Source organism: Methanobrevibacter sp., assembly GCF_015062935.1.
Taxonomy (GTDB): domain Archaea; phylum Methanobacteriota; class Methanobacteria; order Methanobacteriales; family Methanobacteriaceae; genus Methanocatella.
In genome coordinates this window covers 1-49,253 of the sequence record NZ_SUTM01000021.1, presented here as the reverse complement: position 1 = coordinate 49,253, position 49,253 = coordinate 1, and the positions used below count along the sequence as shown (strand labels likewise).

At 33.9% G+C, this 49,253-nt stretch carries 34 protein-coding genes; 23 read left to right on the top strand and 11 right to left on the bottom strand.

Annotated features, from left to right (window positions below):
• Positions 1 to 252: 252 nt before the first annotated feature.
• From E7Z81_RS09780 to tfrA, 4 genes are all read left to right on the top strand, one after another.
• Positions 253 to 5,955, top strand: coding sequence for a right-handed parallel beta-helix repeat-containing protein (locus E7Z81_RS09780; RefSeq protein ID WP_292747096.1), 5,703 nt, complete (start codon positions 253 to 255; stop codon positions 5,953 to 5,955).
• A 168-nt stretch (positions 5,956 to 6,123) separates the two neighbouring features.
• Positions 6,124 to 12,627: an Ig-like domain-containing protein gene (locus tag E7Z81_RS09775; RefSeq protein ID WP_292747093.1), complete on the top strand. Its 6,504-nt coding sequence runs from the start codon at positions 6,124 to 6,126 to the stop codon at positions 12,625 to 12,627.
• Between the two features lie 202 nt (positions 12,628 to 12,829).
• Positions 12,830 to 19,006: an Ig-like domain repeat protein gene (locus E7Z81_RS09770; RefSeq protein WP_292747090.1), complete on the top strand. Its 6,177-nt coding sequence runs from the start codon at positions 12,830 to 12,832 to the stop codon at positions 19,004 to 19,006.
• Between the two features lie 379 nt (positions 19,007 to 19,385).
• Positions 19,386 to 21,029, top strand: a complete 1,644-nt coding sequence (tfrA, locus tag E7Z81_RS09765; RefSeq protein WP_292747087.1) for a fumarate reductase (CoM/CoB) subunit TfrA — start codon at positions 19,386 to 19,388, stop codon at positions 21,027 to 21,029.
• Here the strand turns inward: tfrA and E7Z81_RS09760 are convergent.
• Entirely contained in the window at positions 21,022 to 22,326 is a 1,305-nt protein-coding gene (locus E7Z81_RS09760; RefSeq protein ID WP_292747084.1) for an amidohydrolase family protein, read from the bottom strand. The genes tfrA and E7Z81_RS09760 overlap by 8 nt on opposite strands.
• Positions 22,327 to 22,363: 37 nt before the next feature.
• The gene (locus tag E7Z81_RS09755; protein WP_292738747.1) at positions 22,364 to 22,570 is read right to left on the bottom strand and encodes a histone family protein; all 207 of its coding nucleotides are present in this window, start codon (positions 22,568 to 22,570) and stop codon (positions 22,364 to 22,366) included.
• 199 nt (positions 22,571 to 22,769) lie between these two features.
• Here E7Z81_RS09755 and hisG point away from each other — a divergent pair, with 199 nt between their 5' ends.
• Both hisG and pyrB read left to right on the top strand, forming a co-directional pair.
• Entirely contained in the window at positions 22,770 to 23,630 is an 861-nt protein-coding gene (gene hisG, locus E7Z81_RS09750) for an ATP phosphoribosyltransferase (RefSeq protein ID WP_292747078.1), read from the top strand.
• A 4-nt stretch (positions 23,631 to 23,634) separates the two neighbouring features.
• Positions 23,635 to 24,570, top strand: coding sequence for an aspartate carbamoyltransferase (gene pyrB, locus E7Z81_RS09745; RefSeq protein WP_292747075.1), 936 nt, complete (start codon positions 23,635 to 23,637; stop codon positions 24,568 to 24,570).
• Here pyrB and E7Z81_RS09740 read toward each other — a convergent pair.
• Together E7Z81_RS09740 and E7Z81_RS09735 are read right to left on the bottom strand one after the other, a co-directional pair.
• Complete coding sequence (locus E7Z81_RS09740; RefSeq protein WP_292747072.1) at positions 24,563 to 25,732, bottom strand: Cdc6/Cdc18 family protein; 1,170 nt, start codon at positions 25,730 to 25,732, stop codon at positions 24,563 to 24,565. The two genes, pyrB and E7Z81_RS09740, sit on opposite strands and share 8 nt — an antisense overlap.
• A 632-nt stretch (positions 25,733 to 26,364) precedes the next feature.
• The gene (locus E7Z81_RS09735) at positions 26,365 to 26,847 is read right to left on the bottom strand and encodes a DUF2299 domain-containing protein (RefSeq protein WP_292747069.1); all 483 of its coding nucleotides are present in this window, start codon (positions 26,845 to 26,847) and stop codon (positions 26,365 to 26,367) included.
• Between the two features lie 58 nt (positions 26,848 to 26,905).
• Here E7Z81_RS09735 and E7Z81_RS09730 point away from each other — a divergent pair, with 58 nt between their 5' ends.
• Positions 26,906 to 27,943, top strand: coding sequence for a cobalamin biosynthesis protein (locus E7Z81_RS09730; RefSeq protein ID WP_292747066.1), 1,038 nt, complete (start codon positions 26,906 to 26,908; stop codon positions 27,941 to 27,943).
• Positions 27,940 to 28,953, top strand: a complete 1,014-nt coding sequence (locus tag E7Z81_RS09725) for a cobalt-precorrin 5A hydrolase (RefSeq protein ID WP_292747063.1) — start codon at positions 27,940 to 27,942, stop codon at positions 28,951 to 28,953. Before E7Z81_RS09730 ends, E7Z81_RS09725 begins: the two co-directional genes overlap by 4 nt.
• Before the next feature lie 21 nt (positions 28,954 to 28,974).
• Here E7Z81_RS09725 and E7Z81_RS09720 read toward each other — a convergent pair whose 3' ends face one another.
• Entirely contained in the window at positions 28,975 to 29,223 is a 249-nt protein-coding gene (locus E7Z81_RS09720; RefSeq protein ID WP_292747061.1) for a UPF0147 family protein, read from the bottom strand.
• A gap of 142 nt (positions 29,224 to 29,365) precedes the next feature.
• Between E7Z81_RS09720 and E7Z81_RS09715 the strand changes: the two genes are divergently transcribed.
• On the top strand, positions 29,366 to 29,533 hold the full coding sequence (locus E7Z81_RS09715; RefSeq protein WP_292747059.1) for a Met repressor: 168 nt from the start codon (positions 29,366 to 29,368) through the stop codon (positions 29,531 to 29,533).
• Here E7Z81_RS09715 and E7Z81_RS09710 read toward each other — a convergent pair.
• Both E7Z81_RS09710 and E7Z81_RS09705 read right to left on the bottom strand, forming a co-directional pair.
• The gene (locus tag E7Z81_RS09710) at positions 29,530 to 30,117 is read right to left on the bottom strand and encodes a class II aldolase/adducin family protein (protein WP_292747056.1); all 588 of its coding nucleotides are present in this window, start codon (positions 30,115 to 30,117) and stop codon (positions 29,530 to 29,532) included. The genes E7Z81_RS09715 and E7Z81_RS09710 overlap by 4 nt on opposite strands.
• 9 nt (positions 30,118 to 30,126) lie before the next feature.
• Positions 30,127 to 31,875 carry a DNA-directed DNA polymerase II small subunit gene (locus E7Z81_RS09705; RefSeq protein ID WP_292747053.1) on the bottom strand — a complete coding sequence of 583 codons (1,749 nt, stop codon included), beginning with the start codon at positions 31,873 to 31,875 and terminating at the stop codon, positions 30,127 to 30,129.
• Between the two features lie 189 nt (positions 31,876 to 32,064).
• Here E7Z81_RS09705 and E7Z81_RS09700 point away from each other — a divergent pair, with 189 nt between their 5' ends.
• The 4 genes from E7Z81_RS09700 to E7Z81_RS09685 are packed head-to-tail and all read left to right on the top strand — an operon-like array spanning position 32,065 to position 35,549.
• Entirely contained in the window at positions 32,065 to 32,562 is a 498-nt protein-coding gene (locus E7Z81_RS09700) for a hypothetical protein (RefSeq protein ID WP_292747050.1), read from the top strand.
• Between the two features lie 7 nt (positions 32,563 to 32,569).
• Positions 32,570 to 33,643, top strand: coding sequence for a precorrin-3B C(17)-methyltransferase (gene cobJ / locus E7Z81_RS09695; protein WP_292747047.1), 1,074 nt, complete (start codon positions 32,570 to 32,572; stop codon positions 33,641 to 33,643).
• Positions 33,644 to 33,653: 10 nt separating this feature from the next.
• Positions 33,654 to 34,253 (top strand): potassium channel family protein, encoded by a 600-nt coding sequence (locus E7Z81_RS09690; RefSeq protein WP_292747044.1) that lies wholly within the window; start codon positions 33,654 to 33,656, stop codon positions 34,251 to 34,253.
• 33 nt (positions 34,254 to 34,286) lie between these two features.
• The gene (locus tag E7Z81_RS09685; RefSeq protein ID WP_292747041.1) at positions 34,287 to 35,549 is read left to right on the top strand and encodes a magnesium transporter; all 1,263 of its coding nucleotides are present in this window, start codon (positions 34,287 to 34,289) and stop codon (positions 35,547 to 35,549) included.
• On the opposite strand, the gene E7Z81_RS09680 is transcribed toward E7Z81_RS09685, so the two are convergent.
• Positions 35,546 to 36,412: a hypothetical protein gene (locus tag E7Z81_RS09680; protein ID WP_292747038.1), complete on the bottom strand. Its 867-nt coding sequence runs from the start codon at positions 36,410 to 36,412 to the stop codon at positions 35,546 to 35,548. The genes E7Z81_RS09685 and E7Z81_RS09680 overlap by 4 nt on opposite strands.
• On the bottom strand, positions 36,405 to 37,349 hold the full coding sequence (locus tag E7Z81_RS09675) for a hypothetical protein (protein WP_292747035.1): 945 nt from the start codon (positions 37,347 to 37,349) through the stop codon (positions 36,405 to 36,407). The genes E7Z81_RS09680 and E7Z81_RS09675 overlap by 8 nt, the downstream gene beginning before the upstream one ends.
• Before the next feature lie 171 nt (positions 37,350 to 37,520).
• Here E7Z81_RS09675 and E7Z81_RS09670 point away from each other — a divergent pair, with 171 nt between their 5' ends.
• The 5 genes from E7Z81_RS09670 to amrS all read left to right on the top strand — a co-directional run bounded on the left by E7Z81_RS09670 (position 37,521) and on the right by amrS (position 41,247).
• Positions 37,521 to 37,919, top strand: coding sequence for a Zn-ribbon domain-containing OB-fold protein (locus E7Z81_RS09670; protein ID WP_292747032.1), 399 nt, complete (start codon positions 37,521 to 37,523; stop codon positions 37,917 to 37,919).
• Positions 37,891 to 38,805 carry a sirohydrochlorin nickelochelatase gene (cfbA, locus tag E7Z81_RS09665; protein WP_292747029.1) on the top strand — a complete coding sequence of 305 codons (915 nt, stop codon included), beginning with the start codon at positions 37,891 to 37,893 and terminating at the stop codon, positions 38,803 to 38,805. The genes E7Z81_RS09670 and cfbA (E7Z81_RS09665) overlap by 29 nt, the downstream gene beginning before the upstream one ends.
• A gap of 90 nt (positions 38,806 to 38,895) precedes the next feature.
• Positions 38,896 to 39,399, top strand: a complete 504-nt coding sequence (cfbA, locus tag E7Z81_RS09660) for a sirohydrochlorin nickelochelatase (protein ID WP_292747099.1) — start codon at positions 38,896 to 38,898, stop codon at positions 39,397 to 39,399.
• A 65-nt stretch (positions 39,400 to 39,464) separates the two neighbouring features.
• Entirely contained in the window at positions 39,465 to 40,388 is a 924-nt protein-coding gene (thiL, locus tag E7Z81_RS09655; RefSeq protein ID WP_292747026.1) for a thiamine-phosphate kinase, read from the top strand.
• A complete protein-coding gene (gene amrS, locus E7Z81_RS09650) occupies positions 40,375 to 41,247 on the top strand; it encodes an AmmeMemoRadiSam system radical SAM enzyme (protein ID WP_292747023.1) in 873 nt (290 codons plus the stop codon). The genes thiL and amrS overlap by 14 nt, the downstream gene beginning before the upstream one ends.
• A 543-nt stretch (positions 41,248 to 41,790) precedes the next feature.
• On the opposite strand, the gene E7Z81_RS09645 is transcribed toward amrS, so the two are convergent.
• Positions 41,791 to 42,996 carry a DUF2264 domain-containing protein gene (locus tag E7Z81_RS09645; RefSeq protein ID WP_292747020.1) on the bottom strand — a complete coding sequence of 402 codons (1,206 nt, stop codon included), beginning with the start codon at positions 42,994 to 42,996 and terminating at the stop codon, positions 41,791 to 41,793.
• Positions 42,997 to 43,121: 125 nt separating this feature from the next.
• On the opposite strand from E7Z81_RS09645, the gene hacA reads away from it, so the two are divergent.
• The 5 genes from hacA (at position 43,122) to mmp11 (ending at position 47,352) form a co-directional block, all read left to right on the top strand.
• Positions 43,122 to 44,366, top strand: coding sequence for a homoaconitase large subunit (hacA, locus tag E7Z81_RS09640; RefSeq protein ID WP_292747017.1), 1,245 nt, complete (start codon positions 43,122 to 43,124; stop codon positions 44,364 to 44,366).
• A gap of 4 nt (positions 44,367 to 44,370) precedes the next feature.
• A complete protein-coding gene (locus tag E7Z81_RS09635) occupies positions 44,371 to 44,850 on the top strand; it encodes a 3-isopropylmalate dehydratase small subunit (protein ID WP_292747014.1) in 480 nt (159 codons plus the stop codon).
• Positions 44,825 to 45,832, top strand: coding sequence for an isocitrate/isopropylmalate family dehydrogenase (locus tag E7Z81_RS09630; protein ID WP_292747012.1), 1,008 nt, complete (start codon positions 44,825 to 44,827; stop codon positions 45,830 to 45,832). The genes E7Z81_RS09635 and E7Z81_RS09630 overlap by 26 nt, the downstream gene beginning before the upstream one ends.
• A 156-nt stretch (positions 45,833 to 45,988) precedes the next feature.
• Positions 45,989 to 46,405 carry a 6,7-dimethyl-8-ribityllumazine synthase gene (gene ribH, locus E7Z81_RS09625; protein WP_292747010.1) on the top strand — a complete coding sequence of 139 codons (417 nt, stop codon included), beginning with the start codon at positions 45,989 to 45,991 and terminating at the stop codon, positions 46,403 to 46,405.
• A gap of 8 nt (positions 46,406 to 46,413) precedes the next feature.
• Positions 46,414 to 47,352 carry a methanogenesis marker protein 11 gene (gene mmp11, locus E7Z81_RS09620; protein ID WP_292747007.1) on the top strand — a complete coding sequence of 313 codons (939 nt, stop codon included), beginning with the start codon at positions 46,414 to 46,416 and terminating at the stop codon, positions 47,350 to 47,352.
• Between the two features lie 44 nt (positions 47,353 to 47,396).
• Here the strand turns inward: mmp11 and E7Z81_RS09615 are convergent, their stop codons facing one another.
• Positions 47,397 to 49,106 (bottom strand): glycosyltransferase, encoded by a 1,710-nt coding sequence (locus E7Z81_RS09615; RefSeq protein ID WP_292747004.1) that lies wholly within the window; start codon positions 49,104 to 49,106, stop codon positions 47,397 to 47,399.
• Between the last annotated feature and the right edge of the window lie 147 nt (positions 49,107 to 49,253).

The window sequence follows — 49,253 nt, the reverse complement described above, 5'->3', positions numbered from 1 at the left end:
TTCGATTTGAAACTGAAGTATTGGGATGAAGACAATGCGTTTTACTAAAAATCACTTAAGTTCTTGAAAGTGCCTTTAAAAAACATGGAGAATATTTAAATAATTTTGAAATAAATATTTAAATTATAATCAATGGGATATTATAAAAAATAAAAAAGAATTGATTATGTTTTAATTTGATTAAATGTAAAGGGAGGTGAAAAGATAAATAAGAAAAAAATATTGATTTCATTAATGTTTATTTGTTTCATAATGTTATCATTAAATTTTGTTGCTGCAAATAATGAAACTATATCCGGAAATGAAAATACATCTCTTATAAACGAGCATATACTGCAGGCATCAAGCACAGATATCCAAATTGATGATAATTTAAGTGCTGAGGAAGGTAAAGTCATTGAAATTAGACAGGATAACTATGAAAATTATTTTGATGTTAGAACTGGTAAAATATTAAAAACCGCCAGTATTTCAAGTGGAGATACATTGAAAATTGGAAATATTTCCGAGCGAGCATTTGTTATTGACCGCCAACTAACTTTAATGCCCATTACTCCAAATGACCAGATAAAAAATGGTTTTATACATCTGATTAAAGGAAGTGATGGATCAACAATTACAAATTTAACTATTAATAATACAAAAGCTACATTAAAAATCCTAGGTGTTACTGTAGGTCAACTACATGGTATATGGTTATCACATTCCAATAATAATCTAATTTCTTACAATACAATAAGAATAGCAAATTCCGGAGGAGTTTATGCAATGCCTATGGGATGGTCCAGTAATAATCGGATTATTTACAATGACATGAAAACTTACGTGAGTACAAATATTATTATGGGAGACTCACACTATAACCTGATTTCACATAATAGTTTAGAAGTCCTGTCATATTCAGATATGTCTGTTACAAATTTGATTTACTTTAATCCATTTAGTCATGCCGACTATTCTGGAAGTCCATTATGTAAAGGCAACATAATTTCCTACAACTATCTGAAAGGATTTTGTACATTACCAATGTCTATAATATTACAGTTTGAATATGCCAGCCACGACGGCACAGTTGTTGCGAATAATACGATTATTAAAGGGTCAATCGGGATTAATTTAAATGGTAATAACGTATCAGTTTATGGAAATACAGTTACCAACAGCGCAGTTGGTATTTCTGTTAGCGGAAGTGAATTTACAGTTTATAACAATACTTTAAGTGGAACAAGCCAGCAGACAGGTATCAGGTCTGACTGTGCTGAAGGTTCAAAAGGTTTAATATATGACAATAATGTGACCTTTAATGATGTTTCAGTCGGTATGTCATTATCAAACAATATAGAAGCATATAACAATAACATTAATATTGGTAATTATGGAATAGGTATATCGCTTACAGGTGAAAACACTACCGTTCATCACAATAAAGTAAAAAATAATCATGATTCAGGTGTTTCAATATTAGGTAGTTATAATACTGTTAGCAAAAACATTATAACTACAAGCAGTATTGGTATTGCAATACCATCCACAATGAACAGTAATGTAAGATACTACAACAACACCATTACAGACAACAGGATAACCAGTGAAAGTTATGGTATTTCAATAGAAGGCCTGGTTTATAATTCAATTATCAAAGACAATATTATTGAAACAAACAGGTCAGAAGGTATTAATATACAGATTACCGACAAGGAATCCAATACTGAAATGGACAATATTGTAAATGGAGTAATTTTAAAGTCAACAGCCCTTATAATTAATGATGATAACTTCAACCAGTTCTTTGATGAAGACGGATATTTCATTTACAAGTTTGAGGAAAATAAGCCAAAAGTTGTCTTTTTAACATTTTTAACCAATAAAAATCTAATCTTTGATGATAAAATTACTGTTATCAGCAATAAAATGGACAATCTCCTATTCAATGTTACAATAACCTTTGAAGGGGATGCAGAAGGATCCATTCTAAGAGATTTCAATTTCATCAATTATGATAAAGAAGCAGTCATAATTAACAACGTTGATGACATTACAATTAGTGAAAACAACATCACAGATATCTATAGGCAGGGAAGCAAATCAAATGCCGTGATTTTAGTTCAGGGAGTTTGTAACAATGAAATAATTTCTAAAAATAATATTTACATTAACTCAAAAACCGATTATGTTTACGGTATTACTGCACCTGCGGTGAATTCTTATGGAAGATTGAACAGGGAATTTTCAAAAGGATTTGAAATTAACGATAATACAATCATTATTATTTCATCAGGAATGGCAGAAGCAATTTATACTGATGCAATAGCTTTCAGTGAATTTGACAACAATAAAATCAATATCAAAGCTGATGGTTATGCATATGGTATTGCTCTTGCTAATTTAATAGGTAAACTAACCAACAACAGCATTACAAACAATGAAATTGTAATCTATGCTGAAGGAATGGCTTATCTGATTGAATTGCATATGGTGGAAAACGCTACAATTGCAAACAATACATTATACAGCGAAAGCAATGGTGTTTATGGTGTAGGAGTTTACAGCTCAAGCAATGTGACAATTGAAAATAATACAATTTCAGCATTTGGCGGAGACTTGAAAAATATAAAATCAATTGAAGATGTGCTGGGAATCGGAAATGCTGCAATTTCATCAATGAACTTTGTAAATAACATTACAATAAATAACAACACAATTATAACCAATATTACAAATCCAATATCTAAAATTGATGCGAATAATGAATCTGAAGTAAATATATATTCCAATTCATATGTTGTCAGTGATAATAACTTCAATACCTATTTCAATAATAATCAACTGATAAAAGGAAATATTGAGGAAAACGGTATAATATTATTATATAATTTGACAAATGGCCAAAAAATGGAAATTAGCTCTCCGGTTGTCATCAGCTCATATGACAACAGCATTCCAACTACTGTTTCAATAATCTTAAATAAAGCATCAAATGTGACAATTTCAAACATTAACTTTGTAAATTCAACAATTGAACTTAAAAGTTCTTCAAACAATTCAATTATCAATAACAGCTTTAATTCATCAAAATCAAACATACTGATTATTAGCAATGGGGAAAATAATACATTTAAGAATAATTCCATTAATATGAACGGCAATAGAATTTCAGCGGTTGAATTGAGAAAAGCAGATTACAATAACATAAATAACAATGAATTTTACATTAAAGGAGATGATGTTAAAGCAATTCTCATGGATTCATCAAAATATAATGTTATTGCAGGCAATGTTATCCTTTCGGATGCAAATAAATTAGTTTTCATTGAATCCACTAAATCAATGTATGATAACATTACAAAAAACACATTAAAAGGAAATGCATCATCCATATACGGATATTATGCTACCAATTCCAATTTCGGATACATTGAACAGAACGATATTGAAATTAAAGGAACTTCAGATGTGACTGACCAATCCGGTGTTTATTTCAAAGGCTCATCAACAAAAAATGATGTAATCAATAACCACATCGAATCATTTTCTGTAAACGGAGATGATTATGCAGTTATGATAATATCAAACATTAATTTACACAACAGCATTACTAATAACTATTTAATAAGTTCCAATGGATCTAAAAGAGCGGATGAAGCTGTATACAGTAAATATGGAACTATTAAAAACAATTCACCTATTGACATTTATGTTTCAGCCAACGGCAGTGATGAAAGTGGAGACGGAAGCATCTACAGCCCATATGCTTCTATCACAAAAGCCATTGAAAACAGTTTAAATCATGCTGTAATTTATGTGGGTCCAGGACTTTACAATGAAACTGGTATACTCATTGATAAGAACGTGACTATACACAGCAACGGTGAAAACGTTGTAATTGATGCGCAATCAAGCCAGTTATTCAATATCACACAAAGCGGAATTCTTTCAATTAACGGAATTACCATCCAAAATGCACATAATGTAGATGGAGGATCAGTCTTTATAAATAATGGTAAACTGTCCATTGTAAATTCTGTTATCTGCAATTCCTCATCATACTATGATAATTCAAATCCTATATTTGACCATGATATCGTAATAGATGAAGATGGTGATATGAAATCAGCTCACACTCTTAATTGCAGCAAAACCGGTAAAGGAGGAGCTATTTTAAATAATGGAGAACTATACATTAATGCATCCGCATTTTACAATAATTTAGGTCATACCGGAGGTGTTATTGCTGATTATGGTAAATTGAATATTGACTCATCAGTATTCTACAATAATCAAGGAGTCCATGGTGGAGTTATCTTTACAGATTCCAATAATGAAATAGCAATTAAAAATTCATTATTTGCGAATAATACTGCACTAACATCACTGGATTACTGTACCATAAGAATTGGCGGAAGCAGCTGGTCTATAACTACAGGATATCATTACACTTACTCTTCACTTTGTGAAAATCCTGTCGGTGAGGGAGGTGTAATATACACTAAAAATACCGGCATTTCAATGGAAAATTCAACATTTATGAAAAATTCAGCTAAAATCGGAGGAGTAATTTCATCTCCGCTCGATAGCTTAACATCCCGTTCTGCAAATTCCAATATTGATTTAAAAATTAATAATTGTGAGTTTGTAAACAACAGAGCAAATGATACAAGAAGGTCATTAGGATCTGTTGATTTGGACAATTACCGTTACTACAGTGAATTTAACGGCGGAGTTATTTACGGAGCTTATAATATACTTGAAACTAAAAATTCAGAGTTCTATTACAATCAAGCAACCAACAATGGGGGAGTTATTTATGCTAAAGCTAATGATGGAAAACTTCTGGATTCAATATTTATGCTGAATACTGCAGGTACAAGCGGTGGAGTATTGGAAATTTCCAAAAACTTCATCATTGAAAGATGTGTTATTTCAAATAATTCTGCCAGATATGGTGGTGCTATCGAATACAATTCATATGAGTACTACGGCCATGTTCAGGACCATATAAACATTTACAACTCTACAATATCCAATAACAGAGCTTTAAACGGTGGAGGTGCATTTAACATCGGATATGCGAATATCACTGTACGTGATACAAACATTGTCGATAATGTGGCACCTAGCGGAAATACATTCCACTCAAGAGTTATTGGAGGTGAACAGGACATTGATATGAGATATAACTACTGGGGAAAGACAGGGCCGGACGATTCCGTGTGGAAAGCAATGAGTCGTGACAGTTTTTATCCGATTAAAAGAGAAATGATTAATTGGAATCCTAATATAGTTGATGATGAACCTTCAAATCCTCCAATAGAAGTAAATCCTGATGATGATTCTAAAGGACATGGGGGTGATGGAAACAATCCTTCAGTCAACTACAATCCAAGTACAACAGAATCAAGTACATCTACCGGCAGAACTATTGGTGGAAATGGAAACAATGAGGGATCTGGAAACAACTATGGACCTGGAAGCGGCACAGGCACTGGCGGAAGTGGTACAGGAAATCCTGGAACACCATATACTCCTGGAGATAGTGGAAACACAAATTCATATGGATTCATTCCGGGAAATACTTATACTGGCCAAAAAGTTACCGGAAACTACAATTCAAGCACATCCAATCCAAATTCAAACGTTGACGGAACAACCAATTCCAACAGTCAAAGTAAAGTAAACAGTTCTAATTATGATTCAAGTTTATCTACAGTTGGAATGATATCCAATGCAGCTGCATCATCAAGTTCTGATGGTGGAGGTCAAGGTGAAACTTCCAATTCAGCTGACAGTTCCGATTCAGGTGCTCAGAGTGTAAGTAAATCCTACGAAATTACAGAAAAATTAGATGAAATAGTCGATGATGACAAGTCAATGATGACTTTTGTCGCTTTGGCAATCATTGTATTATTACTGTTAATTATCGGCTATAAGAGAAAAGAAAGGGAAAATGAAGAATAGATTCCTTTTTTCTTTTCTATTTTACTTTTTTTAATGGAAACTTTTTTATAAAATATTTTAATAAATTTATAATATAATTGACTATTTACAAAATTTGTTGAGGTGTTATTAATTTTAAATAAAAAAATCACATTAGTATTGCTATTGCTAACAGTAATGCTGTCATCTATGATGGTTGTTAGTGCTAATGACAGCAATACCACATTTATAGAACCTACTGAAGAACCAAATATAAATGAATTATATGTAAGCCCTAATGGAAGTGATGAGGATGGAATCGGAAGTGAGGCTTCGCCTATCCAAACCATCAAACATGCAGTCAGTATTGCAGGCAACAACTCCAGAATCATTTTAAAAGAAGGAACTTACAGCGGATCATTAAACACCAACATTAACATCAACAAATATATTACAATAGAAACACAAGGAGACGTTACATTAAATGGTGAAGGAAAAAATTATTTCTTCAATATAAATAAGGGTTCATCATTAATATTGAATAATATAAAATTCATTAACGGTTTTACTGACTCATATTCCCAATTGGGAGTAATTAAAAATCAGGGAAAACTTTTGGTTAACAATTCTTCATTCAACAACATGAACAGCATTATGGCAACATTTTTGAATGAAGGAGAGTTAATTATTGATAATTCAGTCGTTTCAAACTCAAAATCCAAAAACATTGCAAAAAGTATCACCAATTTAGGGGATTGTACAATATCAAATTCAAAATTGAATGATGCAATCGAAAGCGATGCTGATTTACCGAACATATATAACTTCAAAAACGTTAATGTCATCAAATCTCAAATTTCACATTTAAAATCAAACGATGAATATGAACCTTCAGCATATCAGACAAGCATTATTCTAATAGAAAATTCAACATTAACACTGCTGGAAGCTGAAAAAGCAAACGTTAAACTTTTAAATTCAAACATTAACGGACGCTTCTCATTTAAAGGTTGTGATGCATATGTTGATAATTGTAAAATCATCCCAACTTCATCAAAACTATTTAACACATTATCAGTCTTTGAATCAAATTTTACAGCAAAAAACACAATTTTTGGTCTGTCAATATCAAGCGGACATACAAACTTTAACATAACCTATTCCTCTATTTTACATGGAATTATTGGTGGAGGGGACAAATCAGTATTATATGCTCCTTACAACTGGTGGGGAGTAAATTCAGGCCCTGCAGTTGAATATTTCAAAAATATTGATATAAGCAACTGGGCTATTGCATCATTTGAAATAGATGATGGAAACAATTCTGTTGGAACTGCTTCAAAATTCATAACCTCATTTAAATGGTTTGACGGGAACAATAGCTTTGATTTAAAAGAAGATGAATCAATCCCAACACGTACAGTTCAGTTTGAAGCACAGAACGGAAGATTTTTATATTCATCAGGAAGCCTGACAAAATCATTTGAAAACTATCTGATTGGAAATACCCTTGACTGCAGTGTCTATTCAACTGTTGACAATCAAAAATTAACATTAACAATTGGAAAAGGATATTCAGCATATAATTACTTTATAGCTCCCTGGGGACAGGACAGACCCGAATCAGGAAGTTTGGAAAATCCGTACAGGACACTTGGATATGCGGTATCTCATGCTGTGGACGGAAATACCATTTGCTTACTTGAGGGAACCTACAACGGCAGTTCCAATTCTAATGTAGCTATTTCAAAAAACATTTCAATAGCTGGACTTGGAAATGTTAAGTTTTTAAGGGTTAATGGCGCCAGCATAATGACTGTGCAAGAATTAGGAAACGTTATTGTTAAAAACATCGATTTCGGTTGCGAGGTAAGGGAATATAACGATGACCTGTTTATGGTTAGAGGAGGTACTTTAACTGTAGAAAACTGTACATTTACCTCAATCAGCTCAGGAGCGGTGATTTATTCATCATCCGGAATTAACAATAACGGTTTAATAAATATAAAGGACAGTAAATTCTCAGACATTAGCGGATCTATAGTCAGTGGAATTGCAAAAGTCAATATTGAAAACTGTAATTTTGAAAAAATATCCAATTTCTATACAATTGCAGGTATGGAAAATTATAATGCCCTGTTTACAATTACATCATCAATAGAAATTTACAGCTCTGAATTTAGGGACAACACCATGGGAATCATAACCCTTCACCCTTACACATATTCACGTTCCTCATTGCTTGGAGCTTCAAATTCACAATATTCCAGCCAAAACAGATATGCATACATTGAAAATTCAACTTTTACAAACAACATCTTTACAAATATGGGCAATTCCTACACAACCATAGGCATCGGATTTGATATTGCAGACAATTACGGATCATTTTACGGATATATAAACAACTGTACCTTTAAAGACAACACAGGAAAAATAGCAAAGGCAACTTCAGTTAATTCCTCATCATTTTACAACAATCACGGACTTGATTATGGAGGAAGAGCTTTAATTGAAGCTGAAATGATAAACAATTCCATTTTTATCAGCAATTTAAACAGATACACCGACTACAGTCAAGCATCCTACGGTGAAGGAATAGTCAGCGCACAGACAATCACCTATTCAACATTCATAAACAATGAAGCATCATTTGGTGGAGCCGTTTCAAATTCAAAAGAAGTACATTACTGTGTATTTGTAAACAACACTGCACTTTATTCAGGAAACGACATTTACTCCAATTCAGGTGATGTAGATTATTCAAGCAACTGGTGGGGAGACAACAAGAAGCCTGATGATTCCAAAATATTCATTTTCCTCGGAAATTTAAAATTGACCGACTGGGTAATAATGACATTTGAATCATACTATGAAAATACTGTTGAAGCATCCCTTGACCATGTAGTGGATGATGACGGGAACATTAAAAAAATTGGAAAAATATTGCCGTCAAGACCTGTTTATTTCGCCATTGATTTGGGAAACATTACTCCTAGCTCAGATTATCTTAAAGAAAATGTTGCTTATGCCAATGTAAGTTATGATTTGAATTCAAGTGATTTTAAGATATATGCAACTATTGACAACCAAGTTTTAGATTTAAACCTTAGAAACACAAATACAGTGATATTAATTGAGAATGTTACTGTTAAAGGAAGGGATAACAAATATTATGTTGATTTGATTAATGCAAACGGCTTTAAAATTGCAAATCAAACATTGACTATACAAGTTATTGATTCAAACAATGAAAGCAAAGTGTTTACAATTAAAACCAATGATGAAGGTCGTGGAAGCTTCGATATAGATTATCCGATTGGAAAATATGAAGTTCTAGTTAATTATTATGGAAACGGAAAATATGAGAAATCCAACGCTTCAGCAAAAATTGAGGTTATAACATTATTTACCGAGGTCATATCATACAACTACACCTATTATGGTAAAAATAATGTATTTTATGGAATTTTACATGATGAAAACGGTAAAAATTTAGTTGATTACAATTTAACATTTACAGTTATTTCACCAAATGGATATTCAAGGACAATCACTTCAAATACTGATTTTTACGGAAGAAGTGAAATCGTGCTTAATCTGGCTGTTGGGGAATATAACATTAAGGTAGAATACATGGGAGATTCCTGGTATGCATACAGTTCAAACAGCTCTCACATAATAATTAAGCCAGTCAATTCAACAATGATTGTGCCTGATGCAACATTGTACGGTGAAGGAAATCTTTACAACATCACATTAAAAGATTCCTACGGAACCTTAATTAGAGGAGAAAACATTCAGGTTGCAATTTCACAGGGCAACCTGACAGACAATTTCATATTGCAGACTGATGAAAATGGAATAGCCAGTTTAACTATAAACTATCTTCCTGGAACCTATAATGTTAAAGCAACTTACAAAGGAGATAACATTTACGGCTCCGCTGAAGGTTCAGGTAAAATAACTGTCAGCAAGGTTTTAACAATGGTTACAGGTTTCCACTATAAAGTGATTCCTTTAAACGGCATATATACAGTTGTTTTAAATGATATGTACGGAAACAGGATTAACAATGGAACTGTAACACTGAACTGCTATCAGGGAAGGCTAGTCAAAACATACACCAACACTACAGACCCTAATGGAGAAGCTTCATTTATAATTGATTTGGCTGAAGGAACATATCTGACAACAATTGATTATGACGGCAGCCTGTGGTACAATGATGCTACAAATGCGGCAACAATTGTAGTTGATAAAAATGCGGTCCTTGAATCCGTAAGCATTAATGGAACTGACTTGTTACAGTACTATGGTGAAAACAAATTCTTTACAATTGACTTAAACGATCCTAATGCCTATAATCAATATGGGAAAACAATAACCATAAGCATATACAATGAAAAATGGTCCCAGTCTTTTGAAGCGATAACAGACGCCTTCGGTACTGCCCGCCTACAAATAAAATTAAACCCGGGAGAGTACAATGCAACCTACAAATACTCAAATCCATACTATAACATTTATGGAAGCGGTTCAAATAAAATAACAGTCTATAAAATGCCGGTTAGCCTGACAGCTAATGATATAATCATGAATGTTAACGATCAAAGATTATTCGAAGCAACATTAAGGGATATTAACGGCAGAGCAATACCAAATATGCAAATCCATATGAAAATAGATGGAAAAGAATATGACATTACAACAAATGACAAAGGAGTAGCTATTCTACCTCTAAATTTAAATATAGGGGAATATGAAATCGAATACACATTTTCAAATCCAAACTACATTTATTCATCAAATACAAATAGAATTTTAGTAGTTGACAGCAAGCAGACATCCACACAGATAACTGCCCAAGACCTTAATGAAGATGAAAATAATTTGGTCAATTTCACATTAACATTAGCGGATTGCCTCAACAACGGCATATCCTACAGTGAAGTTACACTTGAAATACTTAACTCCAACGGAAAGTCCATTAAACACATCACTGAAATTACTGATGCAAACGGTAATGCAATATTTAAATTTAATTTGGATTACGGCAAATACACCGTTAAAGCAAGTTTCAAGGGAAATGATTTATATTTACCAAGCAGCAGCATTAATTCAGTGAATATTGAAACCAGTGATAACCGTACTAAAACAATAATCTATGTTGACGATGTTCAAATCAACACTAATGATACATTCACAATTGTGTTGCATGATGAAAACGGAGAATTGCTTTCAAATAAGGATATTACCTTTATTATTGAAAACAATACCTATTCCACAAAAACAAACAGTGAAGGAAAAGCAGTCGTTAAGGTTGATACCACTTCAGGAATGCACAACGTTAATGTAATATTCAATGGTGACGATAATCTAAGACCAAGCTCCAATCTGATTAAATTATACGTTTCAAACTTATTTACAAAGCTTTATGCTCCAAGCTTAGTGAAATACTACAGAAATTCAACTCAATTCCATGCATTGCTTACAAGCGATTCAGGAAGACCAATAGCTAATAGAATAATTACTGTAATATTGGATAATGCAGTATACAACTGCACTACAGATGAAAACGGATGGATAACCTTAGACATTAACTTAAAGCCTGGCCATTATGAGGCTGAATGTTATTTTGCAAATGAAAGTTCTGAAGAATATTCATTCAACAAGACAACCATTGACGTTTTAACAACAATATTGGGTAATGACGAAGTTAAAACATATGGCGACAGCCCATATCTAACACTTAAGTTTTTAGACAGCGCAGGCAATGGAATTAAAAATAAGGATTTCATTATAGGCATTGACGGAACAAACTATTTTGCAACAACCAGCGATGAAGGAATATTCTACTTTGACTTGAATTTAAATCCTGGAAATCATATCATTACCGTGATAAATCCTTTTGACGGATTATCCGAAAGCTATAAATTAACAATAACACCAACAATAACTGTAAATAATCTTTTAAAAGTGTTAGGAGACGGCCAATATTACACAGCAACATTCTATGATAAAAACAATTCATTGATAACAAATAAAAGCGTTAATGTGATTATTAACGGAATAAATTACACATATAAAACCGACTCTGAAGGCCAAATAAAACTAAGCATGGAATTTAATCCTAACAGCTATCTTGTAACTGCAATAAATCCAGTAACTGGAGAATATGTCGAGAATACAGTTAAAGTACTCAGTCCAATATCTGAAAATAAGGATTTGATAATGTATTACACCAGCGGATCTAAATTCAAGGTACGTATAATTGCCGCAGGAGGAAAGGCAGTCGGTCAGGGAAAAACAGTTAAATTTACAATTAACGGAAAAACATACACTGCTAAAACCAATAAAAATGGTTATGCATCAATGAAAATTAACCTGAAAGCTAAAAAATACACAATAACAACACAATATGGAAAATACAAAGCAACAAATAAGATAACAGTGAAACCTTTATTGACTGCAAAAAACATTTCCAAAAAGAAAGTTAAAAAAGTTACATTTAAAGCAAAGCTCGTTACAAATAAAGGAAAAATAGCGAAAGGCAAAAAAATAACTTTCAAGATTAAAAACAAAAAATACACCGCAAAAACCAACAGCAAAGGAATAGCTAGCATTAAACTAACATTAAATCCGGGCAAATACAAGATATATTCCACTTATGGAAAGTCCAAAATTACCAATACTATAACAATTAAAAAATAGGGAAAAATTAACCTTATTTTTTAAAATACTTTTTTTTATTCATTAAAATAACTCATTTATTGAAAAAATCTATTGAAAATTAAGTTTATTCTTAATAAATTTATTAAATTATACATTAATAAGATTTAAATATACTTTATAACAAAAATATATTCCATGTAATCAATTTACTTGATTACATAAATTTATAGAGGCGAAACTTTTGAAATTTGATAAAATTTTATTTTTAACAATTGTTTTACTGGCTATATTATCTTTAGGAGCAGTAAGTGCTCAAGATAATGAATCTGATGATGTAACATCAGTCGGCCAAGATAATGCAATACAATTAACAATAAATGATGATTCAAAACTTAGTGACGATGCTTCAACAACATATAACAAAACAGTATATGTTGAAACTGCAAAAGGTTCAGACACCGGAGCGGGAAGTGAAGCAAGTCCATATGAAACAATAAATAAAGCTATCAGCGATGTCAACGCATCCGATAATGCTGTTATTTATTTAGGTAGTGGAACTTACTCTGGAGATAACAATACAAACTTAAGAATTGATTTATCCCATAAAAATTACGGTGGAAGTTTAACCTTAATCGGTGCTGAAGACGGTACCACTGTAATTGACGGAAATGGGGATTCTCCAATTTTTACAGGAATAAGCAGTGACTCCATTGTTACATTAAAAAACATTAAATTCACTAATGGTAAAGCTAACATGGGTTCTGCAGTAACTTCAGCAGGTGACCTAACAATTGATAACTGTGTATTTGAAGAAAACTATGTTACCAATTTAGGTGCTGTTTATTCTGAAAACGGTAATTTAACTATTACAAATTCCAAATTTAACAAAAATTCAGGAAATCAATATGTGGATTTATATTTCTCACATACAGGTTTTGTAACTTTAATCAACAACACATTTGAAAATGGTGTTGCAACAAGCTCCTGGGCAGACACCCCGGCAGTTTATGTAGGTACTGGTAAATCAGTCATTAAAGGAAACACCTTTAAGAATTTAACCAGCTCCCGTAGTGCAGCAGCATTAGCTGTCAGATACAATAATGGAGAAAATATTGCAAATATTACAGACAATACCTTCATCAACTGTACTTACACAGGTTCAAATGGAGGAATTGTATTTTTCCAAAATTCATATCTTAAAGGCAATGAATTCATAAACTGTACCTCTACAACAGCTATACTTTATTCTGTAACAGATTTCAATGCAAAAGTTGCTTTTGAAGATGTAGCAGTCGACGGTACAAGATTTACCTTAAAAGCTAACGTTACTGATGACATGGGCAATACCGTTCAAGGTGCTAAAGTCATTTTCGCTATTGACGGTGCAAATGTTGGCTCAGCAAATTCCAATGCAGAAGGTGTTGCAACTTTAACCGTTAACAAATTGTTAGAAAACGGCAACCACACAATTACTGGTACACAAGCTTATTCCGATGAAAATATTTTTGATGTGGATGTAATTAACGGTACAGCAACTGTAGAGTTCGATCACACCCCTGCAGAAGTATGGGTTTCAACTGAAGGAAATGATGAAAACGGTACTGGTAGTGAAGATAATCCATTCTTAACTCTTAAAAAAGCTTTAGATTACGGAACTGCAGCTACTGTAGATTTAACCGTACACATTAAAAACGGTTTATACAACGGATCTGAAAACAGGGATTTATCCTATTCAAATGTAGGAAAAATTACAATTGTCGGTGAATCCTACGGAAATGTCATAATTGATGCTGAACATGCAAGTTCTAGCAGTGGATGGTGGCCAATCGCATCAGACATATTCACATTTGGTCAAAACCTTGAAATTAAAATGGTTAACTTAACCTTAATCAACTGTGACGGCAATCCTGTAGATGCATATGCATTAACAATGAAAGACAATATTGTAATAAACTCCAGCACTATCCGTGCTCAATCACCTAACGACGGAGTAATCATTGACAACATAAAAATCATTAATGGAACCGGTCAAGCAATCAACGCTTACAATTTAGCTTTGACCAATTCCGTGATTGAAAACTGTAATGGTGGAACTTCAACCGGTTTACTCTGGTTAACTACCAATAATGGCCATGTAACATATTTAGAAAACAATACCTTTAAAGGAAACACAATCGCTGGTTATTCCGGTGGTGCAGCATATTATGTTCAAAGTGATTTAGTAAGTATCAACAACACCTTTGATTCAAATACCGTGACAGGCACCGCATCAAATATTGCTTATGCAGGTGGTAATAACATTACTTCAATCAATGATAAGTTCATCAATAATGAAGTTCCAAATTATGTTGCTCAATATAGAAGCAGCGGTAATAATCCTACTCAAATCATTGTAGAAAACATTACTATGATTAACAATAGGGCTTCTGCAAACGGTGCAGGATTAGTTACTACCGGTGCTAAAATCAAAGGAGGTAAATTCATAAACAACACTGCTGCAGGAAACGGTGGTGCAATATACTTATTAAACCATGGTAAAACCTCTCAAGTATGTGAAATGAGCATTGAAGATGTTACTTTTGAAAACAATACTGCATCTTGCGGAAATGATATATTTATAGCTCCTAGTGCAGGAAACAATGTATTTGCAAACTTAACTGATTTAACAATCACTGCAAACAGCAAAAATGTAACTGAATTATCAGATATCATAACCGTAACAGTATCCCACCCATCAGGTGCAATAATTGGAGGAGGTCAAGTAACCTTCTACTTTAACGGTTCTATAGTTGGAAAAGCTGATTTAATCAATCAAAATGCAACCTTGCAATACGTTGGATTTAAAAATGATACTGAATATCAATTCACAAGCGTTTATGAATATGCAACCGAAAACGATACCTATGTAAACGGTACTATATCTACAAACATTGCTGATGCTTTAGACAGCGTAGAATTCTATGTATCTGACAGCCTTGGTGATGATGAAAACGGAACCGGTAGTGAAGACAGTCCTTTCAAATCAATTTCCAAAGCATTAATCGAAGGTTATAGTAAATCTACAAATATTACCGTTCATGTTTTAGAAGGCAATTACACAGGTGAATTAAATACAAATTTAAGAATTCCAACAACTGTTGACGTATTGCTTGTCGGTGAAGATGCAGACAAAGTCATTGTCTCAGACAGTGCTGCTGATTACTTCATTACTGCTTTAGCAGGTAATGCTAAATTAACATTAGCTAATGTAACCTTAAACAGAGCTGCTCGTGATACCCAATCTGCAATTTATGTTGAAGAAGGCGCTAACGCAGAAATTGACAACGTAAAATTCATTAACGGACAAGGTAACTACGGTGGAGCTATTAATACTGCTGGTACTCTAGTAATAAACAATTCATATTTCTTTGATAATGGATATGGAGATGCATCTAAAAGAGCAAACGCTTATTACGGTGGAGCTATTTACAATGATGGTGTTTTAATAATTGATAATTCAACATTTGAAGCAAACCACGCAGGCAGATTATCCACTATTGCAAACCAAGGTACATTATACGTGAACAATTCTAAAGTAATTGACAGTTTAGATGCTTACGCAATGAATATGGACTTAGTAGCTATCGGTGCATTTGGTGGTCAAAAAGGTAATATCACAATAGAAAACTCCATTTTCACTGTTACCAACAGAACAGTTAATGAATTATCCAGTCGCATATACATGCCTCAAAATTCATTGACCTGTCTTGCAATCGGATCCAGTGAACATGTAACAATTATCAACTCCACATTCGAAGATCAAGGTGGAAGATACACTCCAAACGCATTTGGTGGAATCAACTCCTGGAACCTTGCAGGAGGAGGTTACACTATAGTACCTGGAGATATTGAAGTATATAATTCCACATTCAGAAATTTACAGTCCGTAAGCTTATTCTACTCAAGAACCGACGGCACTTCATACGGTTCCCATAGAATATTTGACGGATGTTTATTTGAAAATGTCGAATATATAATCGCAGTTCTCAACTCAGGTAATTTCTCAGTAGCTATACACAATTCCGTTATTTTATCAGATGACATTGCTAAAATAGGAATTGCTGCTGGTAAAACTATTGATATGGATATCTCTGACAACTGGTGGGGAAGCAACAACGCTACATTTAATAATGCTACCATTGCAACTTCCAATTTCATTTCCAATTATGTTTTAAAAATCAGAGAAGTCAGTTCAGAAATAGTTAACCCTGAAAATTACTTGGTTTTAACATTAAACCAAACTGGTAATGATGTTGAATTAGCATTCAAATCCTTCGATGGTGAAAACTTAACTGATTATGAAGGAACCTTACCTGCTAGAGAATTCACAATTAATGCTACTGATGCTGTTTTAGGAATTGAAAACGGTACTATCGCAAATAATGTTAAAACAACTGTTGATGTTGACGGATTAAGTTACGCAATTGAAGCAACTGTTGATAACCAAACTGTCAATTTAACTGTTGTAAGAAAAGACACTCAAATTAGTGTTGATTCAATTAACAAAGATTTAAGTGTTAATGTCACATTAACAGACATTGAAGGTAATCCTATAAGCAATGCAACCGTTTCATATGAAATTGGCGATGTTAAAGAAAATGTCACCACTGATGAAAACGGTAATTTCAACATTCCATGCGTTGCTAATGGTGAAGTATTAATTAAATTTGACGGAAACGGTAATAGTTTAGCTTCAAATAAAACTTTCACATTTAACGGAGTTATCAAACAAGATGCTGAACCTGAAATATATGTCCCTAGCGATGTTGTAGCTGGTGACGATGCTGTAGTAATTGTCACTGTTGCAAATGCTACCGGAAATGTTTCTATTTTTGTTGACAGTGTTGAACATGTAGTTCCTTTAGATGAAGATGGTGTAGCTGTTTTAACCATTGAAGATATTGCTAGCGGTGACCACAGTATTGTTGCAGTATACGATGGCGATGACAACTACAACAGTGCAGTCGCATCCGAAACAATTAGTGTTGAAAAAGAAACCACAGAAGCAAACATTACCATCGGCGATGTAGTTCCTGGTAAAGACACTAACGTAACAATCTCCATCCATGGAGCAACCGGAAACGTATCCGTATTCATAGACGGTGAAGAAAACATCTTACCATTAGATGAAAACGGAGAAGCAACCTACACAATCCCAGCAATCAGCGAAGGAAACCACAGCGTAGTAGTTGTATACGAAGGTGACGACACCCATAAAGGAGCAGTAGAATCCAAAGCAATAAGCGTCACAAAAGAAACCACAGAAGCAAACATTACAACTCCTGTTGACTTCAAAGTTGGTGAAGACACTAATGTGACTGTTGAAATTCCTGGTGCTACCGGTAATGTCAGTGTTATTGTTGACGGTATTGAAAAAGTTGTTCCTTTAGTAAATGGTACTGCTGTAGTTCCTATTGAAAACTTGACTGCTGGTGAACACAGTGTAGTAGTTGTATACGAAGGTGACGATACCTATGCTCCATTCCACCAAGTAGATACATTTGACGCTGCTCAAATGGATACCAGATTCGACGACCTTACAGTTGACGGTACTGGTTTAATCGACGGTGTACTGGTAAATGCTATGGGAGACGCACTTGCAAACAAAACAATCACATACACTGTAAACGGCGTACAAGTAAACATAACCACTGATGAAAACGGTTTCTTTGCATTCAATGCTACTTCTCCTGCTACTGTTGAAATAGCATACGCTGGTGATGACTTCTACTTACCAAGCAACATCACTTTAAAATTAAATGATCTTGCTCCAGTAAGACAAGCTACACAATTTAACAGCAGTGACTTCACACAATATGCTTGTGATTTCTACGAAGGAGAACGTGGTGGAAACTTCACATTCCAACTTGTAGATGAAATGGGTAATCCTATTGCAAACAAAACCATCTACATCGGTTACAACGGTGTAACATTAAACAGGACCACAGATGAAAACGGTTTCGCAAATGTTCAAATAAACCTCAAAAACGCAGGTCTGTACACATTTGTAATAGTATTCCTTGGTGATGAAGACTACAACGCAACCATGGCTGTACACAAAGTAACCATTGAAAAGAAAACAACATCAATATCTGCAAGCGCAAAAACATATAAGGCTACTGCAAAAACCAAAAAATACACAGTAACCTTAAAAACCATCAAAGGATCATCCATCGATGGAAAAACATACCTCAAAGCAGGCAAAAAAGTAACTTTAAAAGTAAACGGCAAGACCTACACAGCAAAAACCAACGCAAAAGGTCAAGCAACATTCAGCCTGAAAATAACCAAAAAAGGCAAATTCACTGCTAAAGTTTCATTTGCAGGTGATGTAACATACGAAGCTACAAGCAAATCTGTAAAATTAACAATCAAATAGTGAGACTAACCTCTCACTTCTTTTTTTATTTTTAAATTTAACTTCAAATTTTTCATTTTTAATAACTTTTAATCTGCTTAAAATAATTCTCTAAATTCAATTGTGAAAAATAGTTGATATTCCCAAACAGGTCGTAACTTCACCACCATTTTTCTTGTAAAACCCCCCCATTTAAATCATGCATTACTCATAAATATCAATAATATTAATGGTATTTTTAATTTAATTGAAATGTAACATATATCATGAAAATTTAAACTATCAGATATAGATTCGATGCTAAAAACTAATCTTTTTTTAATAATTTACTATTTTGAAGAAATTTATTTATAATAAAAAACAAAGTAATACTGATAAAAAAATTTACAGGGTAATAGAAATGGAAATCAAAACTATCTCAACAGACGTATTAATAATCGGATCTGGTGGAGCAGGTTCAAGAGCAGCTATTGAAGTTGATGATGCGGGATTAAAAGCAACAATTGTGTCAAAAGGTCTTTCATTCAGGTCTGGATGTACCGGAATGGCAGAAGGAGGATACAATGCTGTATTTAAAACTGTTGACAAAGATGACTCAATAGAAGCCCACATACATGATACAGTTAAAGGCGGAAGCTATCTCAATGACGAAAAGCTTGTAAATATTCTCGTTAATGAATCACCGAAAAGACTGATTGATCTGGAAAACTATGGTGCATTGTTTGACAGACAGGAAAACGGTGAAATAGACCAAAGACCTTTCGGTGGACAGACATATAGAAGAACCTGCTATCAAGGAGACAGAACCGGTGCAGAACTACTTAATGCCCTTAAAGAAGAAATCATAAGAAGAGATATTGAATGTATTGAAGAAGTTATGATTACTTCACTTGTAACTGAAGGCGACCAGGTAATTGGTGCAACCGGTCTGGACCTTAAAGATTCCAGTTTAATTTATTTTAAAGCAAAATCCGTTATTCTGGCTAGTGGAGGAGCCGGTCAATTATTCCCTGTAACATCAAACACCTCACAAAAAAATGGAGATGGTTTTGCAATAGCTTTCAGAGCAGGTGCCGATTTGATAGATATGGAACAAATACAATTCCACCCTACAGGAATGGTAACACCTGAATCCAAAAAAGGAATACTCGTAACTGAAGCCGTAAGAGCAGAAGGAGGAAAGCTCAAAAATAAAGACGGCGAAAGATTCATGAGCAAATACGCTCCGGAAAAAATGGAACTGGCTACCCGTGATGTCGTTGCCAGATCAATCTACCAGGAAATAATTGAAGGCAGAGGAACAGAAAACGGAGGAGTTTACCTGGATATTTCCCATTTGGACGATGACTATATCGATGAAAAACTCGAAACAATGGTACTGCAATTCGAAAACGTTGGTGTAGACATAAAACATGGCCCAATAGAAGTTGCACCTACAGCACATCACTTTATGGGCGGTTTGAAAATCAACACAGACGGATCAACTTCACTCAAAAACCTGTTTGGAGCTGGAGAAGTTTGTGGAGGAGTCCATGGAGCAAACCGTTTAGGCGGAAACGCACTTGCTGATACACAGGTATTCGGAAAAATTTCAGGTGAAAGCGCATCCAAACTGGCAAAGGACACAGAACTTAAAAGCAACGAGGAACAAGTTCAAAAAGAAGCGTCCAGAATAGAAAGCCTAATTAAAAAAGGTTCCATAAAACCAAAAGAATTCAAAAATAGAATCAAACAGTTAATGTGGGAAAAAGTATCCATCGTTCGTGAAGAAAAAACCCTCAATGAAGCACTGAAAGAACTGCTTGAAATGCAAAATGAACTGGACAGTTTAGATGTTTCAGATAAAAAGCAATACAATAACGAATTGATGAATGCTCTTGAAGTCATCAACATGCTGGAAATATGCATATTAAGTGTAAAATCAGCAATTCTACGTAGAGAAAGTAGAGGAGCGCATTACAGATCTGATTTCCCTGAAACCAATGATGAATGGAAAAGAAGCATTGTAGTAAATAAAAAAGAAATAAATTTTGAAGCTAGATAGCTTCTTTTAAATTTTTAATAGCTTTGCGAGCTTTTTCATAGATTTCCTGTTCATCCAAAACAGTCAATTTTTTATTTTCCATTAATATTTTTCCGTTACAGATAGTAGTATCTACATTTGAACCGTTTGCAGAATAGATTATGTTGGATGTTAATGTGGAACTGTCAGGAACCATATTAGCGGAATTTGTATCAATCAAAATGATATCTGCCTTTTTGCCCACTTCAATAGAGCCTATCTCATCACTTAATCCTAAAGCTTCTGCACCTTTAATTGTACCCATTGCAATAGCCTCATGAGAGTTCACTACATTAGGGTCAAGAGTGGAAACTTTTTGAAGCAGACTGGCGGTTTTTAGCTCTTCAATCAAGTCCAAGTTATTGTTGGAAGAAGCACCATCAGTACCAATAGAAACACAAATATCATTTTCAATCAATTTTGAAACAGGAGAAATTCCTGAAGCCAATTTCATGTTACTGCATGGATTATGTGAAACCTTAACACCATTTTTCTTAATGATTTCAATTTCTTCATCACTTAACCATACACAGTGTGCTGCAACAACGTCAGGACCTAAAAAGCCGATTTTGTCAAGATATTCAAATGGTCTTAATCCTTTTTCCTGGCTGACATCATCAATTTCCTTTTGAGTTTCTGAAACATGGATATGAATTCCCATGTTGTATTTGTCTGCCAGTTCACGTACTTTGATTAACAGTTCCTCGGATGCTGTATAAGGTGAATGAGGTCCAAAAAAGACCTTTATCCTTCCGTCAGCCATTCCGTCGCAGTTTTCAAACAGCTGTAAATTTTCTTTTATTTCAGCTTCCCTTTTCTCAGCATCACCAAAATCAATCATTCCATAGGATAAAACTGCTCTGATTCCAGCTTCATCAACTGCACGTGCAACATCTTCCATATAGAAATACATATCGGAAAATGTTGTTGTTCCGGATTTAATGAGTTCAACAGCCCCTAAAAGAGCTCCAATATAACAATAATCACCATTGAGATTAGCTTCCATTGGCCATATATGATCGTTAAGCCAACTGTCCAAACTTAAATCATCAGCCAATCCCCTAAATAAAGTCATTGATAAATGAGTATGAGTATTTACAAATCCTGGAAGTAAAATTTTTCCAGAAGCGTCGATTATTTTATCCGCATTGCTTTCATCAATTTCGTCTGCAATTTCTGAGATTAAATCATCCTTAATTAAAACAGACTGTCTTTTTTCTTCAAAATTATTAGGATTTAAAATTAATGCATTCTTAATTAAAATAGTATTATCTGTCATAATAACACCTAAAAAAATAAAAAAAGTAAAAACTTATTTATAAGTTTTTAATAGCTAATTTAATATCTTCAGCTTTAATAGTTTTACGTTTTGCGATTTTAGCAACTTGGTTAGCTTCTTTAGCAACATCACGAGCAACTTCTTCTAAGTATGCAGCTAATTCAGCTTTTGCATCTTCGCTAACTCTTTCAGCACCAGATTCTTTAATGATTCTTGCGATAGGAGCTTTTGGTATTTCAGACATGTTTTTCACCTCACAATAGTTTATAAAAAACTTATTATTAACAAAAATTAATAATAAGCTAAATAACATATTACATAACTTAATATTTAAATATTTTGCAAAATTCAAGGATAAAACGATAAATAATCAATCATATTAGACAAAGTATTTAATTAAAAGATTTAAAAATATATATAGAAAAAAATATTGAGAAGATACGATGAAAATAAAAATTGCCATTCCTTCCAAAGGGAGAATAAGTGAACCATCAATAAACATTTTAGAAAAAGCCGGTTTAGGATTAATTGATAAAAACAATCGGAAATTAATTTCAAAGACTTTTAATGAAAATATAGAAGTAATGTTTGCAAGAGCATCAGATATTCCTGAATTCGTCAATGATGGTGTTGCAGATATGGGAATAACAGGTGTCGATTTAATTCAGGAAAGTGAATCAGAAGTAGTTGAACTGCTTGATTTAAGGTTCGGTCAGACAAAACTGGTTCTCGCAGCTCCTGAAGAATCAAACATCAAATCCGTAGATGAAATAACACAGGATATGAAAGTAGCTACAGAATTTCCTGTTTTGACAAAAAAATATTTGGAAGGAAAAGGTTTGGATTTAAAGATTGTTAAATTAAGCGGATCTACAGAAGCCGCTCCATTTATAGGTATTGCGGACCTGATAACAGACCTAACAAGTACAGGTACAACACTTAAAATGAATCATCTTGAAATAATAGACGTGATACTTGAAAGTAGCATAAAGCTTATTGCAAATGAAGAAAGTATTAAATCAAAGAAATATTTAATTGAAGCTGTAAGTACAAGCATTAAGGGTGTATTGGATGCTGACCGTAAAAAACTTGTTACAATGAACGTTAAAACCAGTGATTTGGATAAAGTTAAAGAAGTAATGCCTTCAATGGGTGGTTTAACAATATCAGAAGTATTGTCTAATGAAAAAACTGTTGCTGTTCAGGCAGTAATTGATGAAAAACAGGTTTTTGAACTGGTTAATGATTTAAGAAATGCAGGTGCAAAAGACATACTGGTAATGCCTATCGAAAGAATTATTTAAAGGGTTGGTTAAAATTTTTGAACTGAAAAATATTATTTCAATAAAAGACTTTGAAAGGGAAGATGTCGATTACATCCTTGATGAAGCGGCAAAGTTAGAGGACATTGCCAAATCCAGGGAAATATCCGAGGAACTTAAGGGAAAAATTTTAGGTTTGATGTTTTTTGAACCTTCTACAAGAACAAGAATGTCATTTGAAACCGCAATTAAACGTTTGGGCGGAGAAGGAATAGGATTTGAAAATAGTGGATCAAGTTCTGTTTCAAAAGGTGAAAGTATTGCAGATACCGCTAAAATGTTTGAAGGATATTGCGATGCACTTGTAATCAGGCACGAACTTGAAGGAGTATCAAAATTCATATCAGATATTGTGGACGTCCCGGTTATTAATGCAGGCGACGGTGCAGGTCAACATCCGACACAGACACTTCTTGATTTATACACCATCAGAAAGGAAATCGGAGAGATTGACAACTTAAAAATAGCTCTGATTGGTGATTTGAAATATGGCCGTACAGTTCACTCCCTATCAAACGCATTAGGATTATACAAAAACGTTACAATTTATCTTGTTTCACCTCCAAAGCTTAAGATGCCGCAGGAGGTCCTGCACGACATTAACAAAACAAATGTCACATGGATTGAAGTTGATTCAATCGAAAAAATAATTGATGATGTTGATGTTTTATATGTTACCAGAATTCAAAAAGAGCGCTTTGGCGACATTAACGATTATTTGAAAATAAAAGGAGCATATATAATTAATAAAAAAATGTTAGAAGGTAAAGATTTAATTGTAATGCATCCATTGCCAAGAATAGATGAAATTTCAACAGATGTTGATGATACAAAATACAATAAATATTTTACCCAGGCGGCTAATGCCGTTCCCGTAAGAATGGCTATTTTAAAAACATTAATAAAGAACAACCCTAAATAGTGTAAAGGGTTGTTTCAAGTAATGTTTCATCACATTGCAATTTAATAATGTTAGTTCTACCTTTTCCACGACCGCGTGAAATGGTGTTTGTTGAAATAATACCTAACAGTTCAAGTTCATTTATAAAGTCAAATATTCTTCTGTAGGTAACAGCATCCTTTTTGGAAATCTCTTTATACTGCTCATATAGCTTACCTGAAGATATTTCCTCATTCTGTTTTGTTAAAATTAAAATAGCTTCTAAAACCCTTTGCTGCTGTAATGGTAATGTGGAAATAATTTCAATAACTTTATTATGTTCAATAGTATCCTTTGCTTTTCTGACATGTTCTCCTGTTACTTTTTCTGCATCCTCATCGAAAGCCAGTTCACCGGCATTTTTAAGTAAATCAAGAGCATATCTTGCGTCACCTTCCTCTTTAGCTGCCATTGCTGAACATAAAGGAATCACATCATCATCCAAGACACCTTCAACGAATGACAGTTCTGCCCTTTCAGACAATATGTCAGATAACTGATCTGCACCATAAGGTGGGAAAACTATTTCTTTATCATTTAAGCTACTGTTCACTCTGGATTTGATTAAATTCTTGAAATCCAAAAAGTTACTGATTGATAAAACTGATACATTGTCAGTTCTTGTTAATGTGTATAATATACCGTCTCCATCCTTGTCAAGAAGGATATCGATTTCATCCAAAATAACAATTAGATGCAGTTTTCTGCCAAATGCATTGGTTTTGAAAATATCTCTGAAAGTGTTTACGACTTCACCTTTGGTCCAGCCACGGTTAGGAACATCACGGCCTAGCTTATTACATAATTGGGCTAAAACCTGATACTCTGTAGTATAATCTGTGCATCTTATATATTCAACTCTGACGAAAACATTTTTCTTGTTTGCAATTTCAAGAAGCTGTTCACGTGCAAATTTTGATGCTGCAGTTTTTCCTGTACCTGTTTTTCCATAAAGTGTCACATTTGAAGGTGTGACATTGTTTAAAACATCAACCCAATATTTTGCAATTTGCCTGATTTGTTCTTCCCTGTGAACCAGCTTATCAGGTAAAAACCTGTGATCCAAGGGCATCTTATCCTTAAATATACGTGAAGACATTGAATTTCCAATATCTTTTTCTAAATCTTCAAAAACATTTGACATTATACCACCACATTAACATTAAAAAAATATGAAAAAAATAATAGTATTATTTCCAGTGTTAATAATATTTAATAGCTCATAAATAAACTTTTTTATTACAAAAGTTACTTTTTTTCATAAAAGTTGGAAAAAATTATAAAATTATTTGATTAAAAATTGCTTAAAATACAATATAAAAACAAATTATCCTTTAATTAATGAAAAAATAATTATTTAGTGGTTGATTTAAGAATAAGTAAAATAAATTTATTAAAAATTAATGTATGAAATAAAACTATTTCAAATATAAAATAACAATTTCAAGTGTAAACCTTTAGGAAAAACAATGAAAATACTTCCGCTATGAGCTTAAAAAACAAGATTTTTTAAAAAATTGTCATGATTTTACACAAAGAGAGAGGGGTGCATTGCAAGTGTAAACTATTTCATCCGCAAAGCAAAATTGAAGACATGTATTTCAAGTGTAACGAAATTGTAAAAAATCGATGAAAATATAACAACATATACACAATTTAAAATTGATGTGAAAATGAAAAAACAGAGAGATATACTTCCAGTGTTTACAGTTGAAATATACCCCTTCAGTCTTAATATACCTTCGAAAAGGTTACACTTGAAACGTACCTCTCCCTCTATACGAACATGTCGTTTTCATTGTGAGGGGCAGGAATATCATTCAATCTGCCGAATTTTTTGTCAATTAACCAAATGCAATGTAATTTTGATTTGAAAACTTTTTTCATGGTTTTCATAAATTCATTTTTGGTTAGGCCATCATCAAATATTTGATCTGTTATTACAAATTGTCTTAAAATGTTTTGATTGATTTGAAGCTCAAAATCAACTAAAAAATTATTCAACCCAAAATTCAAATCCAGAAGGAAATCTTTTTGTGTTTTTGCATCTGCTGAATTCATTAGGTCAACATGTTGTGGTGCAACCTGGGTAGCACATGCAATTATAATACAATCCTTATCTTTTGGTCTGACAACATCCATTATATTGTCCTTTGGAAATTCAACAATGAAATGAAACTCAGCATTTTCATCATATTTCATTTCTCTTAGACAATCTTCGTCAAGTAACCACTTTTCGATTTGTTCTTCAACATTCATATTATCATCTTAAAATTTTATAATAAATTATTTATTTTTTTATTATATATAATAAAGTATGATTGATTATAATAATATAATAAATAATATAATTTCAGTTAAGGCAACAAACATTGTCTCATTGGACTTATTTTTATTTGTAGTTTTAGGATTATTATTTTCACTTGCAATAGATGTCCTCTTCGGTGAGCTGCCGACAAGAGTTCATCCTGTTGTAATTATTGGATCTGTGATATCATTTTTCAAAAATATATTCATTCGAATTAAAAACAGATTTTCAGGTTTGCTTCTGGTTGTATCAACAGGTATTGTCGTTAGTTTGTTACTATTTGTTATTTACTTTATTTTTAAAATAAATATTATATTATTATTTATTATATTTATTATATTGTTATCATCTACATATTCTGTTAATATGCTTTTAAAGACAGCTGTTGATGTTAAAAAGGACCTGGACGTTAGCATTGACAAGGCAAGAAAGTCAGTTTCATATCTTGTCAGCAGAAACACAGGTGAGTTGACAGAAGGATTCATTGTCTCAGCTGTTATTGAAAGTCTGACAGAAAACATAACTGATTCATATGTTGCTCCTGTGTTTTACTACACTGTTTTTGCAGCTGTAATTTTTATTTGTCCTGTTGAAAATCAGCTGTTCTATCTGCTATTGGTTCCAATGATTTACAGAATGTTCAATACACTTGATGCAATGGTGGGCTATGAAACTGAAGAGCTAAAGGACATTGGTTTTTTCCCGGCAAAAATCGATGATATACTCAACTATATTCCAGCACGTATTTCAGGCGTATTTGTTGTTGTTTCAGCATATTTGCTTAAGCTGGACGGTAAGAACAGTTTTTATATAATGAAAAGGGATGCAAGAAAATGTCCGTCACCAAATTCAGGCTTTACAATGGCAACAACAGCAGGAGCTTTGAACATACAGTTGATTAAGAAAGACACTTATATTCTCGGAGATCCAAACAAGGATATTGAAAAGGATGACATTACCAAAGCGGTCAATTTGTCAAAACTAACAATAATCTTATTTACTTTAACAATATTGATTTTATTAACATTGATTTATGTGATATTATGAAGGTAGCTATTATTTCAGTTTCAAATAAGGGTCATGAATTGGCATTGAAATTAAAGGAAAAGTTAGATAATGACTCTACTATAATCAAGTGTGACTTGTATCATAAGAATGTTAAAAAGTATTTGAAAATTGCATTTTTTGAATATGATGCTGTAATCGCCATAATGGCCTCTGGAATTTTAATCAGGTCAATTGCACCATTTTTAGAATCTAAGGTAACTGATCCTGCAATATTGAATGTTGATGATAATGGAAATTTTGTAATATCCACATTATCAGGACATTTAGGAGGTGCAAATGCATTAACAAACAAGGTTGCAGATTTAATTGATGCAGTTCCGGTCATTACAACATCAACTGATGTAAATAAGAAATTGGGAATTGATGTTTTGGCAAAAGACCTTTATTTGTCAATTGACAATACTAAAGAAATATTATATTTCAATAAGGCCATTTTGGAAGGTAAAAAAATCACTTTTCTTTTAAATCCTGATGGAAATTATAATTATCTAAGAAATTATCTCTCAGAAAATACACTTGAAATGGATGTTTCAATTGAATGTTTAAGTGAAATAAATACAGATGAAATACATGTCTGTGTAAATGAACACAATATTGTGCTGAAAGAGAAAAAAGTTGTAGTGGGAATCGGCTGTAGGCGTGGAAAGGAATGCAGAAAAATATTTGAAGGAATGAAAAAATCAATTGAAGATTTAAACATTGATATATCACGTATAAACATGTTATCTTCTGTAGAAATAAAAAAAGATGAAGAAGGCATATTGGAATTATCTGAAAAGTTAGATATACCTGTTAATTTTGTGGAATTGGATAAGTTAAAGTTATTCACATCAAATGATATTCAAAAATCAGAATTTGTAAAATCCAAGTTTGGAATTTATGGTGTATGTGAACCTTCAGCATTGATTACAGCAGGTTTTGATTCAAAATTAGTGTATAAAAAAACATCATATGACGGCGTTACAATATCTGTTGCCGTTTCAAAATAATTAAAAAGAAAAAAAGTAAAATTAGATAGATTCTAATTTAGATAGAACTTCCCAAATTAAAGTTCTTGCATGTACTGGAATGTTAGGATCGTTACTGATTTCATCTAATTTTCCTAATACAGTACTTATTTTAACAGATTGATCTTGTTCTTCGTCTTTTAATAATTCACTAGAGTCACTAGCAGCTTCTCTAATATTACGAGGAACAGTATTGTTATCTGCAATATACTCAAGTATTTCACATACTTCATCAATTTGACTATTACTCATAAACACTCCCTCCAAAATTATGTAATAAGAATAAGTATATTAAAATATATGTATGTTAATTATAACTTTAAATATTTTTTGGTAAATTCAAGGACAATTAAATGTAGAAAAATTTATATTAAATTAAATTGAATTATTATACATGTCAGAAATAAGCAAAACAACAATTAACTTACCTAAGGATTTGAAAAAAGAATTAAAAAAAATAGCTATCGATGAAGATACTTCATTATCAGGTTTAATCATTAAAATGATTGAAGAAGGAATGGCTAGTAGAAATAAAAGTGATTTAATTTCAGATGAAGATTAATCATTATCTTCAACTGAATTTAACATTAATGTAACAAATTGAGTTTTTGCGGACTCTTCAACAAATACCGCAAGAGATTGTGCTTCTTTTAAGTTTTCACTAACACAGATAACACCATGATTTTTTAACACCAGAACATCACTGTCTCCAATGCCTTCACTAGCGTTTTTGGCCAGTTCACTGCTACCAGGTTTTTCATATTCTATTGATGGTAAATATGGTTTTTTTATTTCTCCAAAGCCTTCAAGCCTTTTTATGCTTTTGTTTGAAAAAGCAAAGCCTGTTGCATATGGTGAATGTGTGTGAACTATTGCATTGACATCATCTCTTTTTTTATAGATTTCCAAATGCATGTTCACTTCAGATGATGGTTTTCCACTTGTTAATGTATTTCCATCCAAATCAACTAGAACAATATCCTCTTGATTTAATCCGGATAATGATTTTAATGTTGGAGTTATTGCAATAATGTCTCCGTATGATCCTTTTATTCTTTTGCTTATGTTTCCGGATTTTCCGGATATTAAATTCTTTTGATAAATGTTATTTCCTGTATCAATAATTTCTTGAATATGTTTTTTCATAAAATGCCTCTATAAGAATTTGAAATGTTTATATTTTCCTTTATGAATAACAGGTACTTCTGCTGGTGTAGGTTCAATATTGTGAATTTTCTGGAAGCTTGTCTGTGTCTGGAAAGTACCTGAATTGATTAAATGAATACCATTGAATCTTCTGTAAGAGTTAACGTGAACATGTCCTGTATGGAAAATGTCCGGTACTTCTTCAATTACAAGATAATCTTCAAGTTCTGATGCAAGAGGTGTTCTTTCACCATAAATTGGAGCTAAATGTCTTTTCTTGAGAAGCTCTTCCATCAATAAATCATTTTTCTCATAAGTGAATTGCTTAACTGCCATTACCAGGTCGTCAAAACTACGTCCATGGTAAATTAAAACGTTGATGCCGTCTAGGGATACTACACCAGGATTTGAAATGAATTCAACATTGTCCAGTTCATATAATGCTTTTGCGTATTTTTCAGGAACTGCCGGCTGCGGTTCAGCAACCCTTGATGCATCGTGGTTTCCAGGAGCAATGATAATCTTGATGTCGCTTCTGATGTTTCCTAAAAATTTGGCGGCTTCGTTATATTGCTGTGTAATGTCCTTAATTGCAAGTTCCTGTTCCTGGTTTGGATATACTCCAATACCGTCAACGATATCTCCACCGATAATTAGATATTTAACATCCTCAGCAACTCTTCTTTGCTCTTCAGTTCCAAAATCACAGTTAATCCAGTCAATGAATCTTAAGAATGCATCTTCCTGGAAAGTTAAACTTCCAATGTGAACATCGGATAAAAATACAATACCAAAGTCCATTTCCTTATCAGGAACCCTTAACACACCTGGATTTATGATTTGCTGACCGAATGCAAAATGCCTGTCGTCACTTTTATTTGCAATGACACCTATTACTTCATCTCTTACAAGCTTTTCGGCTTCTGCAAACAACTCTTCATTGTTTTGTGAAAATAATATTGATATATTACCAGTATCATCTTCAAACTCGACAATTTTATGACCGTTTTTACTTGATCTTATTTCACGAACCATCAGTATAAGGCTCAAGCTGTCCTGTGAATCATCAATGTCAGCAATTTTTGTGTAATTTCTAAGTTCAGGCCTTTTTGATAATATTTTTTCAAGCTTTTCATATCTGTTTTTAAAGTAAGCGATTAAATTTTCAAGCTCTCCGCTGGTATATGACTTTTTACTCATATCCTGGATGATTTTAAAGTCATATGTGGCATTGATTTTTTGCTCGTTTCTTTTGAATTTAATCTTTTCATCTTTAACAGTCTCTGTAGCCTCAACAATTGCTTTATTCACATATTTTTCAGGTTTGTCACTGTCTTTTTTAAGATTATCAATAGATGTTGGTTTGACAGCTTTTGTTTCTTCTTTTGGTTTTTCAATTGCCGGTTTGGTTTCTACTGGCTTTTTAATTTCTTTTTTTGGTTTTTCTATTTGTGGTGTTTGTTTTATAGGTTTTTTAATCTCCGGTTTAACTTCTGGAGATTTATCAACTGAATTTTCGTTAGTCAATGTTTTCTGATTTGTATTGTCAGTTTTTGTATTATTTCCTAAAAGTTCATTTATAGTTTCACCGCTTACAGATACTAAATCCTTTGATGAAAACTTATCACTTTTTAGCTTAACTATTAATGAAGATGCAAAATCTAGAGGATTTTCAGCATTAATAACAGTATTATAAGCTTCAGGTGATAGGTTAATTCCTTTTTTTGCAAATTTTAATAGAATTTTATTAGTTGACATATTAATCTAATTTTTTATTTTCTATGTTAATAAACTTTGAGAATTTTATTTGCTAATATTTTTTCATTTTGCTAAAATATAAAATTAAATCAAAATTACTTTCATTATATAGTTATATTTATTTATATTAAAAATAAAATTTAAATTATTATAGTATAATTATTATAATTAAGTAATGATTGTGATAAAATGGCGAATAAAATAGTTAGAATTATTTTAATTGTTGTATTATTCCTTGTATTCTTTGAGTTAGGGCTCTTTGGTTCATACACCATTGTTACTTCCGAAGCACCTAATATTCAGGGATTAATAGACATGCAAATATCAAAAATTACAGGTTTTTTCAGTCCGGAAACTGTCAATCAGGTTTTAGTTAAAGACCCTACTCCAGTTTCAATTGCTAATAAAAAGGACGTTGCCCTGCAGCTGGAGGAGATGTCGAAGGTGGATGGAGTCAATTATGAATCAATCAACGTTACCACCTATGAAGACCCAGACAATTCCGAATTCAATGTAACTATTGAAGCTTTAGGTTACGCTTCACCGAATTCCACATCCGGACAGATTGTAATCAGCCAGGATCCTTCCTACAAGATTATAGCAAATGGTGTTGCTTCTTATAAGGGAACAGGATTGCTTGTTGATAAGAACTCCGTTACAATTAATTCAGTATTGAAACTTTATTAGTGATTTTATGATTAATGTTATAGGTATTGGTCAGAATAGAGAAAATATGACTTTGGGAGCTATTAAAGCTATTGAAGAGTCTGATGTAATTATTGGATATAAAAAGTACATCAATCAAATAGAAGATTTAATAGTCGGAAAAGAGATTATTAAAAAAGGAATGGGCGATGAGATAGCTAGAGCTGAAATGGCTATTGAAAAAAGTTTAGACGGCCAGACAGTATCATTAATCAGTTCCGGAGACCCTGGTGTTTTTGGAATGGCAAACGTACTGTACCAGATTGTAAGTAAGTATGAAGGCGTTGAAGTTAAGGTTTATCCAGGAGTTTCAGCACTCAATTACGCTTCAAGTAAACTTGGAGCACCTCTTCATGATTTTGCTGCAATTAGTTTAAGCAATATTTTAACTCCTTTATCTGAAATCGAGAAAAAGTTAAGATATGCACTTGAAGCCAATTTAATTGTAGCCATATATAATCCTTTAAGCAAAACACGCCGTGAACCTTTCAAAAGGTTTAAGGAATGTGTAACTGAAATTAAAGGGGAAGATGCTTTAATCGGTATTGTTGACAGTACATACGAACCTGCTAAGGAAACAATAGTTAAGGTAAAAGATTTAACTGAAGACATTGTCAATATGTCCTGCACACTGATTGTAGGCAATGATTTAACTTACGTTCAAGAAGAAAAACTTATTACACCTAGAGGTTATGTAATAAGGTCTAAAATACATCCTTTATCACAAAATCATTATGAAAAATTCTTGAATGGTGAAATTGCACACGGACCTAACAGGGAGTGTGACTATTATCCTTGCCATTATGAGGGACAATACTGTGATTTCTGTTATTGTCCGTTTTATCCTTGTGGAGATTCTTCAACAGGCGGAGAATGGATTAAAGGCAAAAATGTTTGGAACTGTAAGGACTGTGACTGGTTGCACGATAAGGATACAGTTGAATGTTTAAGAGAGCCTTTGGAAAATATTTTAGAAGATGTTGAAGATTTAAAAACCAAGAAAAAAACTTTATTAAAGCTTAGAAGAGCATGCTTATTGAAAAGTAATCCAAATGATCTTTAGGTGATTTTAATTGTCAATCAAAAATTTATTAATTGAAATGAAAAACTTGTCGGAGCTAATGGTTGATTTAGCTTATTCGGCGATTTTATTCAACAGTAAAGCAGCAGCAGAGGAAGTAATTACCTTGGAAAATGAAGTCAATGCAATGAATTACGAAATCAAAAAAGAATCATTGGTTGCTGCCAGATCTTATGAAGATGCAGAAAAATTAACAGCGCTTTTAGAAATTGCTGAAGCTGCTGAAAGTATTGCAAATGCAGCTAAAGATTTAGCTGATTTAGTGATTACTGGTTTTAAACCACATCCTGTTTTTAAGATGGTAATGGAAGAATCTGACAAAAGCATTGTTAGAGTCGTTGTTGATGAAAAATCAGACATTGCAAATAACAGTTTAGGTGATTTGCTTCTGGTAAATCGTACAGGTATGAGAGTTATAGCTATTAGAAGAGGAACATCCTGGATTTACGGACCTGATAAACATACAACAATTTTACCAAATGATACATTAATATTGAAAGGTACCGAAGCAGGTGCGGATTTACTGGAAAAACTTGCTGCAGGAGCCTGTTCTCTAGAAGATATTCCAGAAGAATTAGATGATGAAGATTAAAGAGTGATAACATGATTAGGGGTAGTGATATTTGTGAAAGACCAACAGAAGAAGATTCGCAGTTCACTATCTACATCAGCGTTCACTGATTTTTACGAAGAACACAAATCCATTATTAAAGAAGGTTTAATTGCTCTTTTAATCTGTGCTATAGGAGATTTGTGTGCAGGAATAATCTTAGGCCGCATGACCTTTTTCCTTGAAACTTTCCCGGGATTATTGGTAATTGTTCCTGGGGCCATAGGCATGAGAGGAAATATTTTCGGCTCTTTTGCTTCAAGATTATCAACTAACCTGCACATTGGTTTAATATCTCCCGAATTTGAATTTTCCGAACAATTGAATTATAACATTTATTCATCATTTGTCCTGACTCTAGTTTTATCAATATTTTTAGGAATTGTCGGTAAGATATTCTGTATTTTGCTGCATTCCCCTTCAATGAATCTGATTGATTTCATTTTGATTTGTACACTTGCGGGCTTGATATCAAATCTGATAATGCTTCCGATTACAATGTTCGTTTCATTCAAAAGTTTTGAACATGGGTGGGATCCGGATAACATTACAAGTCCTATCATAGCGGCATTCGGAGATTTATTTACTTTACCTGCAATTATAGCTTCAACCTATATTCTTAAAGCCTTAAATTATAATTTCATTGTTAAGGATGTTGCTTTAGTTGTTATAGTAGTTGCCGTTTTGGTTGCTTTTGCTTATTGCTATAAGCTATCCGATGAAACAAAAACTATTTTAAAGCAGTCTACACCAATCCTGCTTTTATGCTCCTTTTTAGGAGGTTCTGCAGGTGGTATTTTGAACAGTTCAGTAGAAACACTGCTTACCAATCCTAGTTTGCTTACTTTAATTCCTCTATTTTCAGGAGAAAGCGGCAGTTTAATAAGTATTTTGGGCGCAAGACTGTCATCAGGTCTTCACTCCGGTTTAGTCGAACCTTTCAGAAGACCTCAGGGCGAAGCTGTTCATAACTTCATAATATCCTACATTTTGGCTATCATTATTTTCCCTGTCATTGGTCTTCTGGCCGAAACATCCTCATTAGGTCTTGGAACAATAGGCGTCGGCTTTGATAAAATCCTTTTAATAAGTACATTATCAGGGCTTATTTTGGTCACTATTATGGTATTTGTGGTTTATTACATTTCAACAGTTTCCTATAATAATAATCTCGACCCTGATAACATTGTAATTCCTATTTCAACCAGTGTAACAGATTCCATTTCAAGTCTGATATTAATATCCGTTTCACTACTGATTTTATCTATTTTCATCTAATACCAGGCTTTTAGAATCAATTCACAATCGTTTGTTCTGAAATGGTCATAGTTTAAATCGTTTATTTTGAAAGTTTTCGGCACTGATACCAGAACGGCCTTTGCATGGGCTTTGTTAAAGTGTATGAATACGATTGCACTGGTATCCTCATAGAAATTTATTTTATCGTTTAGATAAATGATATCTGAGTGCGGAGATTCCCAAAAGCGTGATTTTACAACTCTTGTTGTATCGACCATATACTGTAAGTTGGTTTTTTCATCCTTGTCTATTATCAGATAGTAATTTGAATGTTTTAAATTGCCTTTAAAGATTTTAAAATAATTGCAGCTGTGTGATGACTGTTTATGTCCATGATTGCATTTGCCTTCATTTTTAAAGTCTTTCAGGACGAATTTTTTAAAAAAATCACATTTTACAAGTCTGTTCTGGGAATAGATGTTTCCACTTTCATGAGTGTCTCCAATTTTTACACTTGAAATACTACTCTCCTGTGGAATCAGTTCCATTGATGATTTTATTTTTGAGTCAAATATTTTCTCCGTAACGAATTTTTTGTAGTTTTTCCCAAGAAATGTAAACTTGTCATATGAGACACTGTTGGGTATAATTTCCTCGTTTTCATTAATGACGGCAAGTCCGGGAGTTCCCTTTTTATATTCATTCCATTTGTCAGGAACTCCGGGATTGTTGATTAGGTTGTCAATCACTTCAGAGATCATCAGCTGCGTGTTTTCTATTTCAGACGCCTTGATGGCTTTGTTTGTCATCTTTTCAGACATATTCAGGACTATTCCACTTATCATTAATATTACAACCAGAACGATGGCTATTTCAACTGCAATATGGCCCCGGTTATCCATCATCTTCACCGCTTAATCCGTATTTTTTCCTGTGTGAGCTGTCCAGAATCAGACTGTTGATGTTAGTTTTATCTATTTTCTGGCCGGTGTAGTGGTCATGATACACAACATGGTCTGAACATGAAATTGAATCGTTAATTAAAGGTGTATGGGTTTGGATAAAGACTTCCATTCCATAATGGGGACATTTTCCCTTTCCTTCAAGTCTGCACAGATAACAGCTTCCGTCAGCGCTTTCATGAAAATATCCTTTATCAAGACAGTCCTTCAACACTCCCGGATCTCCATGATGTATATAAGGGTCATATGGACATTTCTTAATTGTCAGGGGTGAAGTTGCAAACATGTATGAAAACGGTGAATCAAGATTTCTAAGCTTTAAGTATCTGGAAAGAGCGTTTTTATAATGTATTTTGTCTCCCTGGACGTATATTCCTGAGGCAACTGTCAGTATTGCAGGAGGCAGGGGGTCTCTAAGGCCTTCTATTGAAACGGGCTTTTCTACAATTTTAAAATATCGATTGTTGTTCTTTTTAATGTTCAGTTTTACCTTAAAAAGCACCTTCCAGGGAGTGTCCGAACTTTCCACAGACATAACGTCAGAGTTTATTTCTATGTCGTATTTTCTGCTGAATTCTTCATTTTTGGCTTCCAGTTTCTTGTTTAAATATTTTTTAATTTGGTCTTCACTGTCAAAGAGCTTGAATGTATGGTAAACCTTGTCACAAGCGTCAGCCAGTGAATCCCTTCCCAGAACTTCAATGTTGTTCGAGTAGTCATCAACAATAAATTTGAAATTGTCATCCTCTTTAGATTCAATATTATGATTTTCCATATAATTTAAGGTCGTAAAAACAAAAATTGCAAGCAATAACAATGTTGTTATTAAAATAACGGTTGTACCTAATATTAAATTTCCTTTTGAATCGATTTTCATTATTAAAAATATGGCTTGAATTTATAAATTTATTTTTAAAGTGCGACTTCATGATTTTGCACAAAAGTGTAATACATTTAGTTCATATTTATTGAAAAGAGTAATAAAAAAAATACTTATTTATATTATTTAGGATAAATTATACTTATTGAAAATATATGGAGGATTTACATGTCAGATACTGTAAGAACATGGCGTCATATACAACAAAGATACAATCTTATAGGTTCTAAATGTAACACCTGTGGTGAAGTTTTCTTCCCATCTCGTGTAGTTTGTCCTAATTGTAGAAGAAAAGGAGATCTTGAACCTTTCCAATTTTCAGGAAAAGGAAAAATATATACTTATTCAGTAATCAGATCAGCACCGGATGACTTTAAAAAATCAGCTCCTTATGCTGTAGCTGTAATTGAACTTGAAGAAGGTGCAAAATTAACAACTCAACTTGTTGATTGTGATGTTGACAGTCTTGAAATCGGTGACGATGTAGAGATGGTATTTAGAAAAATCAGAGAGGATGGAAAAGACGGAGTAATCTCCTATGGATACAAATTCAAAGTTATCAAATAATTCTGCTGTAATATTAGTAAGCCACGGTAGTACTCTGCCTTATGCTGAAGAAGTTTTCACAGAAATCAAGGAAAAATTTATCAAAAAATCAGGAATTGCAGCTGAAATTGGTTACATGAAAGTATCCGAGCCGACCATTGCAGGAGCAGTCGAAATTTTAAAGGATGAAGTCAAAGATTTGAATAAAATCATTGCCCTTCCCGTATTTTTGGCTCCTGGAATTCACACCAACATTGACATTCCGCAATTGCTGGGTTTAGAACCTCTTGAAGTCGACCCAAGATGTCCTGATGGAAATTATCCGCCGGAACATTACCTGTCAATTGCCGACGATGTTGACTTTGATGGTGAAATTAAGCTGTTAAGTTCAATCGGTCCAAGGGATGAACTTTTAGACATAATTGATAAAAGAATAAATGAGGCATTGTCAGAGTCCAAATTGGAAGACGATGCAAAAACCGGAATTTTACTTGTAACCCATGGTTCCAGATTAAACTACAACAAGGAGTTTGCAACAGCATTATACAACAAGTTTGAAAAAACCTGTGAGCTGCCATCCAGTTTCGGATTTATGGAATTGTGCGGACCTAACATCCCTGAATCAATCAACAAATTAGTTGATGAAAACGATTTGGAAAGACTGGTCGTCGTTCCGGTATTCATTGCTCCGGGAATGCACACAACCCATGACATTCCACACATCCTGGGATTTTTGGAAGAGCATGAACATTCACATGATCACTCTCACAGTCACGAACATGGTCATGACCATACTCATGATTTGACTCCTGTTGACTTTGACGGAGAAATCCTATATCCTGAGCCAATCAAGGCAGATGATATACTAATTGATATTTTAATTAAGATGATAAACGAGGCCGAATAGCTTCGTATATTTTTTTGATAAATTTTTTAATCAAGATAACTTAAATGAATTTAACTTAAAACTTAATAATAATTTACTTAATGGAAGATAATTATGGCTGATAAAAAAACAGGAATTTTACTTTTAAGCCACGGTTCCAGATTGGACGATGGTGAGGAAGTTATTAAAGCTTATAAAGAAATGTATGTAGAAGAATTTCCAGATATGCCTGTAGAATACGGATTTATGGAAATCAGAAAACCAGGTATTCCTGAAACAATTAACAAACTGACTTCAGAAAATGATTTGGATAAAATTATTGTTGTGCCTGTATTTGTAGCACACGGTTTACATACCAAAAGGGACATACCAGGATTATTAGGTATTGAAAGTGATTTTGACCCTGAATCAATTGGTGGACACGGACATCATCACCATCACGGACACGACCATGGGCATGACCACGGACACGATCACGGACATCATCATCACCACCATCATGACCACGATGATGAAACATTCGAATTTGACGGTGAAATCGTATTGACCGACCCATTAGGTGTTGACACACGTTTATACGAGATAATTAAAGACAGAGTTTCAGATGCTTTATAGTCTGAAACTTATTTTTTAACTTTTTTTCTTAAAATATATTTATTTTAAAATTCATATTAATATTCATGACCTTGAAAGTCTCTGATATTGGCGAAAAGGAATTGGTTAGATATATTATTGCCAATTCTCGAGAAATAACTCCCGACGACACGGCTATCACTGAATTTGATTCCACCAATTTAATTTCAACCTGTGACATGCTTATTCAGTCAAGGCACTTTCCCGAAAAAATGTCTTATTTTGAAATGGGATTCAAAGCCGTAACGGTTAATGTTAGTGATCTTGCGGCAATGGGGGCTGAACCTTTAGGATTTCTGTTAGCTATTGCCCTTCCTAAAGATTTAAAGCTGGATTCATTTAAGGAAATTATCAGTGGTGTTTTAAATGCCTGTGAGTATTATCATATACCTTTAATCGGCGGCGATACCAACGAGGCATCAGAGATTATAATCACCGGAACAGCTTTGGGCTTATGTGACAAGCCATTAATGAAGAATACTTACAATAAATGCGATTTGATTGCAGTTACAGGAGAAATTGGTCTTGCAGCATTAGGCTTTGAACTGGAAACTTTTGACAATAGTTATACAAAAAAAGCACTAAAACCTGAGGCAAGGGTTAAGGAAGGTTTAATTTTAAAGGATTATGCAAGTTCTGCAACAGACATTACTGATGGACTTGCAAGTGAATTATATGAGATTAAAAAGGACGGCTACGGATTCATGATTCATGAAGAGCTTTTGGGAATCTCTGATGAATATAAGCAGATTGCAGGTGAGCACGATTTGGATTATCTGGATTTGGTTTTACATGTTGGGGAAGATTTTGAATTACTGTTTACAATATCAAAAGAGAATTTGGAGAAACTGCCTATTGACTGTATGGTAATTGGTGAAGTTACAGATTCAGATTCTGTTGAGCTGACACTTGAAAACGGCTTTGTTGAGGAAATTAAAAATAAAGGTTATGAACACTATGTTAGTGAGTAGAGATTTATACAAAAAAAGTTCCAAGACACAGAAAATCAGATGTGAAATCTGTGCAAACTACTGCAAGATTGCCGACGGTAAGGTTGGAGTATGCAGACAGCATAAAAACATTAACGGCGAGCTGTTTGATGAATCATATGGTATTGTTTCATCTTTAAGTCCTGATCCTATTGAAAAAAAGCCTTTAAATAAGTTTTTACCGGGAACATTTACATATTCAATTGGTGGTTTTGGATGTAACATGACATGTTTGCACTGCCAGAACTATATGATATCTCATGAATATGATAAAAATTCAAGAGCTATTAAGATAACGCCAGAAGCGATTGTGGAAAATGCACTCAAATATAATTGTAAGTCAATTGCTTGGACCTATAATGAACCTACGATACACTTGCCATTCAACAAAAAAACTTCCCTTCTGGCAAAGCGTGAAAATCTGAAAGTAATCTATGTAAGCAACGGGTATTTTTCCGACAGGTCTCTTGAAGAGGTCCTGACATTTGTCGATGCATTCAATATAGACTTGAAATCCATGTCTTCTGATTTCTACAAAAAGGTATGCGGCGCTGATTTGGATGTTGTTTTGGATAATTTAAGAAGAATTTATCTTGAAGGCAAGCATCTTGAAATTACAAATTTAATCATTAATGATTATAACGATTCAGTTGATGAAATTAATGAGTTATGTGATTTTGTTGTTGATGAATTGGGTCCGGAAGTTCCACTTCATTTTTCAAGGGCTTTTCCATACTATAAGATGAATGACATTTCACCAACAAGGCCTGAGATTCTTTTTAAGGCCCGTGATATTGCGCTGGAAAAGGGAATTGAAAATGTCTATCTCGGAAATATTTAGGTGATGGTTAGGCAATGGTTTTTGCCTAGATTAATGTTTTCAATTGCACAAAGAATGCAACACATTAAAATTCCAGCTAAACTTATTTTTTTGTAAAACTAAGCCATCACTTTGAAAACTATAAGCTGGCTTTGATTCATTTTGAAAGATTAATCAGAAATGCCTTTATATCTTATGCTTATAGTAGCATGGAATATATGTGACCACTAAAAAAATAATGCAGTCAAAAAGCATTTCTACCATCAATCCACCTCCTTTAGGAGGATAAAATTTAGTTGTGTATTTTATCAATTTGGAAGCTCCTAATTTTAGTGAATTTTTATCAGTTCCAGTACTACATAATTATTACTTATAATATATAAAGTATTACTTTTTAATTTAATATCAAATTATTTATATTAAAAAAATAAATTTAATAATAGTTGTGTATGGAAATTCAATTTGGTTTCCAAATTAATAATTGTTAGGGTTTATTTTTAACCCTACTTTTATTAAAATGCTTTTTTTAAAAAATAAGATTATAATAAAAAATAAAAAAAGAATTTAAAAATCAATTGATTGATCTTTTTGTAGTGGATGTCCGTTCCATGCCTGTATGCTGGTCCATTCTGCAAACGGAGCAGTCCAGAATGCGTCATTGGCATCCAATCCTAATGCTACAAATATTGTGCAGCAGAAGTAAAGACTGCCTGTGTTGATATCATTTTCCGCAATGTCGGTTTGTGAACCGTTCAATCCAAGAATCAACCATCCACTGCTTGAGAAGTTTTGATTTTCACCGAACTGCTTTTTCAGAACTGCTGTCAGTGCAGACCTGACCTGTGCTGGATTGATGTTTCTTGGCAGTATTTTCAATAGTGCGGCCTGTGAAAGTAAATGGAAAATTCCGCAGCGGTATCCCATACAGCTTCCTATAAGCGGATAGGTTCCTTCAGGTGATATTGTTCTTTCCAGCTGTGATGCTAATCTTGATGATCTCATCAGCTGCACATCCAAAAACTCACCGTCGTTTATTCCGTATTTTCTCATTACTTTTAAAATATCATTAAGCATCGGATGAATTACCATACTGTTGAAGTAACCGGATGTAAAGCTTTCTCCATCTGAATAGATTCCGTCTCCCATATATAATTCATCTCTGAATTTTCGAACACCATAACTTAAACGCTCTTTGTCACATTCTCCTGTAAATTCCAAAAGAGCAGCTTCAATCATGGATGTAAATAATAACCAGTGATTTTCATAAGGTGCGATTACTCTTGTATTTTTAAGCTCACGGATAATCCTTGCCTGATCATCCATTTGTAAATTGAGCCAAATCTGATTTTTAGCCCTGAGTAATCCCTGAGCAAATAGAGCGACATCAACTAAAGACTGTTTCGGTTCAACTACAAAAATGTAATCGTTATTGTTGGGATTAACTGCATTTGAGATAGCTTTCTTTGTCATCTGAATGTATTTTTCACGAACAATTCCTTCCTCTGAGCTATCCGGTCCTAACTCTAACCATGGTGCAATTCCGTTGAATACTCGTGCAAAAGCCTCAAGGTATGAAAATTTTTGACCTTCAAGACTAGGGGATTCATAAGGCATGTTTTTCCTTAATGATCCTTTTGATAGATTATTCAAAACTGGAAAAGTCATTTTTTGTAATGTTGAAACCCAGAAAATCCTATCATCCCAAACAGGGCCTTGTTCTTCTATAATAGGTTCTTCCTTTTTTCTTAGTTTATTCAAAAATGAGCTCATGATATTATTTTGGCATACATTATATATAAATTTAAAATTTTTAAAAAATTGATTTTTTTCTAAAATAAAACAACTTATATATTTTATAAAATACATATAATTATCATTATTAAGAGGTTAAAAATATGCCAACAATGTCAGAAAAAATATTAGCCAGAGCATCCGGCAAGGATGAAGTTGAAGCCGGAGATATAGTTATAGCAAATATTGACGTAGCAATGACACATGATTTAACAGGACCTCTTTCAGTAGAATCTTTTGAAAAAATTGGGACTGAAAAAGTTTGGGACCCATCAAAAATAGTCATTCCCTTCGACCATCAGGTTCCGGCAGATTCAATTGATTCAGCCAACAATCATATTTTAATGAGAGAGTTTGTTAAAAAACAGGGCATTGAACATTTTTATGATGTTAATGCGGGAGTTTGTCATCAGATACTTCCTGAACTGGGTCATGTTGTACCTGGTGAGGTAATTGTTGGAGCAGATTCACATACCTGTACCCATGGTGCTTTAGGAGCATTTGCTACCGGTATCGGTTCAACTGACATGGCAATGGTCTTTTCTGAAGGCAATTTATGGTTTAAGGTCCCTGAAACCAACAGGTTTGAAATCACCGGAAAACTAGGGGAAAATGTTTATGCAAAGGATGTAATTTTACACATTATCGGTCAGGTCAGCGTTGACGGTTCAACATACAAGGCCTGTGAGTTTGCCGGTGAAACCGTAAGTGCCATGAGCGTATCCGACAGGATGGTATTATGCAACATGGCCATTGAAATGGGCGGAAAAACAGGTTTGGTTGAACCTGACAAAAAGACAATAGACTATGTAGAAAACCGCTCAAAAAAATCATATAAAGTATATAAAACCGACTTGGATTCCCCGTCTCTTAATATAATTGATATTGATGTCAGTGACTTGGAACCTCAGGTCGCTTGTCCTCATAACGTTGATAATGTACGTCCGGTAAGTGAAGTTGACCAGGAACTGGATCAGGTATTTTTAGGTTCATGCACCAACGGAAGATTGGAAGACTTAAGGCAGGCCGCAAAAATCCTTAAAGGTAAAAAGGTAGCTAAAGGCACAAGAATGCTGGTTATTCCGGCATCAAAAGAAGTTTACTCAAAGGCTCTTGATGAAGGTTTGCTTAAAATATTCGTTGATGCAGGAGCGCTCGTATCCGCTCCGTGCTGCGGTCCATGTCTTGGAGGACACACCGGAATTATTGGTCCTGGAGAAGTAAGCCTTTCCACTTCAAACAGAAACTTTAAAGGCAGGCAAGGTTCACCGGACGGAAAAGTGTATTTGGCTTCAGCGGCTGTAGCTGCGGCTTCAGCTATTGAAGGAAGAATAGTGGCACCGGAGTGATATTGTGAAAGGAACAGCATGGAAATTTGGCGATGATATTGATACGGACATCATTGTTCCGGGAAGATATTTAATCTATACAGATGAAGAAAGACTGGCCCAGCACTGCATGGAAGGACTGGACGCAGACTTTAACAGTAAATGCAAAAAAGGCGATTTCATAGTCGCAGGAAGAAATTTCGGCTGCGGATCATCACGTGAACATGCACCTATTGCACTTAAAGGTGTTGGAGTTTCCGCCGTCATTGCCGAGTCCTTTGCAAGAATATTTTACCGAAATGCTACAAATGTAGGTGTTCCACTTCTTGAAGCTCCAGGAATTACAGAATTAGTTGAAAATCAAGAAGAAATAGAAGTTGACATGGAAAAGGGTATAATTACCAATAAAAATGGAGAATCAGTAACATTTAAAAAATTACCTCCGTTCATGTTAGAAATTTTACAGCAAGGTGGTTTGATTGAGTACCTCAAAAACAAAAGATAGATATCAGATAGCTATTGTTCCCGGTGACGGAATAGGCAGGGAAGTAATGGAAGCTACACTTTTTGTTCTTGATAGTTTAGGTATTGATTTTGATTATGTTTATGGTGAAGCTGGCGACGAATGCCTAGAAAAAACAGGCACTGCACTTCCAGCGCAAACCTTAGAGATTATACGTAATGCAGATGCATGTTTATTCGGTGCGGCAGGCGAAACTGCAGCTGACGTTATTGTTAAGATACGTCAGGAAATGAAAATGTTTGCTAATTTAAGGCCTGTAAAAGCATATCCGAATACCAATTCACTTTCAGATGACATTGATTTTATGATTGTCCGTGAAAATACAGAAGGCATGTATATAGCGGATGAAGAGGAATTCACTGATGAAGGTGCAGTTGCAAGACGTATCATTACAAGAGAAGCTGAAAAGCGTATTATTGACTATGCATTCAATTATGCAGTTGAAAATAATAAATCTAAAGTTACAGCTGTTCATAAAGCTAATGTATTGAAGAAAAGTGACGGTCTGTTTAAGGAAATTTTCTATGAAGTTGCAGATGATTATCCGGATATTGCAACCGAGGACTTTTATGTGGATGCAACAGCAATGTATCTTATTACACAGCCTGAAAGCTTTGAAGTCATCGTTACCACAAACCTTTTCGGAGACATTCTATCCGATGAAGGAGCGGGGCTTGTTGGAGGACTGGGTCTGATTCCTTCTGCAAATATTGGTGAGGATGCTGCATTGTTTGAACCTGTCCACGGTTCAGCACCGGACATTGCAGGTAAGGGAATTGCAAATCCTATAGCAATGATGCTGTCATCAATAATGATGCTTAGATACATTGGAGAGTCTGAAGCAGCCGATAAATTCGATAAAGCAATTTTAAAAGTTTTAACTGATGCTAATATTTTAACCGGTGATTTGGGTGGTAATGCTTCTACAATGGAAGTTGCCGAAGCGGTTAAAAATAATTTATAAAAAATATAGGAGACAAACGAATGAATTTCAAAAAATTAACTAGAATGCAATTGGCAGCACTTTTTATCATATTCATTATGGTAGTTAGTGGGGTAGCTGGTTTCCTTCTCATTATATTCAGCGGTGGAGCTTAATTAAAAAAACGAGGTAGATAAAATGGTAAAATATGAAATTGCAGCAGTTGTTGCAGAATTTAATTATGATATAACTCAAATGATGTTAGAATTGGCTAAAGCGGAAGCTAAAAATAGAGATTGTGAAATTACTAAAGTGGTAGCTGTACCTGGTGTATTCGATATGCCTCTTGTAATTAAAAAATTATTACAAAAAGACGAATATGACGCTATCATCACTTTAGGCGCTGTAATCGAAGGCGCAACCGACCACGATCAAATTGTAGCACAGCACGCTTCCCGTAAAATCGCAGATTTAGCACTTGAATATGATACTCCAGTAGCACTTGGAATTACAGGTCCTGGAATGACCAGACTCGATGCTCACAGACGTGTTAAAAACGCAAAAAGTGCAGTTGAAGCAGCTATTAAAATGTGCGACAGATTAAAAGAAATTTAGATGATTATATGGAAATTTTAAAACCAAACGAATTAAGAGAAAAATTCCAAGACCCATGGATTGCACCATATGAAAAGGTATTGACTATGGTTGACGGCGACAAGGTGGAAATCGTAGAATACCATCCATGCATTTCTGGGTCTCATTGGTTGTTAAATCAATACAGAAACAATTCAGAGTTAATAGATTCAGCTTATCGTGATGGAAATAAGCATGTTTACTCCTGTCATGTAGGTTCAGCACCTCTTGATTTAAAAGCTAGTTTCAATGCAGCCGGAATAGATGAAATTGTTATAGACGGCGATGAGGTAAAGGTAACTCATGCCGGACTTGCCGGTGCAGGTGTTGGAGCCGGAATGTGCAGAGGAATGGGCGAAGGCGTAAAATATGTGGAGCTCATTGAAGTCGGTGGAGGATCTAAAGCCGGAAAGGCAACTGTTGTAACTCCTAAACTTGAAAAAGTTGTTATCGGTGTTGATGATACAGATACAAAGGATGCCGGTGCTACATGGACAATGGCTCATAACTTAGGTGTTGAGCTTGCAGGCGAAGGCTTTGAGTACCTTGACCATATTATTGTTCAACTGTACCCTCATAATCCTCACAAAACTCAAAATTGTGTTTCTATTGCATTAACATTCGCAGTTGAGCAATCCAAAAAGCAGGATTTAATCGACAGGGTTATTGAAATTCTCAAAAGGGATACATTATCCGATAAAACAGCGATAGCTATTTTGGAAGGTTTGGAGATTCCTGAAAAATTAAGGGAGTATTCAATTGCCACAAAATCAGGTATGATGGATGTTGAAACTGCAGAAAGTGTTGCAGAAGAATTAAACATTCCTTTGATTGCCGTTACAGGCGAACAAGGAAAAGTTGGTGCTCTAGCAGCTTTAGGTCTTTACAACGATGTTGAAGAAGCTGTTAAAGCTTATGACAAAAAATAATCTAAGATTAACATCTTAGATTTTTAACTATTTTTTTTAAAGTATTATTCAAGGTATAGATTTAAGAAATTGCCCTGATCGGACCTTACAAACTGTTTTATTGATGTGTTGTTTCTGTCAACAAATTCAACTCTGATTTCATGGTCTCCATAAGTGAAATTGCAGTCATCAAAGGTTTTGTTGTTGTATGTAACTGACTTTACAACCTCATCGTTGATTGAAATGTCATATGTCGAATTGTCTCTGAATATTCCAAATGAAGATGCTATTGACTGGTTGTCTAGGAAAACCTCAAAGTTGCATGCATCCTTGTCCCTTGCGGAAATGGTTAGTTTTTCTATTGTAGTGTTGTTTCCGATTCCGATATTGTGAAGAACACCAACACCTTCAAATATTTCTTTCAGACGGCTGTTCTGTATAACTGATTCGGTCTGCACATCCAAGGCCTTTCTTGCATCACTTGGCAATCTGATAATGTCCTGCTCACCAGGACGGGTGTCATTAATGGTGTAAATTTCATCGTTTATTACCATTGTATCATTTGTCTTAATTCCCAGCGTCATCATGGCATCCGAAGGCATTCTTATTTCAGATGATTCGTTTTCAATCGCAGCATCAATAGTAAATGGTCCTCTGACTGAAATGGCAGTGTCTCTTGGGCTGTTGTCGGCATAAATAATTAGGTTTCTTGAATTTGGTTCAACGGACAGCACACCGTTTTCAAAGTGGGCCGCACCGATGAATGTTGAAATCATCAGAAGAAGTATGATTATTGAAATAATCATAGGGAAATGAATCTTAATGAAGGATTTCAGCAGGTTTCCCTTCGAATTCTTCCTGAATATCACGATGGACTGGATGATGACTTTAGCCATGTAAAATACCGCTATTATAATTCCGATAATTCCAATCAGTATAGCTATAAACATAGGGACGAATTTAACAAAGAATATTGTAAACAGTCCGAGGATTATAAGTGATAATCCGACAATGGCCATCCTGATGTAGTAACCGATGTCATCAATCATGGTTACCCTACCGTATTTGTTGGCACGATTTATTATTGTTCTTACAACCTCATTAGCCATCAGATTCAAGTCAGCCAATGGAGACATGTCATGTTGAATTGCACCAATGTCGACTTCCATAATGGAAATTCCCAAAACATCAGCGTCAATAACGATTCCTACGTCTACACCGTAGTCCTTTTCAAAATTAATTCTTTTTAAGATTTCCTTACGTGCTGCAAACTGACCGCTTAAAGGCTGTTCAAATGAAATTTCAGGGAAGAAAAAGTTTAACAGCGGTTTTGCAGTAAGTTCTGTAACACGACCGCTTTCACGGGCAAATTTGGTTTTAGTAATGTCTGTTTTACCGTCAAGGATAGGCCTGATCATGGCTTCAACTTTTTGTGATGTCAGATTGTAGATATCAGCGTCAATGAAAGCTATGATATCACAGTCAATCTGAGTATATCCTGTATATAAAGCTTCACCTTTTCCTTTATTGACTTCATGGTTGATTACAACCGCTCCTGCTTTTAGAGCTTCAGCTTCAGTATTGTCGCTTGACCCGTCATTAACAACGACGATTTCATCTACAAACGACACTTTCTTGATAACCTCAACCACTTTGGCTACGGTTGCCTCTTCGTTGTATGCCGGAATAATTACTGAAACCTTTTGATATTTTTTAGGCTTTTCAGTTTTTATGCTGGCCAAAAGAAAAGTAAGTATTACTAAAAACCAATACACAAAATTCACCAAATATTATTTTATTCATTTATAGGTATATTATAAATCTTATTTAAATAATACCTTTTTTAGGCACTTTCAAAAACTTAAGTGATTTTTAGAAAATCGCATTGTCCTCATCCCAATACCTCAGTTTTAAGTCAAATC

What these genes read in the sequence shown, in the direction of transcription:
- E7Z81_RS09680 (WP_292747038.1), bottom strand. Translation starts at nt 36,412, where the DNA reads ATGGATAACCGGGGCCATATTGCAGTTGAAATAGCCATCGTTCTGGTT.
- E7Z81_RS09740 (WP_292747072.1), bottom strand. Translation starts at nt 25,732, where the DNA reads ATGTCAAATGTTTTTGAAGATTTAGAAAAAGATATTGGAAATTCAATG.
- hacA (WP_292747017.1), top strand. Translation starts at nt 43,122, where the DNA reads ATGCCAACAATGTCAGAAAAAATATTAGCCAGAGCATCCGGCAAGGAT.
- E7Z81_RS09735 (WP_292747069.1), bottom strand. Translation starts at nt 26,847, where the DNA reads ATGAATGTTGAAGAACAAATCGAAAAGTGGTTACTTGACGAAGATTGT.
- E7Z81_RS09675 (WP_292747035.1), bottom strand. Translation starts at nt 37,349, where the DNA reads ATGAAAATCGATTCAAAAGGAAATTTAATATTAGGTACAACCGTTATT.
- cobJ (WP_292747047.1), top strand. Translation starts at nt 32,570, where the DNA reads ATGATTAATGTTATAGGTATTGGTCAGAATAGAGAAAATATGACTTTG.
- hisG (WP_292747078.1), top strand. Translation starts at nt 22,770, where the DNA reads ATGAAAATAAAAATTGCCATTCCTTCCAAAGGGAGAATAAGTGAACCA.
- E7Z81_RS09780 (WP_292747096.1), top strand. Translation starts at nt 253, where the DNA reads ATGTTATCATTAAATTTTGTTGCTGCAAATAATGAAACTATATCCGGA.
- cfbA (WP_292747029.1), top strand. Translation starts at nt 37,891, where the DNA reads ATGGATACAAATTCAAAGTTATCAAATAATTCTGCTGTAATATTAGTA.
- E7Z81_RS09710 (WP_292747056.1), bottom strand. Translation starts at nt 30,117, where the DNA reads ATGAAAAAACATATTCAAGAAATTATTGATACAGGAAATAACATTTAT.
- E7Z81_RS09720 (WP_292747061.1), bottom strand. Translation starts at nt 29,223, where the DNA reads ATGAGTAATAGTCAAATTGATGAAGTATGTGAAATACTTGAGTATATT.
- E7Z81_RS09700 (WP_292747050.1), top strand. Translation starts at nt 32,065, where the DNA reads ATGGCGAATAAAATAGTTAGAATTATTTTAATTGTTGTATTATTCCTT.
- E7Z81_RS09715 (WP_292747059.1), top strand. Translation starts at nt 29,366, where the DNA reads ATGTCAGAAATAAGCAAAACAACAATTAACTTACCTAAGGATTTGAAA.
- E7Z81_RS09760 (WP_292747084.1), bottom strand. Translation starts at nt 22,326, where the DNA reads ATGACAGATAATACTATTTTAATTAAGAATGCATTAATTTTAAATCCT.
- E7Z81_RS09725 (WP_292747063.1), top strand. Translation starts at nt 27,940, where the DNA reads ATGAAGGTAGCTATTATTTCAGTTTCAAATAAGGGTCATGAATTGGCA.
- E7Z81_RS09670 (WP_292747032.1), top strand. Translation starts at nt 37,521, where the DNA reads ATGTCAGATACTGTAAGAACATGGCGTCATATACAACAAAGATACAAT.
- thiL (WP_292747026.1), top strand. Translation starts at nt 39,465, where the DNA reads ATGACCTTGAAAGTCTCTGATATTGGCGAAAAGGAATTGGTTAGATAT.
- E7Z81_RS09705 (WP_292747053.1), bottom strand. Translation starts at nt 31,875, where the DNA reads ATGTCAACTAATAAAATTCTATTAAAATTTGCAAAAAAAGGAATTAAC.
- E7Z81_RS09755 (WP_292738747.1), bottom strand. Translation starts at nt 22,570, where the DNA reads ATGTCTGAAATACCAAAAGCTCCTATCGCAAGAATCATTAAAGAATCT.
- tfrA (WP_292747087.1), top strand. Translation starts at nt 19,386, where the DNA reads ATGGAAATCAAAACTATCTCAACAGACGTATTAATAATCGGATCTGGT.
- E7Z81_RS09775 (WP_292747093.1), top strand. Translation starts at nt 6,124, where the DNA reads ATGATGGTTGTTAGTGCTAATGACAGCAATACCACATTTATAGAACCT.
- E7Z81_RS09645 (WP_292747020.1), bottom strand. Translation starts at nt 42,996, where the DNA reads ATGAGCTCATTTTTGAATAAACTAAGAAAAAAGGAAGAACCTATTATA.
- mmp11 (WP_292747007.1), top strand. Translation starts at nt 46,414, where the DNA reads ATGGAAATTTTAAAACCAAACGAATTAAGAGAAAAATTCCAAGACCCA.
- amrS (WP_292747023.1), top strand. Translation starts at nt 40,375, where the DNA reads ATGTTAGTGAGTAGAGATTTATACAAAAAAAGTTCCAAGACACAGAAA.
- E7Z81_RS09730 (WP_292747066.1), top strand. Translation starts at nt 26,906, where the DNA reads ATGATTGATTATAATAATATAATAAATAATATAATTTCAGTTAAGGCA.
- ribH (WP_292747010.1), top strand. Translation starts at nt 45,989, where the DNA reads ATGGTAAAATATGAAATTGCAGCAGTTGTTGCAGAATTTAATTATGAT.